Annotated in this window: 36 protein-coding genes and 2 pseudogenes; 19 read left to right on the forward strand and 19 right to left on the reverse strand. The window is 59.8% G+C overall.

Translation table 11 applies throughout. The annotated features are described in order from the left end of the window. Positions 1-41: 41 nt before the first annotated feature. Complete coding sequence (locus tag ACQ4OB_RS26340) at positions 42-1,061, reverse strand: quinone-dependent dihydroorotate dehydrogenase (RefSeq protein WP_076030344.1); 1,020 nt, start codon at positions 1,059-1,061, stop codon at positions 42-44. A gap of 229 nt (positions 1,062-1,290) precedes the next feature. On the opposite strand from ACQ4OB_RS26340, the gene ACQ4OB_RS26345 reads away from it, so the two are divergent. From ACQ4OB_RS26345 to cobA, 8 genes are all read left to right on the forward strand, one after another. Then, on the forward strand, positions 1,291-2,502 hold the full coding sequence (locus tag ACQ4OB_RS26345) for a CmpA/NrtA family ABC transporter substrate-binding protein (protein ID WP_102616251.1): 1,212 nt from the start codon (positions 1,291-1,293) through the stop codon (positions 2,500-2,502). Positions 2,503-2,517: 15 nt separating this feature from the next. Next, on the forward strand, positions 2,518-3,093 hold the full coding sequence (locus tag ACQ4OB_RS26350) for an ANTAR domain-containing response regulator (protein WP_074875038.1): 576 nt from the start codon (positions 2,518-2,520) through the stop codon (positions 3,091-3,093). A 268-nt stretch (positions 3,094-3,361) separates the two neighbouring features. Continuing rightward, positions 3,362-4,573 (forward strand): nitrate/nitrite transporter, encoded by a 1,212-nt coding sequence (locus ACQ4OB_RS26355; RefSeq protein ID WP_102616250.1) that lies wholly within the window; start codon positions 3,362-3,364, stop codon positions 4,571-4,573. A 7-nt stretch (positions 4,574-4,580) separates the two neighbouring features. After that, entirely contained in the window at positions 4,581-6,251 is a 1,671-nt protein-coding gene (locus tag ACQ4OB_RS26360) for a protein kinase domain-containing protein (RefSeq protein ID WP_430956751.1), read from the forward strand. A 336-nt stretch (positions 6,252-6,587) separates the two neighbouring features. Beyond that, the gene (nirB, locus tag ACQ4OB_RS26365) at positions 6,588-9,041 is read left to right on the forward strand and encodes a nitrite reductase large subunit NirB (RefSeq protein ID WP_074875032.1); all 2,454 of its coding nucleotides are present in this window, start codon (positions 6,588-6,590) and stop codon (positions 9,039-9,041) included. Beyond that, entirely contained in the window at positions 9,038-9,355 is a 318-nt protein-coding gene (gene nirD, locus ACQ4OB_RS26370) for a nitrite reductase small subunit NirD (protein ID WP_074875030.1), read from the forward strand. The genes nirB and nirD overlap by 4 nt, the downstream gene beginning before the upstream one ends. Then, positions 9,355-12,069 (forward strand): molybdopterin-dependent oxidoreductase, encoded by a 2,715-nt coding sequence (locus tag ACQ4OB_RS26375; RefSeq protein WP_430956752.1) that lies wholly within the window; start codon positions 9,355-9,357, stop codon positions 12,067-12,069. Before nirD ends, ACQ4OB_RS26375 begins: the two co-directional genes overlap by 1 nt. A 10-nt stretch (positions 12,070-12,079) precedes the next feature. After that, positions 12,080-12,844 (forward strand): uroporphyrinogen-III C-methyltransferase, encoded by a 765-nt coding sequence (gene cobA / locus ACQ4OB_RS26380; protein WP_430956753.1) that lies wholly within the window; start codon positions 12,080-12,082, stop codon positions 12,842-12,844. Positions 12,845-12,930: 86 nt separating this feature from the next. Here cobA and ACQ4OB_RS26385 read toward each other — a convergent pair whose 3' ends face one another. The 8 genes and pseudogenes from ACQ4OB_RS26385 to ppsA all read right to left on the reverse strand — a co-directional run bounded on the left by ACQ4OB_RS26385 (position 12,931) and on the right by ppsA (position 21,035). Continuing rightward, positions 12,931-13,965: an OmpA family protein gene (locus ACQ4OB_RS26385; protein ID WP_074875025.1), complete on the reverse strand. Its 1,035-nt coding sequence runs from the start codon at positions 13,963-13,965 to the stop codon at positions 12,931-12,933. A gap of 107 nt (positions 13,966-14,072) precedes the next feature. Beyond that, a complete protein-coding gene (sigX, locus tag ACQ4OB_RS26390) occupies positions 14,073-14,663 on the reverse strand; it encodes an RNA polymerase sigma factor SigX (protein WP_008146300.1) in 591 nt (196 codons plus the stop codon). Between the two features lie 89 nt (positions 14,664-14,752). Beyond that, the gene (locus tag ACQ4OB_RS26395) at positions 14,753-15,577 is read right to left on the reverse strand and encodes a mechanosensitive ion channel family protein (RefSeq protein WP_074875022.1); all 825 of its coding nucleotides are present in this window, start codon (positions 15,575-15,577) and stop codon (positions 14,753-14,755) included. A 2-nt stretch (positions 15,578-15,579) separates the two neighbouring features. Next, a complete protein-coding gene (locus ACQ4OB_RS26400; protein ID WP_008146303.1) occupies positions 15,580-15,828 on the reverse strand; it encodes a hypothetical protein in 249 nt (82 codons plus the stop codon). A gap of 63 nt (positions 15,829-15,891) precedes the next feature. Then, positions 15,892-16,887, reverse strand: a complete 996-nt coding sequence (locus ACQ4OB_RS26405) for a zinc transporter ZntB (RefSeq protein WP_074875020.1) — start codon at positions 16,885-16,887, stop codon at positions 15,892-15,894. A 26-nt stretch (positions 16,888-16,913) separates the two neighbouring features. Continuing rightward, entirely contained in the window at positions 16,914-17,405 is a 492-nt protein-coding gene (rraA, locus tag ACQ4OB_RS26410; protein WP_074875018.1) for a ribonuclease E activity regulator RraA, read from the reverse strand. 121 nt (positions 17,406-17,526) lie between these two features. Continuing rightward, positions 17,527-18,516, reverse strand: coding sequence for an alpha/beta fold hydrolase (locus ACQ4OB_RS26415; RefSeq protein WP_430956754.1), 990 nt, complete (start codon positions 18,514-18,516; stop codon positions 17,527-17,529). A 162-nt stretch (positions 18,517-18,678) separates the two neighbouring features. Then, positions 18,679-21,035 (reverse strand): annotated as a pseudogene (gene ppsA, locus ACQ4OB_RS26420) (phosphoenolpyruvate synthase). Positions 21,036-21,209: 174 nt separating this feature from the next. Between ppsA and ppsR the strand changes: the two are divergent. Continuing rightward, positions 21,210-22,028: a posphoenolpyruvate synthetase regulatory kinase/phosphorylase PpsR gene (ppsR, locus tag ACQ4OB_RS26425; protein ID WP_074875012.1), complete on the forward strand. Its 819-nt coding sequence runs from the start codon at positions 21,210-21,212 to the stop codon at positions 22,026-22,028. A gap of 137 nt (positions 22,029-22,165) precedes the next feature. On the opposite strand, the gene ACQ4OB_RS26430 is transcribed toward ppsR, so the two are convergent. Then, the gene (locus tag ACQ4OB_RS26430) at positions 22,166-23,575 is read right to left on the reverse strand and encodes a PLP-dependent aminotransferase family protein (protein ID WP_430956755.1); all 1,410 of its coding nucleotides are present in this window, start codon (positions 23,573-23,575) and stop codon (positions 22,166-22,168) included. A 137-nt stretch (positions 23,576-23,712) separates the two neighbouring features. Here ACQ4OB_RS26430 and ACQ4OB_RS26435 point away from each other — a divergent pair, with 137 nt between their 5' ends. Next, entirely contained in the window at positions 23,713-24,600 is an 888-nt protein-coding gene (locus tag ACQ4OB_RS26435) for a DMT family transporter (RefSeq protein ID WP_430956764.1), read from the forward strand. A 41-nt stretch (positions 24,601-24,641) separates the two neighbouring features. Here the strand turns inward: ACQ4OB_RS26435 and prpD are convergent, their stop codons facing one another. The 6 genes from prpD to ACQ4OB_RS26465 all read right to left on the reverse strand — a co-directional run bounded on the left by prpD (position 24,642) and on the right by ACQ4OB_RS26465 (position 33,321). Then, complete coding sequence (gene prpD, locus ACQ4OB_RS26440) at positions 24,642-26,126, reverse strand: 2-methylcitrate dehydratase (RefSeq protein WP_430956756.1); 1,485 nt, start codon at positions 26,124-26,126, stop codon at positions 24,642-24,644. A gap of 213 nt (positions 26,127-26,339) precedes the next feature. Then, entirely contained in the window at positions 26,340-27,530 is a 1,191-nt protein-coding gene (gene prpF / locus ACQ4OB_RS26445; RefSeq protein WP_430956757.1) for a 2-methylaconitate cis-trans isomerase PrpF, read from the reverse strand. Between the two features lie 54 nt (positions 27,531-27,584). Further along, the gene (gene acnD, locus ACQ4OB_RS26450; protein WP_430956758.1) at positions 27,585-30,179 is read right to left on the reverse strand and encodes a Fe/S-dependent 2-methylisocitrate dehydratase AcnD; all 2,595 of its coding nucleotides are present in this window, start codon (positions 30,177-30,179) and stop codon (positions 27,585-27,587) included. A gap of 205 nt (positions 30,180-30,384) precedes the next feature. After that, the gene (gene prpC, locus ACQ4OB_RS26455) at positions 30,385-31,512 is read right to left on the reverse strand and encodes a bifunctional 2-methylcitrate synthase/citrate synthase (RefSeq protein WP_074875000.1); all 1,128 of its coding nucleotides are present in this window, start codon (positions 31,510-31,512) and stop codon (positions 30,385-30,387) included. A 202-nt stretch (positions 31,513-31,714) separates the two neighbouring features. Then, positions 31,715-32,605 (reverse strand): methylisocitrate lyase, encoded by an 891-nt coding sequence (gene prpB / locus ACQ4OB_RS26460; RefSeq protein ID WP_008146328.1) that lies wholly within the window; start codon positions 32,603-32,605, stop codon positions 31,715-31,717. Continuing rightward, the gene (locus ACQ4OB_RS26465; RefSeq protein WP_173860498.1) at positions 32,602-33,321 is read right to left on the reverse strand and encodes a GntR family transcriptional regulator; all 720 of its coding nucleotides are present in this window, start codon (positions 33,319-33,321) and stop codon (positions 32,602-32,604) included. Before ACQ4OB_RS26465 ends, prpB begins: the two co-directional genes overlap by 4 nt. 302 nt (positions 33,322-33,623) lie before the next feature. Here ACQ4OB_RS26465 and ACQ4OB_RS26470 point away from each other — a divergent pair, with 302 nt between their 5' ends. The 4 genes from ACQ4OB_RS26470 to pabB all read left to right on the forward strand — a co-directional run bounded on the left by ACQ4OB_RS26470 (position 33,624) and on the right by pabB (position 38,242). Further along, on the forward strand, positions 33,624-34,160 hold the full coding sequence (locus ACQ4OB_RS26470) for an ATP-dependent zinc protease family protein (protein ID WP_074874996.1): 537 nt from the start codon (positions 33,624-33,626) through the stop codon (positions 34,158-34,160). 5 nt (positions 34,161-34,165) lie between these two features. After that, positions 34,166-35,701 carry an inactive transglutaminase family protein gene (locus ACQ4OB_RS26475; protein ID WP_074874994.1) on the forward strand — a complete coding sequence of 512 codons (1,536 nt, stop codon included), beginning with the start codon at positions 34,166-34,168 and terminating at the stop codon, positions 35,699-35,701. Beyond that, complete coding sequence (locus ACQ4OB_RS26480; RefSeq protein ID WP_430956759.1) at positions 35,701-36,687, forward strand: alpha-L-glutamate ligase-like protein; 987 nt, start codon at positions 35,701-35,703, stop codon at positions 36,685-36,687. Before ACQ4OB_RS26475 ends, ACQ4OB_RS26480 begins: the two co-directional genes overlap by 1 nt. Positions 36,688-36,904: 217 nt before the next feature. Continuing rightward, positions 36,905-38,242: an aminodeoxychorismate synthase component I gene (gene pabB, locus ACQ4OB_RS26485; RefSeq protein WP_430956760.1), complete on the forward strand. Its 1,338-nt coding sequence runs from the start codon at positions 36,905-36,907 to the stop codon at positions 38,240-38,242. A gap of 58 nt (positions 38,243-38,300) precedes the next feature. On the opposite strand, the gene thrH is transcribed toward pabB, so the two are convergent. Then, positions 38,301-38,918 (reverse strand): bifunctional phosphoserine phosphatase/homoserine phosphotransferase ThrH, encoded by a 618-nt coding sequence (thrH, locus tag ACQ4OB_RS26490; RefSeq protein ID WP_074874987.1) that lies wholly within the window; start codon positions 38,916-38,918, stop codon positions 38,301-38,303. A gap of 173 nt (positions 38,919-39,091) precedes the next feature. Between thrH and ACQ4OB_RS26495 the strand changes: the two genes are divergently transcribed. From ACQ4OB_RS26495 to ACQ4OB_RS26505, 3 genes are all read left to right on the forward strand, one after another. Then, positions 39,092-39,832 carry a phosphoadenylyl-sulfate reductase gene (locus ACQ4OB_RS26495; RefSeq protein WP_074874985.1) on the forward strand — a complete coding sequence of 247 codons (741 nt, stop codon included), beginning with the start codon at positions 39,092-39,094 and terminating at the stop codon, positions 39,830-39,832. 571 nt (positions 39,833-40,403) lie between these two features. Continuing rightward, complete coding sequence (locus tag ACQ4OB_RS26500; protein ID WP_430956761.1) at positions 40,404-41,942, forward strand: NCS1 family nucleobase:cation symporter-1; 1,539 nt, start codon at positions 40,404-40,406, stop codon at positions 41,940-41,942. 56 nt (positions 41,943-41,998) lie between these two features. Beyond that, the gene (locus ACQ4OB_RS26505) at positions 41,999-42,727 is read left to right on the forward strand and encodes an aspartate/glutamate racemase family protein (RefSeq protein ID WP_430956762.1); all 729 of its coding nucleotides are present in this window, start codon (positions 41,999-42,001) and stop codon (positions 42,725-42,727) included. Positions 42,728-42,859: 132 nt separating this feature from the next. Here the strand turns inward: ACQ4OB_RS26505 and ACQ4OB_RS26510 are convergent, their stop codons facing one another. Continuing rightward, positions 42,860-43,783 (reverse strand): LysR family transcriptional regulator, encoded by a 924-nt coding sequence (locus ACQ4OB_RS26510; RefSeq protein WP_430956763.1) that lies wholly within the window; start codon positions 43,781-43,783, stop codon positions 42,860-42,862. A gap of 125 nt (positions 43,784-43,908) precedes the next feature. On the opposite strand from ACQ4OB_RS26510, the gene ACQ4OB_RS26515 reads away from it, so the two are divergent. Further along, positions 43,909-44,655: a 3-oxoacyl-ACP reductase family protein gene (locus tag ACQ4OB_RS26515; RefSeq protein ID WP_074874979.1), complete on the forward strand. Its 747-nt coding sequence runs from the start codon at positions 43,909-43,911 to the stop codon at positions 44,653-44,655. Between the two features lie 70 nt (positions 44,656-44,725). Here ACQ4OB_RS26515 and ACQ4OB_RS26520 read toward each other — a convergent pair whose 3' ends face one another. After that, the gene (locus tag ACQ4OB_RS26520) at positions 44,726-45,421 is read right to left on the reverse strand and encodes an HAD-IA family hydrolase (RefSeq protein WP_102616241.1); all 696 of its coding nucleotides are present in this window, start codon (positions 45,419-45,421) and stop codon (positions 44,726-44,728) included. Positions 45,422-45,684: 263 nt separating this feature from the next. On the opposite strand from ACQ4OB_RS26520, the pseudogene ACQ4OB_RS26525 reads away from it, so the two are divergent. After that, a pseudogene (locus ACQ4OB_RS26525) lies at positions 45,685-47,019 on the forward strand (type IV secretion protein Rhs); the annotation flags it as partial.

A 47,019-nucleotide genomic window follows, 5' to 3' on the forward strand; every position in this document is an offset into this window, starting at 1 on the left:
CAGCCGAACGCAGCCTCGCGGTGCTCGGCAGCTGCTACAGGTCAGCGCAGGGCTGCTATCGCGTCGACGGATTCCCGGATCAGCGCCGGGCCTTTATAGATGAAGCCGGAATAGAGCTGCACCAGGCTGGCCCCTGCAGCGATTTTCTCAGCCGCGTGCTTGCCTTCGGTGATGCCGCCCACGGCGATGATCGGCAAGCGACCAGCCAACTCGGCCGCCAGCACCTTCACGGTGTGGGTGCTCTTGTCGCGAACCGGTGCGCCGGACAGACCGCCCGCCTCGTCACCATGTTCCATGCCTTCTACACCAACGCGGCTCAAGGTGGTGTTGGTGGCGATCACCGCGTCCATACCGGTTTCGATCAGCGCTTGCGCGACCTGAACGGTTTCTTCGTCGGTCATGTCCGGCGCAATCTTGATCGCCAGCGGTACATGTTTGCCGTGGCGCAGCGCCAGTTCTGCACGGCGCGTCGCCAGGTCGGCCAACAATTGCTTCAGCGAATCACCGAATTGCAGGCTGCGCAGGCCCGGGGTGTTCGGCGAGCTGACGTTGACTGTCACGTAGCTGGCGTGGGCGTAGACCTTGTCCAGGCAGATCAGGTAGTCGTCGACCGCTCGCTCAACCGGGGTATCGAAGTTTTTGCCGATATTGATGCCCAGCACACCCTTGAACTTTGCCGCCGCCACTCGAGCCAGCAGGTGATCGACGCCGAGGTTGTTGAACCCCATGCGGTTAATGATCGCCTCGGCATCCGGCAGACGGAAAATCCGTGGCTTGGGGTTGCCCGGCTGCGGACGCGGGGTGATGGTGCCGATTTCGACAAACCCGAAACCCAGTTGCGCAAAACCGTCGATGGCCGCGCCGTTCTTGTCCAGACCGGCCGCCAGACCCACCGGGTTCGGGAAGTCCAGGCCCATGACGGTCACCGGCAATTTAGCCGGCGCCTTGCACAGCAAGCCGTTGAGGCCCAAACGCCCGCCCGCGCCGATCAGGTCCAGGGACAGATCGTGGGAGGTTTCCGGGGAAAGTTTGAACAACAGCTGACGGGCCAGGGTGTACATGGGCAGGTTTGACTCTGGGCTACGAAAAGTGGCGGCGATTATAGCCGGGCATCGGGGTTGCAGGCGAGGCGCGCGAGAAAATCAGCGGGCGATGGCATATGCCTTGCACCGCCACTCACATCAGCACTCATGCCAACGGCGGGATGAGTCGAAAGACAAAGGCGTCGTCACTTGGCCTTGCCCCGGCAAGCAGCCCGGTCCGGCGCTTTTTTATGAAAGGTGTTTACAGATGATTGAAGTTCCAGCCAACCCTCTGGCCTGGGTCAACGGCAGCGATGCCCCGGAAAAGACCGAAATCAACCTCGGCTTCATGGCCCTGAGCGACTGCGCCTCGGTAGTGGTCGCGGCCACGCAGGGCTTTGCCCAACCGTATGGCCTGACCCTGAACCTCAAGCGCCAGTCGTCCTGGGCCAACCTGCGGGACAAACTGGTCAGCGGCGAACTCGACGCCGCCCACAGTTTGTACGGTCTGATCTACGCCGTGCATTTGGGCATCGGCGGTGTCGCGTCGACCGACATGGCGGTGCTCATGGGCCTGAATCAGAATGGCCAGAGCATCAACCTCTCCCATGGCTTGCAGGCGCTGGACGTGACCAGTCCTGAAGCACTGGAGCGGCACGTGCACCAAAGTCGCCCAAAACTCACCTTCGCCCAGACATTTCCTACGGGCAGCCACGCCATGTGGCTGTATTACTGGCTCGCGAGCCAGGGCATCCATCCGTTGCAGGACGTCGACAGCGTGGTGGTACCGCCGCCGCAGATGGTCGCGCACCTGCAAGCCGGGCGCATCGACGGCTTCTGCGTCGGTGAACCATGGTCCGCCAGCGCGGTGCAGCAAAACCTGGGGTTCACGATGGCCACCACCCAGACCATCTGGCCCGATCACCCGGAAAAAGTCCTCGGCTGCACCCGCGCCTTTGTCGAGCAATACCCCAACACCGCACGGGCGCTGGTGATGGCGATTCTGGAGGCCAGCCGCTTCATCGAAGAAAGCACCGAGAATCGCCGCAGCACCGCAAAGCTGTTGAGCGCTCCGCAATACCTTGACGCGCCACTCGATTGCATCGAACCGCGATTGCTCGGTGACTACGCCGATGGCCTGGGTAATCGCTGGCAAGACCCGCACGCACTGCGCTTCCACGATGATGGCGAGGTCAATCTGCCGTATCTGTCCGATGGCATGTGGTTCATGACTCAGTTCCGCCGTTGGGGCTTGTTGCGCGACGACCCGGACTACCTGGGCGTGGCCCGTCAGGTCCAGCAACTAGACTTGTATCGAGAGGCCGCCACCGCTGTCGGTGTGGCCGCGAGTGATCAGCCAATGCGCAGCAGCCAGTTGATCGACGGCAAAGTCTGGGATGGCCGGGACCCTGCCGGTTATGCCCGCAGTTTCAAACTGCACGCCATGAGCGACAGCTCGCCCCTTCTCGCCAGCCGCTGACAGGAGACTGCGAATATGTTGCGTATCCTGCTGATCAACGACACCGCAAAGAAAGTCGGACGCCTGAAGGCGGCCCTGACCGAAGCCGGGTTCGAGGTGATCGACGAGTCAGGCTTGACCATCGACCTGCCTGCGCGCGTCGAAACGGTGCGTCCGGACGTGATTTTGATCGATACCGAGTCACCGAGCCGCGATGTCATGGAACAAGTGGTGCTGGTGAGCCGCGACCAACCACGGCCGATCGTGATGTTTACCGATGAACATGACCCCAATGTGATGCGTCAGGCGATCAAGTCCGGGGTCAGTGCCTACATCGTCGAAGGCATCCACGCACAGCGCTTGCAGCCGATTCTCGACGTCGCCATGGCGCGTTTTGAAAGCGACCAGGCCCTGCGCGCCCAACTCAATGCCCGCGACCAGCAACTGGCCGAGCGCAAGCGCATCGAGCTGGCCAAAGGGCTGTTGATGAAAATGAAGGACTGCAACGAGGAAGAGGCCTACACCCTGATGCGCCGCCAGGCCATGAGCCGCCAGCAGAAGCTGATTCAGGTGGCGGAGCAGATCATTGCCATGAGTGAGTTGCTCGGCTGACTCCCCCAAACGATCGTTCCCACGCAGAGCGTGGGAACGATCAGCGTGAATGTGGCACAGATCTCGCAAAGTAATCACTACAGGTAACCAACGGCGGTTGCCCCACCTACGACAAAGACGTCGCTCACCTCATTTGCCCTTTGGCGAATCCGGTGGCGGCGTTTTTTTGTTTTGGCCCCACAGACCGGGGCCGGTGGTGCGGCCGATGCGGCGCCCCACCTGCAAGCTCATGACTCCTTCTCGAGACTCCTAACAGCTGAGGTGCGCGATGAATTCAAGCTTCTGGAAATCTGGCCATACCCCGACATTGTTCGCGGCCTTCCTCTATTTCGACCTGAGTTTCATGGTCTGGTACCTGCTCGGCCCACTGGCGGTGCAGATCGCCGCCGACTTGCACCTGACCACCCAACAGCGCGGGCTGGTGGTGGCCACGCCGATTCTGGCCGGGGCGGTATTGCGCTTTGTAATGGGCTTGCTGGCTGATCGCCTGTCGCCGAAAACTGCCGGGCTGATTGGCCAGGTGATCGTCATCTGCGCCCTGTTCGTTGCCTGGAAACACGGCATCCACAGCTACGAACAAGCGCTGTTGCTGGGCCTGTTCCTCGGCATGGCCGGCGCGTCCTTTGCCGTCGCCTTGCCGCTGGCCTCGCAATGGTATCCCCCTCAGCACCAAGGCAAAGCCATGGGCATCGCCGGTGCCGGTAACTCGGGCACTGTGCTCGCCGCACTGATCGCCCCGGTGCTGGCCGCAGCATTTGGCTGGAGCAACGTGTTCGGCTTCGCCCTGATCCCGCTGATCCTGACCATCATCGTCTTCGCCTGGCTGGCGAAAAACGCGCCTGAGCGGCCAAAAGCCAAGTCCGTGTCCGACTATTTCAAGGCCTTGGGCGACCGCGACAGCTGGTGGTTCATGTTTTTCTATAGCGTGACCTTCGGCGGCTTCATCGGCCTGGCCAGCGCCCTGCCCGGTTATTTCAACGACCAATATGGCCTCAGCCCGGTGACCGCCGGCTACTACACTGCCGCATGCGTGTTCGGTGGCAGCTTGATGCGTCCGTTGGGTGGCGCTCTGGCGGATCGTTTCGGTGGCATTCGCACCCTTCTGGGGATGTACACGGTGGCGGCGCTCTGCATCGCCGCGGTGGGTTTCAATCTGCCGAGTTCCTACGCGGCGCTGGCACTTTTCGTCTGCACCATGCTCGGTTTGGGTGCCGGTAACGGCGCCGTTTTCCAATTGGTGCCGCAGCGTTTTCGTCGCGAGATCGGTGTGATGACCGGTTTGATCGGCATGGCCGGCGGTATCGGTGGATTTGCGCTGGCAGCAGGCATGGGCGCGATCAAGCAAAGCACCGGCAGTTATCAACTGGCCTTGTGGTTGTTCGCCAGCCTTGGCGTTCTGGCCTGGTTCGGTCTGCACGGTGTGAAACGTCGCTGGAGAACCACGTGGGGTTCGGCGGCCGTGACCGCTGCACGGGTCTGAGGCTTCAATGAGCCTGCAACTGAGTTTTGCCGAAGCGAGCGCCATCGGCCCTCGCGAGGAGAATCAGGACGCCCTGCGCCTGGTGACTCCGGCCCCGGCGCTGGCGGCGAGTAAGGGCTACCTGTTCGCCATCGCCGATGGCGTCAGCCAGTGTGCCGATGGTGGCCTCGCCGCCCGCTCGACGTTGCAGGCCCTGGCGCTGGATTACTACGCCACGCCGGAAACCTGGGGCGTCGCGCAGGCCTTGGATCGCCTGCTACTGGCACAAAATCGCTGGTTGCAGGCCAATGGCGGTGGGCAACCGTTGCTCACCACCGTCAGTGCCTTGGTCATGCGCGGCAGGCGATTTACCTTGGCCCATGTCGGCGATTGCCGGGTTTATCGCTGGCACGCCGACACCTTGCAACGGGTCAGCGAGGATCACGTCTGGGACCAGCCGGGCATGCAGCATGTACTCAAACGGGCACTTGGGCTCGATCAGCATTTGGTGCTGGATTTTCTCGATGGCGAACTGCGCTTGAACGAAAGTTTCGTACTGCTCAGCGACGGCATTTGGGCCGTGCTGGGCGACACTGCGATCGCGGCAATTCTGCGCGATCAACCGGATTTGAACAGCGCGGCGCAGACCTTGGTCAGTGCGGCGCATCTGGCCGGCAGCCAGGACAACGCCAGCGCCTTGTTGGTGCGGGTCGATGCCCTCGGTGAAACCAGCATCGGCGATGCGTTGATTCATTTGCAGCAGTGGCCGCTGCCACCGGCCTTGAAACCGGGCCAGCCTTTCGAAGGCTGGCAGGTCGAAGGGATACTCGGCCAGAGCCAGCAGTCGCTGCTTTATCGGGTGCGCGATGGGCAACAACAGCCCTGGCTACTGAAAACCTTGCCGGGCGCGCTGCGTGACGATCACCTCGCAGGGCAGGCGTTGCTGTCGGAAGAATGGTTTCTCAAGCGCGTGGCCGGGCGGCACTTCCCTGAAGTCCATGCCGCCAGTCAGCGTCAGCATTTGTACTACGTGATGCGGGAATATTCCGGATCGACCTTGGCGCAATTGCACGCCGATGTAGGACCGCTGCCGCTGCCCCAATGGCAGGATCTGGCCGAACGCCTGCTGCGCGCCGTTGGCATGCTGCATCGACGGCAGATTCTTCATCGCGATATCAAACCGGAGAACTTGCTGCTGGGGGACGACGGCGAATTGCGCCTGCTGGATTTCGGTCTCGCCTACTGCCCGGGCCTGTCCGAAGACCAGCCTTCTGCCCTGCCCGGAACCCCCAGCTATATCGCGCCGGAAGCCTTTCGCGGGGACGCACCGACACCGCAACAGGACCTGTATGCCGTCGGCGTGACCTTGTATTTCCTGCTCACCGGGCATTATCCCTACGGTGAAATCGAAGCTTTCCAGCGCCCACGGTTCGGGGTTCCTGTCAGCGCCAGTCGCTATCGACCCGACCTGCCGGAATGGATTGCGAAAAGTCTGGAGCACGCAGTAGCGGCGGATCCGGATCAACGCTTTGAAACGGCGGAAGAATGGTTACTGCTGCTGGAACAGGGCGAGCGGCGCAGTTTGAGCGTGCGCCCCAGGCCGCTGCTGGAGCGCGAACCATTGAAGGTCTGGCGGACCTTGGCGCTGGTGTCGTTGCTGGTGAACCTGGTGCTGCTGTTTCTGCTGTTCCACGACTGACACCGCCCCCTTGTAATACCGATCCCTTGAGACCGCGCCAATTACGGGCAACATGCATTGTTTCGGTGCACAAACATCCCAATCCAAATGCCTAGAGCGCGATTCCCTCCAGTAAATCCGGGCACCTGAAGAACTTGGCACAACCACTGCATTACCTCTCTCACCATACATAAAGCCCAACCTTCAACGATGAAGGGTGCGCTGCCCGAGAGAACGGGACCAGGACAAAGGCGTCCTCGCTAGGCAACTAGCGGGACGCCTTTTTTTGTTTGCGCACATTTGTCGAGCAAGACCTGAAAGCCCTGTTGAGGCGAGTCTGAGCTCCCGGAGATCCTGATGAAAAAACTAAAACTGGTGATGATCGGCAACGGCATGGCCGGGGTTCGCACCCTGGAAGAACTGCTCAAGTTGAGCAATGAGCTGTACGACATCACGGTCTTCGGCGCCGAACCTCATACCAACTACAACCGCATCCTGCTCTCGCCCGTGCTGGCCGGCGAACAGACCTTCGAAGAGATCGTGCTCAACGATCTGGACTGGTACCTGGACAACAACATCAAGTTGCTGCTCAACCGCAAAGTGGTGGAGATCGACCGGGTCAAACGCCGCGTGATCGCTGAAGACGGCAGCGAGGCCGAATACGATCGCCTGCTGATCGCCACCGGTTCGACCCCGTTCATCCTGCCGATTCCCGGCAACACTCTGGACGGCGTAATCGGCTACCGCGACATCGCCGACACCCAGGCCATGATCGACACGGCGAAAACCCACAAGCACGCCGTTGTAATCGGTGGCGGCCTGCTCGGCCTGGAAGCGGCCAACGGCCTGATGCTGCGCGGCATGCACGTCACCGTGGTGCACATCGGCGAATGGCTGCTGGAACGGCAACTGGACAAAACCAGCGGCCAACTCCTGCAAACCGCCCTGGAAGCCCGTGGCCTGCACTTTCGCCTGTGCGAGCAGACCCAGGCCCTGCACGATGCCGGCAATGGCCGGGTCGGCTCGGTCGAGTTCAAGAATGGCGACATCATCCCCGCCGACCTGGTGGTGATGGCCGCCGGTATTCGCCCCAACACCGAACTCGCGGAAAAATCCGGCATCCCTTGCAACCGCGGGATTCTGGTCAATGACACGATGCAAACCTACGACCCTCGGGTCTACGCCATCGGCGAATGCGCCAGCCACCGCGGCATAGCCTACGGCCTGGTGGCGCCGCTGTTCGAACAGGCCAAGGTCTGCGCCAACCACCTCGCCCAACTGGGCTTCGCCACCTACAAGGGTTCGGTGACGTCGACCAAATTGAAAGTCACCGGCATCGACCTGTTCTCCGCTGGCGACTTCATGGGCGGCGAAGGCACTGAAACCATCACCCTTTCCGACCCTATCGGCGGGGTCTACAAAAAACTGGTGATCAAGGATGACGTGCTGGTCGGGGCCTGTCTGTACGGCGATACGGCAGACGGTGGCTGGTATTTCCGGCAGATCCGTGAGAACCACGCCATCGACGAGATCCGCGATCACCTCATGTTCGGCGAAAACGCCTTGGGCGACGTAGGACATCAGGGTCAGGACAAAGCCATGAGCATGGCCGACACCGCCGAAGTCTGCGGCTGCAACGGCGTGTGCAAAGGCACCATCGTCAAGGCGATTCAGGAACACGGGCTGTTCAGCGTCGACGACGTCAAGAAACACACCAAGGCTGCCAGCTCCTGCGGCTCCTGCGCAGGGTTGGTGGAACAGATCCTGATCAACACCGTGGGCGGCGCAGCAGACGTCAAACCGAAAAGCGAAAAAGCCATTTGCGGTTGCAGCGACCTGAACCACGGGCAAATCCGCCAGGCCATCCGCGACCAGCACCTGCTGACCATCGCTGGCACCATGAGCTACCTGAACTGGCGCACGCCGAACGGCTGCGCCACATGCCGCCCGGCGCTCAACTACTACCTGATTTCCACCTGGCCGGGCGAAGCCAAGGACGACCCGCAATCGCGCCTGATCAACGAACGGGCCCACGCCAACATTCAGAAAGACGGCACTTACTCTGTAGTCCCGCGGATGTGGGGCGGTGTGACCAATCCTTCGGAACTGCGGCGCATTGCCGACGTGGCCGACAAATACAACGTGCCGATGGTCAAGGTGACCGGCGGCCAGCGTATCGATTTGCTGGGGATCAAGAAGCAGGACCTGCCCGGCGTCTGGAAAGATCTCGACATGCCGTCCGGCCACGCCTACGGCAAATCCATCCGCACCGTGAAGACTTGCGTCGGCAGCGAGTTCTGCCGTTTTGGTACGCAGAACTCCACGCAACTGGGCATCGAGCTTGAGCACGACCTGTTCAACATGTGGTCGCCGCATAAAGTGAAACTCGCCGTCTCCGGTTGCCCACGCAACTGTTCGGAAGCGGGCATCAAGGACGTCGGAATTATCGGCGTGGATTCGGGCTGGGAAATGTACATCGGCGGCAACGGCGGGATCAAAACCGAGGTCGCGGAATTCTTCGTCAAACTGAAAACCGCCGAAGAAGTGCGTGAATACAACGGCGCGTTCCTGCAGCTTTATCGCGAAGAGGCTTTCTACCTCGAACGCACCGTGCACTACCTGCAACGGGTCGGCATGGAACACATCAAGAAAGCCGTGCTGGAAGACCCGGAGCGGCGCAAGGCGCTCAACGAGCGCTTGCAATTCTCCTTGTCGTTCGAACAGGACCCGTGGAAGGAACGCCTGGAACAACCGCTGCTGAAGAAAGAATTCGACGTCATCACAGTGAAGAATCTGGAGGTGCCGGCATGAACTGGCTGGATATCTGCGCACTGGAAGAAATCAATGCCCTGGGCTCGCGGATCATCGCTGGCCCGAAAGGCGACATCGCGATTTTTCGTACCAGCGACGATGAGGTTTTCGCACTCGATGACCGCTGCCCACACAAGGGCGGGCCACTGTCCCAAGGTCTGATCTACGGCAAACGAGTCGCCTGCCCGCTGCACAACTGGCAGATCGACCTTGAGACTGGGGAAGCCCAGGCCCCGGACATCGGTTGCGCTCACCACCACTCAGCACGGGTCGAGAACGGCCGGGTGTTGCTGGCTCTGCGGGAAGCAAACTGATGAACCAGATCACCGCTTCCACCTGTTGCTACTGCGGGGTCGGCTGCGGCGTGCTGATCGAGCATGACGGCGAGCGCATTCTCGGCGTCAGCGGCGATCCGGCCCACCCGGCCAACTTCGGCAAATTGTGCAGCAAAGGCTCTACCTTGCACCTGACCGGCGACCTCGCAGCCCGGGCCTTGTATCCCGAACTGCGCCTGGGCAAAGGCCTGGCCCGCAGCCGCACCGACTGGGACACCGCCCTCGATCACGCCGCCAGCGTTTTTGCCGAGACCATTGCCGAACACGGCCCGGACAGCGTGGCGTTCTACATTTCCGGGCAATTGCTGACCGAGGATTACTACGCCTTCAACAAACTGGCGCGCGCGCTGGTGGGCACCAACAACATCGACAGCAATTCGCGCCTGTGCATGTCTTCGGCAGTAGTTGGTTACAAGCGCAGCCTGGGCGCCGACGCACCGCCGTGCAGCTACGAAGACCTGGAACTGAGCGACTGCGTGATGATCGTCGGCAGCAACATGGCCTACGCCCACCCGGTACTTTTCCGTCGACTGGAAGAAGCGAAATCCCGCCGGCCGCAGATGAAAGTCATCGTTATCGACCCGCGTCGTACCGACACCTGCGATCTGGCTGACCTGCACCTGGCGATTCTGCCAGGCACCGATGTCGCCTTGTTCCATGGGATTTTGCACCTGCTGCTGTGGGAAGACTGGGTCGACCGCGACTTCATCAAGGCCCACACCGAAGGCCTGGCCGAACTGAAGAACCTGGTGCGCGATTACACGCCGCAGATGGTTTCGCAGCTCTGTGGGATCAGCACTGAACAACTGCATCAATGCGCAGAATGGGTTGGCACTTCCCCGAGTTTTCTGTCGCTGTGGTGCATGGGACTGAACCAGTCCACCGCTGGCAGCGCAAAAAACAGCGCACTGATAAACCTGCACCTGGCCACCGGGCAAATCGGCCGCCCCGGCGCAGGACCTTTCTCCCTGACCGGTCAGCCAAACGCCATGGGCGGCCGCGAAACCGGTAGCCTGTCGAACCTGCTGCCCGGCCATCGCGAAGCCGCCAATGCTGAACATCGCGCGGAAGTGGCAGGGTATTGGGGTGTGGATCAATTGCCTGCAAGCACCGGGCTTACTGCCATTGAATTGTTTGAGCAGGTGCGCAGCGGAAAAATCAAGGCTCTGTGGATCGCTTGCACCAATCCAGCACAATCAATGCCGGATCAAACCGCTGTGCGCGAGGCGCTGCAAGCCTGTCCGTTCGTGGTGTTGCAGGAGGCCTTCCGCACCACCGAAACCGCAGCCTTCGCTGACTTGCTGCTGCCTGCTGCCAGTTGGGGTGAAAAGGACGGCACGGTAACCAACTCCGAACGGCGCATTTCCCACGTTCGTCGAGCCATCGTCGCACCTGGCGAAGCCCGCTCTGACTGGGCGATCACCGTGGATTTCGCACAGCGCCTGGAGAAATATCTGCGTCCCGGACAAACCAGTCTGTTTGCCTTTGAAAACCCGGCGCAGATCTTCGACGAGTACAAGCAATTGACCCGCGGGCGTGATCTGGACTTGTCCGGCATCAGCCATGCGTTGATCGACCGCCTAGGCCCGCAGCAATGGCCTTTCCCCATGGGTGCCAGCGAAGGCACGGCCCGGTTGTATCTGGACGGGATTTTCCCGACGGCCAGTGGGCGCGCGCAATTCGTGGCCGACCCGTACCGCGCCGCCAAGGAACAACGCGACGCGCGCTTCCCGCTAACCCTGATCACCGGCCGCCTGCGCGATCAATGGCACGGCATGAGCCGCACCGGCACCGCCGCCCAGCTATTCGGCCACGTCAGCGAAGCCGTGTTGAGTTTGCACCCGGATGAACTGCGTCGGCATCGGTTGCAATCGGGCGACCTGGTCAGCCTGAAAAGTCGCCGTGGTGCGGTGATTGTCGCCGTTGGAGGCGACGACAGCGTGCGCCCCGGCCAGGCCTTTCTGCCTATGCATTGGGGTGATCGCTTCCTCAAGGGCGGCGTAAATACCCTCACTCTTCCCGCCTTCGACCCGCTATCGAAACAGCCCGAACTCAAACACAGTGGCGTGCGTCTCGAAGCTGTAAATCTGCCATGGCAGCTATTCGCCCTCATCGAAGGCGATGTTCAACAGAATTTTGAGACGCTACGACCGCTTTGTGAGGCGTTTTCCTACGTCAGCCTCAGCCTCGCTGGCCGTGAACGCCCCGCGCTGCTGATACGCGCTGCCAGCGCCGTCGCGCCCGATCCGCAACTGCTGCGCGACATCGATCAATGCCTGGGACTCAACGATGGCCCGGTTCTGGCCTATGACGACCCCCGGCGCTCCATCGGAAAACGCGTGCGGATCGAGAACGGCCGGATCACCGCGATTCGCCTGGCGGGTGAAACCCTTGCCCAACACTGGCTGCAAAGCCTGTGGCTGGAAGGTCGCGCTGACGAACAGCTGCGGCGCTGGCTGCTGGCACCGCTGAGCGCGCCACCAGGCAACGCCAATGCACCGGCCGCGGGGAACAAAACCCTGTGCAACTGCAAAAACGTCAGCCAAAGCGCAGTCTGCGCCGGCATTAGCCGCGGCCTGGACCTGCAAGGCCTGAAACAAGAATTGGGCTGCGGCACGCAATGCGGCTCCTGCGTCCCGGAAATCAAGCGTTTGCTGGCCGCCACTTCGCAGCCGGTCGCCGTCACCTCGTGAGGAAAACACTATGAGCGCAAAAGTCTGGCTGGTGGGCGCGGGTCCTGGCGATCCGGAATTGTTGACCCTCAAGGCCGTGCGGGCGTTGAGCGAAGCGGATGTGGTGCTGATCGATGACCTGGTCAACGATGCGGTGCTGGAACATTGCCCGCAGGCGCGGATCATTCCCGTGGGCAAGCGCGGCGGCTGTCGCTCCACACCTCAGGCATTCATTCATCGCCTGATGCTGCGTTATGCCCGCCACGGAAAATGCGTGGTGCGCCTCAAGGGCGGTGATCCGTGCATTTTCGGCCGGGGCGGCGAAGAGGCGCAGTGGCTGCGTGAACGTGGAGTCGAAGTGGAACTGGTCAACGGCATTACTGCAGGGCTTGCCGGCGCAACGCAATGCGATATTCCGTTGACCCTGCGGGGTGTTGCGCGTGGCGTGACGCTGGTCACCGCCCACACTCAGGATGGCAGCAGCCTGAACTGGCAAGCCCTGGCCCAAGGTGGCACGACGTTGGTGGTGTATATGGGTGTCGCAAAACTGAGCGAGATCCGTGAGCAGTTGCTCGCCGGAGGAATGGCGGCGGATACCCCGGTGGCGATGATTGAAAACGCTTCCCTGCCACACCAACGGGAATGTCGGAGCGACCTGACTGCGATGGAAGAAGATGCCTACGCCTTTAAGCTGAAAAGCCCGGCGATCCTGGTGATCGGAGCGGTCGCGGCCAGTGCAGAAGTATCCCTGTCGGTATCTGATTTCTCTTCGATTGCAGTCAATCAGTCAACCTGACTTCCCCCCGCTTCATCCCTCCCCTCATCAAATCGCAGACAAAGAAAAGCCCGGCCTAAGCCGGGCTTTTCAGAGCTGCGAGCTAATTACTTAGCTTGAGCTTCAACCTGCGCTTCTACGCGACGGTTTACAGCTTGGCCAGCTTTAGTAGCGTTGTCAGCAACTGGGCGGGATTCGCCGTAGCCAACAGACTGAACGCGGGACGATTCAACACCGTACTGGTTGGTCAGAACGTTCTTAACGGCGTTTGCACGACGCTCGGACAGTTTCTGGTTGTAAGCGTCAGGACCGACGGAGTCAGTGTGACCTTCAACAGTAGTGCTGGTCGATGGGTACTGCTTCATGAAGTCAGCGAGGTTTTTGATGTCGCCGTAGCTGTTAGGCTTGACTACCGACTTGTCGAAGTCGAACTTCACGTCCAGCTCAACACGAACAACTTCAGCAACTGCTGGGCAACCATCAGCGTCAACAGTTACGTTGGCTGGGGTGTCCGGGCACTTGTCAACGTTGTCGCAAACGCCATCGTTGTCGCTGTCGGCGCAGACTTCAGCTGGTGCTGGAACTGGAGCAGCAGCAGGCTTGGAGCCGCCACCGAAGTTCACACCGATACCGACGCTTGGAGCCCACTCGGTGTCGCCCTGGTCGATGTTGTATTGAGCTTCAACGCCAGCACGAGCGTAGAAGTTCTCGGTGAAGTACAGCTTGGCACCGCCGCCAACGTTGGCGAAGGTGGAACGGTCACGACCGCCGGAGCCATTCTGACCGATGCTTTGATCGGAGAAGCCAGCCGATACGTACGGACGCAGCATGTCGCCCGGGTTGTTGAAGTGGTACAGAGCGTCCAGAGCGGTGTTAGCGCCCTTGATGTTACGACCGTCGTCGGAACGCACGTTGTGCACTTCGTCGTAGGCCAGACGCAGTTCAACGTCGTCGGTCAGGAAGTAACCAACCGAACCACCGAAGAGGTTGCCGTTGTTCTTGAAGTTACGAGCGCTGTCGAATTGTTCTTTCTTGGCGAAGCCTTCGATTTCAACTGCGCCTTGGCCTTGTGCCAGAGCGCCGAACGAAGTGGCGGCAATCAAAGAACCAATGGCCAAGCCCAAGGTGTTTTTCAGTTTCATCCGTTAAATCCCCATCTGGTGATTGTGAAGCAGTCCCGCAAACCGGGGGACAACTCGGCGGCAAGTCTATCAGAACTTGCCTACACGTAAGAGATATTTGCGCCGAACTAAGTTTCAGCAATGCCTGCAAATTTCTCACGCAATTTATCTAGAGCACGTTTGTAACGCATTTTTGTTGCACTCAAACCCATGTGCATGATATCCGCGATCTCTTGAAATTCCAGCTCTGCGACAAATCGTAGCACCAGAATTTCACGGTCAATCGGGTTCACATACACTAACCAGCGATCGAGTCCACCCTTATCCTCGGGTTTCGGCGCCTTTTCTTCAGACGCTTCCTCAAGGGGGTCCAGACTCAAAGCATCCATCAAGCGACGCTTTCGCCGTTCTTTCCGATACTGCGTGATGCACTCGTTATACGTGATGCTGTACAGCCACGTCTTGAACTTCGATTTACCCTCGAAGTTCTTCAGGCCATACAACACCTTCAACATCACTTCCTGACAGACATCGTCTGCGTCGCGATCGTTCCCAAGATACCGTGCGCAGACGTTAAATAATGTTCGCTGGTAACGCCGCATCAGTTCTTCATAGGCGCGCGTTACGTGAAACAGCTCGGTATGCGAGCGCGCGACCAACTCCTCATCAGAGAGCTCGCGGGGGTCGTAGCGCGTAGACAGCGATTGAGCTTTATTCAAAACAAGTCGGGCCGACAGTCAGGTCAATGTCCGCCGCAACCCTTTTCAGGGCATTTTTGCGGCGGCATACATTAGCAGGGTTTGCCGGGTTAGCGGCTACTCACATGCTGTTCCAGGAGGATCCGATTGGAGAGAGAGACTAGCTCACCCTCATCGGTCAGCAATGTGGTTTTAACCGTGCCGATCTCTTCGATCTGACCTTCGACCTCGCCAACACGCACTTGTTGCCCAACCTGATACAACTCACGCACATAGATTCCCGCAAGAATCTGACCGGCAATTTCCCGGCTTCCCAACCCCATGGCCAGCGCAACCGCCAGACCAACGGTAATCAATACAATCACAATCACGTGGTTGAGCAGGTCAGTCTTGACCTCCAACTGGCTGATTGCGACCGAAATACTGATGATAATCACCAGGCCCTGGGCAATTCTCCCCAAGCCCGCAGCGTAGTCCAGCCCTACGCCCTCTGCCGCACCACGCACCAGCCCATTGGCCAATTGCGCGAGCAAAACACCCACCAGCAACACCAGCGCGGCGCCAAATACTTTCGGCAAATACAGCGCAAGCATGTCAAGCGTAGCCGAAACTCGCTCAAGTCCAAGGGATTCTGCGGCAGAAACCAGAAAAATCAGCAGAACGAACCAATAGACAATCTTGCCGATCAAGGTCGAGATCGGTACTTGAAGGCCGGCCCGGGACAGTAATTTGGTCAGGCCAGTGCCGCCCATCAGGCGATCGAGCCCCAGTTTGGCGAGCAACTTCGACAGCAAAGTGTCCAAAAGTTTCGCAACGACGAAACCCAACAGCAGCACAACCAGTGCGCCGAACAGGTTCGGGATGAAATTTGCAATCTTGGTCCATAACGCAGTCATTGCAGTGACGAGGCTCTGAGTCCAGAGATCAAGTTCCATATTCAATCAGCCTTATCAGCAGTGCGAACGGTAGGTTTACGGTGACGGGAAACCGGAGCGACATGGGCCGATCCGTTATTCAAGGCAATCATCAGCGCGGGCAGCCAGCGGCCCAGCAAGCTGAACAGATCACCGGCGCCGACCTGGCGGTTGGCGGTTTTCAGTACACGCCCCAGGCACGCATCGTCGTCCCGGGTGGACGGTGATGCCTTGAGCATGTCACGCAAAGACTGTTCAAACGGATCGTGCATACGCACCTCTCGTGATGTCTGTGAAAGACGCGATCAAATTTGCCCGGGTCACATGGCTCACCGTCAGAACCAGCGCAAACGGCGGAATAACCACCACTGCCCCAGCGCCACCGAGACCATCATCAGACACGCAATCAGGAAGCCATAAGGGCTTGCAGAGAACGGAATTCCGCCGACATTGATGCCCAGAAGACCCGCCAGAAAACTCATCGGCAAAAAGATCCCGGTGATGATCCCGAAGCGGTACATCGTGCGGTTCATTCGCACGCTCAAACGTCTATCTTCGGCCTCGAGGACCAACCCCACCCGCTCCCGGGTCAATTCCAGCTCCTCGAGATAGCGGGTCAGGCTGTTGTTCAATTCGTTCCAGTAATCACCGTCGTCTTCGACGAACCAAGGCAGTTTTATCCGTGTCAGCTGTCCGAATATTTCCCGCTGCGGCGCAAGAAAACGCTTCAGCGCAGCGGCCCTGCGTCGGATCTGCAAAACGGCTCCGTGCTCGGGGGTATACCGTTCGTCGGTATCCAGCTTTTCTTCTTCCTCATCGACCACTTCCGAGAGGCAACTGACCAGATCCTGCACCTTGTTGGTGAGGTACTGCGCCATATAAAGGATGAGTTCCGACGCGGTTTTCGGTCCTTTGCCTTCGGCGAGCTGCACCAGCAACTCATCGGTGGCACGCAACGGACGCAAACGCAGGGAAATAACCCGCTGGGCCGAGCCAAAAATCCGCACCGAGACCATGTCTTCCGGCTCGGCGCCCGGATTCAGGTTGACCCCGCGCAAAAATAGCAGCAGTTCGCTGTCCGGAAGCTGTAAAAGACGCGGACGGGTGTTCTCTTCAAGTAAAAGATCACAGCTGAACTCGCTCAGACCGCTGGATTTTCGCAACCAGGTCCGGGTTTGCGGGTGACTGCGATCCCAGTGCAGCCACAGGCTTTCATGGGCTTGCAGCCGCAAGTCATCGAGTTCAGTCCGGGCTATCGAACGCGCACTGCCTTTACCGTCCAGCACCAGGGCATGTACCAGCCCCCACTGCGCGTTTTCTTCCTCGAACATCCTCACCCCTTTGGTTGACTCAACGCTTATTCAGGCATTTTCAGCGGGCTTGGCGAAATGATCACGCCGTTGTTGTCCGCATAAATGTAGTGGCCCGGATGGAACGTCACACCGGCAAAAGTGACCGCAACGTTGAGATCGCCGAGCCCGCGCCGGTCGGATTTGCGCGGGTGACTGGCCAGTGCCTGAACGCCCAGATCGGTCTGCGCGATGATATCCACGTCACGGATGCAACCGTAGATCACCAGCCCTTCCCAACCGTTTTTCGCGGCTTTCTCGGCCAGCATGTCACCCAGCAGCGCATGACGCAGGGAACCGCCACCGTCGACCACCAGCACCTTGCCATTCCCCTGGAGCTCGACCTGCTCCTTGACCCGCGAATTGTCTTCGAAACATTTGATGGTCACGATTTCGCCGCCGAAAGAATCACGGCCGCCGAAATTGCTGAACATCGGTTCCAGCACCTGCACCAGTTCTGGATAAGCGTCGCAAAGGTCAGGCGTGATGTAATGGTTCATCGAGAAACTCCTGTAGAGAGGAAGACAATCGAGGATGTCGCAAAGTGACCAGAAAAGCTCAATGCGTCATATCTTAGCCGCAAGCCGAACGGAGCGAAATGCCCTTGTTAGAGCATCTGACTCAGCTTGCCGTAGCAAAATCCGGCTTTTCACCCAGCAAGGGAGTCTGTTGATCCGCCAACCAGCGCGCCACCAGCGGCCAGACTTCAGTCTGCGCGGCTTTGCTGACAAGCATCTCTACGTGACCGAAATTATCGCCAAAGCCCTGCTCGCGACCCAGGCTGATGAATTGCTTATGCTCGGAACCCACCTGATCGAACAGCTTGCGACAAGCCCAAGTCGGGTCCTGATGGTCACCGGCGGCGCTCACGGCCAATACCGGTAACTGAACGTCGGCCAATCCGGCCCACCAATCCTTGTCGGCATCGCCGAAGCGCCCGAACAAGCCATGCCAGCGCATGCTTTCCAGGGCCAGGCCAATGGGCTCGTCCTCCGGGCCGCGCTTGAGCCGTGAGCCGGACAACTGGGCGAAACGCTTGAGAATGAAGCGCCCGCTCCACTCCACCGGCGGAATTTTCAACGGCCAGTAGGTGCGGCTGATTTGAGTACCGAAAAACGCGGCGGAAGCCACCACCGGCTCGCCGATGTACTCACCACCCAATGCCGCCGCCAGGGTAATCCCGCCCAGCGAGTGACCGATCCAGTGCGGGACCTGGCCGCTCTGCTCGCGCACGAACGCGCCAATGGCCGGCAAATCGTAACGGGCATAGTCGGCAACACGGTTCTTGCGGTAGTTCTGGTTACGCTGGGACAGGCCATGTCCACGCATTTCGGGAATCCATACATCGAATCCCAAACGCGTCAGATAGGCGCCCAGCCCAAGCCCCTTCGGGGAAAACCAGAACCGGCGATTGGAAAAGCTGCCATGAAGCAAAATAACCGGAACGCCGCGCACGTCGGAGCCATCCGCCATGCCCAGGCGAGTCACAGCCAGTTCGACGGTGCCGTCAGGGCTGTTGCCGGGTTTCAGACGATAGACGTCTTCGCTCAGATCGCCGCGCCGTTCGGCGCTGATCAGGGCGACAGGAAATAGGTTGCTGCTGCTTTGCATAATGCTCTTGCACAAAAAAGGGCGGCTTCCAGAGGAGCCCGCCCTACTTCAATCTCAGAAAACGACTACTCCCTGTAGGAGCACAGCTTGCTGGCGATGGCGATTTTGAAGACACCATCGCGGGCAAGCCTTGCTCCTACAGGGAGCGGTCCGTGCACACCATCAAGCCGAAGCTTGACCTTCAGCCAGGAAGAACCAGGTTTCCAGTACGGAATCGGGGTTCAACGAAACGCTTTCGATGCCCTGTTCCATCAGCCATTTGGCCAGATCAGGGTGGTCCGAAGGACCCTGGCCGCAAATGCCGATGTACTTGCCAGCCTTGTTGCAGGCCTGAATCGCGTTGGCCAGCAGTTTCTTGACCGCCGGATTACGCTCGTCGAACAGGTGCGCGATGATCCCGGAGTCACGATCCAGGCCCAGGGTCAGCTGGGTCAGGTCGTTGGAACCGATGGAGAAGCCGTCAAAGAACTCGAGGAACTCTTCGGCGAGGATCGCGTTGGACGGCAGTTCGCACATCATGATGATGCGCAGGCCGTTTTCGCCGCGCTTCAGACCGTTTTCCGCCAACAGGTCGATGACCTGGCTGGCTTCGCCCAGTGTACGGACGAACGGCACCATGATTTCAACGTTAGTCAGGCCCATCTCGTTGCGCACGCGCTTGAGGGCACGGCATTCGAGTTCGAAGCAGTCACGGAACGATTCGCTGATGTAACGCGAAGCACCGCGGAAGCCCAACATCGGGTTTTCTTCTTCCGGCTCGTAGAGCTTGCCGCCGATCAGGTTGGCGTATTCGTTGGACTTGAAGTCCGACAGACGCACGATGACCTTTTTCGGAGTGAACGCAGCGGCCAGGGTGCTGATGCCTTCAACCAGCTTCTCGACATAGAAGCCAACCGGATCGTCGTAGCCGGCGATGCGCTTGTCGACACTGTCCTTGATGTCCTGCGGCAGACCGTCGTAGTTCAGCAGCGCTTTCGGGTGAACACCGATCATGCGGTTGATGATGAATTCCAGACGGGCCAGGCCCACACCGGCGTTCGGCAACTGAGCGAAATCGAAGGCGCGGTCCGGGTTGCCGACGTTCATCATGATCTTGAACGGCAGATCAGGCATGGCGTCCACGGAGTTTTTCTTGATGTCGAAGCCCAGTTCGCCTTCGAAGATGTAGCCGGTGTCGCCTTCAGCGCAGGAAACGGTCACGCCCTGGCCGTCTTGCAGCAGCTGGGTGGCGTTGCCGCAACCGACCACTGCAGGGATGCCCAGCTCGCGGGCGATGATTGCCGCGTGGCAGGTACGACCGCCACGGTTGGTGACGATGGCGCTGGCGCGCTTCATCACCGGTTCCCAGTCCGGGTCGGTCATGTCGGAGACCAGTACGTCGCCGGGCTGGACTTTGTCCATCTCGGACACGTCCTTGATGATGCGGACCTTGCCGGCGCCGATACGCTGGCCGATGGCGCGACCTTCAACCAGCACGGTGCCGGTTTCTTTCAACAGGTAGCGTTCCATGACATTGGCCGAAGTGCGGCTCTTCACGGTTTCAGGACGGGCCTGAACGATGTAGAGCTTGCCGTCGTCGCCGTCTTTGGCCCATTCGATGTCCATCGGGCACTTGTAGTGCTTCTCGATGATCATCGCTTGCTTGGCCAGTTCGCTGACTTCGGCGTCAGTCAGGCAGAAACGTGCGCGATCGGCCTTGTCGACGTCGATGGTCTTGACCGATTTACCGGCCGTGGCGACTTCGCCGTAGATCATCTTGATGGCTTTGCTGCCCAGGTTGCGACGCAGGATGGCCGGACGACCGGCTTCCAGCGTGCCTTTGTGGACGTAGAACTCTGTACGACGGTTTCACCCAGGCCGTAGGCGCCGGTGATGAACACCACGTCACGGAAGCCCGATTCGGTATCGAGGGTGAACATCACGCCGGCGGTGCCGGTTTCGGAGCGGACCATGCGCTGCACGCCAGCCGACAGGGCAACCAGCTTGTGGTCGAAGCCCTGGTGGACACGGTAGGAAATCGCGCGGTCGTTGAACAGCGAAGCGAACACCTCTTTGGCGGCGCGAATGACGTTTTCGACACCACGGATGTTCAGGAAGGTTTCCTGCTGACCGGCGAAGGAAGCGTCCGGCAGGTCTTCGGCGGTAGCGGAAGAGCGCACGGCTACGGCCATGTCAGGGTTGCCGGCCGACAGCGTGGCGAACGCGGTGCGGATCTCGGCGTTGAGTTTCTCGGGGAATTCGGCTTCCATGATCCATTGACGGATCTGGGCGCCGGTCTTGGCCAGGGCATTGACATCGTCGACGTCCAGGGCGTCGAGGGCTGCATGGATCTGATCGTTCAGGCCGCTCAGCTCGAGAAAATCACGATAAGCCTGAGCTGTCGTGGCGAAGCCACCGGGCACCGATACACCGGCACCTGCAAGGTTACTGATCATCTCGCCCAGGGATGCGTTCTTGCCCCCTACGTGCTCTACATCATGGACGCCGAGCTTATCGAGGGAAACTACGTACTCTACCAAGGTGATCTCTCCACTAACTGTGTTGGAAAAGCTCAGAAGCCGGCTGCTCTAAGGAGCGTTTGCCAGCTGTATGGCCTGGACCTGGAAAATAAGTGAGAATGCGGGCCACTGGCGGCCGGCAAATCGCGCCTATCATATCCAAGATTCGTCACTAGCTTAAGGCCCAAGGTGCAAATGAAACGATCTGCTTTCTTTATTTCCGACGGCACCGGCATCACAGCCGAAACCCTCGGCCAAAGCCTCCTGGCGCAGTTCGAAAACATTACCTTCAGCAAATTCACGCGGCCATACATCGACAACGCGGATAAAGCGCGGGCCATGGTACAACAAATCAACAAAGCCGCCGAAACCGACGGCTTTCGGCCGATCATCTTCGACACCATTGTCAACCAGGACATCCGTGAGATCCTCGCAACGTCCAATGGTTTCATGATCGACATTTTCTCGACCTTCCTGGCGCCTCTTGAACAGGAATTGACCGAGCATTCTTCCTACACCGTCGGCAAGTCCCATTCGATTGGCAGCAACTCCAATTACATGGAGCGGATCGAAGCGGTCAACTTCGCCCTCGACAACGACGACGGTGCGCGCACGCATTATTACGACAAGGCGGACCTGATTCTAGTGGGCGTGTCGCGTTGTGGTAAGACGCCGACGTGCCTGTACATGGCCATGCAATTCGGCATTCGCGCGGCCAACTATCCGCTGACCGAAGACGACATGGAACGCCTGCAATTGCCAGCAACCCTGCGTGCCCACCAGCACAAACTGTTCGGCCTGACCATCGACCCGGACCGCCTCACCGCGATCCGTAACGAGCGCAAGCCCAACAGTCGCTATTCGAGCTACGCCCAGTGCGAATTCGAAGTGCGCGAGGTGGAGAATCTGTTCCGTCGCGAGAACATTCCGCACATCAATTCCACGCATTTTTCGGTGGAAGAGATTTCGGCGAAGATTCTGGTGGAGAAAGGTGTGGAGCGGCGGTTCAAGTAGTGCTGTAGCGCCCGTTATACCGCTATCGCGAGCAGGCTCACTCCCACAGTTGATCTCTGTCGTACATAAACTTTGTGTCCACTGGAGATCAACTGTGGGAGTGAGCTTGCTCCGGGCGGCGTTCCGACGATGAACGATCACTCAGTCTCAGCCAAAGCTCCCGCCAACGCTTCAAACCCTTGCAGCAACAACCGATCATCCCCCGCCGAATTACACACACTCGCCCTGATAAACTGCGGCACCGCCCCCTGCCCGACCGCAAACGATTCAGCCGTCGCCACCAGATAATTATTCGCCTTGAGCTCCTCGGCAATCTGCGAAGCCCGCCAAGGCTCGGGTACTTCGATCCAGAAGTGCGGGCTATGCGGATGGGTTTTGTACACCAAACCCTCCAGCACACTACTGACCAACGCCTTGCGCCGACCGATCTCGGCAATCTGCTGGCCCAGCAACTGCTCGGCCATGCCGTTTTCTATCCACAGACTCGCCACCTCCAATGACAACGGGCTGGCCATCCAGCACGTCCCGCGTAAGGCTGCGCTCAAGCGTCCGATCAACGGTTGCGGCGCATGCAGGTAACCGACCCGCAAACCCGCCGAAACCGCCTTGCTCAGACTGCCGATCAGCACCGAACGCTCCGGGGCGAAATGGCTCAAGGGTAACGGTCGCTGTTGAGCCAATACCGCGTGTGCTTCGTCTTCAAAGATCAACAGATTGTGCTGCCGACAGACCTCTGCAATCGCCTCGCGCCGTGCGACGGACATCACCGCAGCCGTAGGATTCTGGATTGTCGGTGTGCAATACAGCGCCGACACACGATGATTGCGGCAAACCTCATCCAGGGCATCGGGCACCAGGCCTTCATCATCGATCCCGACGCCGATGAGTTTTATCCCGAGCTGGCGCGCGACTCTGATCAACCCCGGGTAGGTCAGGAGCTCCGTCACCAACGTATCGCCCGCCTTGAGCAACCCCATCAAGGCACACAACAGGCCGTGCTGGCCGCCGTTCACGCAAACGATCTGCTCGGCATTCGGGACAAATTCTTTATGCCTGAGCCAATGCGCGCCCGCCGCACGATAGCGTGGCAAACCGACGTCGACGGTGTAGCCGCTGATGTGTTGCAACGCCTCAGCATCAAGGGACAACGCTTGCAGGCTCCGACTCAGAAAAAGCGCTTCCTGCCCCGGAATCGGTTGATTGCGGCTCATGTCAAAAAACGCACGAGGCTCATTGCTGACATTGCGAAAGCCACCGTCCCGCGGTCGCTCCATTCCGCGCTGACGCACATAGGTGCCGTCTCCTACGCGCGCGATCACCAATCCCACACGTTCGAGTTCACCGTAAGCGCGGCTGATGGTACCGATGGTCACGCCGAGGCTATCCGCCAGCAGTCGATGCGGCGGCAATTTGCAGCCGGGCTCGATCAGCCCTTCAGCGATGCCTTTCTCAACGGCGTCGGCGAGGCGTTTGTATTTCACACCCAGACCGTTCGCCAGGCCGTCGCGCAGGATTGACACCGTGGCAATACTTGTTTTGACAGTCATTCCAGCCCCGAATAGCGTGCTTGAAACAGGTTCAATCAGGGATAGACCTTTTGCAGAAGGAGGTCAATTCCGACGATAAAAGGAGTCCGATCATGTCCATTGCCATCAACGCACCTTCACCTACTGCCAAACCCTGGCTGGCCGCCCTGGTCACCAGCGTGCTGTTCCTGATCGTATGCCTGAGCTGGGGCACCACGTGGCTCGGGATCAAGATTGCCGTTGAAAGCGTGCCGCCGCTGACCGCCGCCGGCCTGCGGTTCCTCATCGCCTTCCCGCTCTTTCTCGGCTTCGCCCTGATACGTCGTGAGCCGCTGCTGTTTCCCAAGGAAAGTCGCTGGTTTTTTATCTTTGTCACGCTGTCGTATTTCAGCCTGCCGTACTACTTGCTCAACTACGGCGAGATGCACGTTTCGTCCGGCCTGACGGCGCTGTTGTTCAGCTGTATGCCGGTGTTCATCCTGCTGTTTTCCGCGCTATTTCTGCGGGAGAAAATCTACCCCTCGCAAGTGCTGGGCATCGCCATCGGCTTCGGCAGCCTGTTCATGATCATCCGCAGCCAGGGGCTGCATCTGGACCATGCCGAAATGTTCGGGGTGCTGGCGATCCTCTGCGCGGCGGTGATGCATGCGCTGTGTTACGTGGTGACGAAAAAACACGGTACGGCGATCAGCGTCATCACCTACAACACGCTGCCAATCGGCATCGCCGGGCTGATGCTGTTTGCCGCCGGGTTGAGTGTCGAAGCACCGGTGTTCAATGCCATCACCGCGCGTTCGTGGAGCGCCCTGCTCTATCTGGGGCTGGTGGCGTCGGTGGGCGGGTTTATCGTTTACTTCCTGCTGCTCAAGCGGCTGAGCCCGATCATTCTGTCGTTTGTGTTCATCATTTTTCCGGTGTTCGCGGTGATCATCGGTGCCTGGTACGAGGGGCAAACCGTGTCCCGGGAATTGATGATGTACTCGGCGATTCTGCTGACGGGGTTTGCGATCACCAAGTTGCCGATCGAAAAATGGTTTAACACCTGAAGCCCCACCTCTGTAGGAGCATGCTCCTACAGAGATTTGCATCAGATTACGAAGAGGTCCATGAAGCGATTCACCGGTGTCGCTTCAAGCTTCGCCTGGTCCTTGCACAACGCAAAAATCTCGGCGCTGCGCTGGGCGGTGAAGCGCGTTGCCAGGTTCGCCCTGAACTTGTCCTCCAGCAGCGGGATGCCGTCGGTGCGGCGACGGCGATGGCCGATCGGGTACTCCACCAACACGTTTTCGGTGCTGGTGCCGTCCTTGAAAAACACCTGTATCGCATTGGCGATGGAGCGCTTATCGGCCTCCAGGTATTCGCGGGTGTAGCGCGGGTCTTCGACGATGACCATTTTGTCGCGCAGCACGTCGATGATCGGGTGCGCCGCGTGAAAGACGTCCTCGTACTGCTCGGCCACCAGATTGCCGAACGCCAGCGGCACGGCTGTCATGTACTGGATGCAATGGTCACGGTCCGCCGCATTGGCCAGCGGGCCGACCTTGGAGATGATGCGGATCGCCGATTCGTGAGTGGTGATAACGATTTTGTCGATTTCGTGCAGGCGATTTCTGACTTGCGGATGCAACGTCACGGCCGCTTCGCAGGCCGTTTGCGCGTGGAACTCGGCCGGGAAGCTGATCTTGAACAGCACGTTTTCCATCACGTAGCTGCCGTACTTGCGGGAGAAGCTGAACGCACGTTTGTCTTCAGGCTTGAGCGCCAGGTCGCTGTTGGTGTGGCTGAACAGCACGTCGTAGAAGCCCCATTGTTTCGCGCTGAGTACACCGGGGATGCCCATTTCGCCACGCATCGCGATGTCTGCCAGACGCACGCCACGGCTGGATGCATCGCCGGCCGCCCAGGATTTACGCGATCCGGCATTCGGCGCATGACGGTAAGTGCGCAGCGCCTGACCGTCGGCGAACGCATGGGACAGCGCCGACAACAACTGCTCACGGTTAGCCCCCATCAGCTTGGCGGTCACAGCGGCCGAGGCGACTTTCACCAGAATGACGTGATCCAGGCCTACACGATTGAAGGAGTTTTCCAGCGCGATCACGCCCTGGATTTCGTGAGCCATGATCATGGCGTCGAGCACCGCGCGAACGGTCAGCGGCGCGTCGCCATTGGCCAGGCGTTTTTGCGACAAGTGGTCCGCCACCGCGAGAATGCCGCCGAGGTTATCGGACGGATGGCCCCATTCGGCCGCGAGCCAGGTGTCGTTGTAGTCGAGCCAGCGGACGATGCAGCCGATGTCCCAGGCGGCCTTGACCGGGTCGAGGCGATAACGGGTGCCGGGGACGCGCGCGCCAAACGGGACAACGGTGTCTTCCACCATGGGGCCGAGGTGTTTGGTGCACTCGGGGAAGCGCAAGGCCAGCAGGCCGCAACCCAAGGTGTCCATCAGGCAGTTGCGGGCGGTGTCGAGGGCTTCGGCGGACTGGATCTTGAAGTTGAGGACGTAGTCGGCAATGTCCTGCAGGACCGTGTCGTAGTCGGGGCGGTTGTTCTGGTCGACGTTGGTGCTCATGTTCGATTCACTCTTGAAGTGGTTCGTTGATGGGACCTCGGTTCAGGGGCAATCTTGGTTGGTTACAACATTCTTATTGTTGAAATGCAGTCCCCTGTGGGAGCGGGCTTGCCCGCGATGGCGGCGTATCAGCCAGCATAGATGCCGAATGTGAAGGCCTCATCGCGGGCAAGCCCGCTCCCACAGGGTTTTGTGTTCATCTCTGGATTGGGATCAGAAAGAATCGCCCGGCACGCGGACGTAACCTTCCATCAACACCCGCGCACTGCGGCTCATGATGGCTTTGTTCACAGTCCACTCGCCGTTCACCAGGCTGGCTTCAGCGCCCACACGCAAGGTGCCGGACGGATGCCCAAAGCGCACGGCATTACGTTCGATACCACCCGCGGCAAGGTTCACCAGCGTGCCGGAAATCGCCGCCGCCGTACCAATCGCCACCGCCGCCGTGCCCATCATCGCGTGGTGCAATTTGCCCATGGACAACGCGCGCACCAGCAGATCGACATCAGCCGCCGCAATCGCTTTGCCACTCGAAGCAACGTAGTCCGCAGGCTTGGCCACAAAGGCAACCTTGGGCGTGTGCTGACGCTTGGCCGCTTCGTCCAGATCCTTGATCAGGCCCATGCGCAACGCGCCGTAAGCCCGAATGGTTTCAAACATCAGCAACGCTTTCGGATCGCTGTTGATCGCACCTTGCAGCTCGGTGCCGGTGTAACCGATGTCTTCGGCATTGACGAAAATCGTCGGAATACCGGCATTGATCAGGGTCGCCTTGAAGGTTCCGACACCAGGCACTTCGAGGTCATCGACCAGGTTGCCGGTAGGAAACATTGAACCGCCGCCGCCCTCTTCTTCCGCTGCCGGGTCCATGAATTCGACCTGCACTTCAGCGGCCGGAAAGGTCACGCCGTCGAGTTCGAAATCACCGGTTTCCTGCACTTCACCATGGGTGATCGGCACGTGGGCGATGATGGTCTTGCCGATGTTGGCCTGCCACACGCGAACCACGGCAATGCCGTTGTGCGGGATGCGGCTGGCGTCCACCAGACCATTGCTGATGGCAAACGAACCGACCGCCGCCGACAGGTTGCCGCAATTGCCGCTCCAATCGACGAAAGGCTTGTCGATGGACACCTGACCGAACAGGTAATCGACGTCGTGATCGGCCTTGGTGCTTTTCGACAGAATCACGGTTTTGCTGGTACTGGAGGTCGCGCCACCCATGCCGTCGATTTGCTTGTCGTACGGGTCGGGGCTGCCGATCACGCGCAGCAACAAGGCATCGCGCGCCGGGCCTGGAACCTGTGCCGCTTCAGGCAGATCTTTCAGGCTGAAGAACACGCCTTTGCTGGTGCCGCCGCGCATGTAGGTGGCAGGGATTCTGATTTGAGGTGCGTGAGCCATGATGTTCCTTTTAGGATCAGGCGAGGCCGCATGGCCCCGCCCGAACTCATCGTGTTAAACGGCAACCGCCGATTCTTCGAGGAAGTCCTGAGCGAAGCGTTGCAGCACGCCGCCGGCCTCATAGATCGACACTTCTTCGGCGGTGTCGAGGCGGCAGGTCACCGGCACTTCGACGCGTTCGCCGTTCTTGCGGTTGATCACCAGCGTCAGCTCGGCACGCGGGGTGCGCTCACCGATCACGTCGTAGGTTTCGCTGCCATCGATGCCCAAGGTCTTGCGGTCGGTGCCCGGTTTGAACTCCAGCGGCAACACGCCCATGCCCACCAGGTTGGTGCGGTGAATGCGCTCGAAGCCTTCGGCGGCAATCGCTTCCACACCCGCCAGACGCACGCCTTTGGCCGCCCAGTCGCGGGACGAACCCTGACCGTAGTCGGCGCCGGCGATGATGATCAGCGGCTGCTTGCGTTCCATGTAGGTTTCGATGGCTTCCCACATGCGCATCACTTTGCCTTCAGGCTCGACGCGAGCCAGCGAGCCCTGTTTGACCTTGCCGTTTTCCAGAACCATTTCATTGAACAGTTTCGGGTTGGCGAAGGTGGCGCGCTGCGCGGTCAGGTGGTCGCCACGGTGAGTCGCGTAAGAGTTGAAATCCTCTTCTGGCAAGCCCATTTTCGCCAGGTATTCGCCGGCGGCACTGTCCAACATGATCGCATTTGAAGGCGACAGGTGATCGGTGGTGATGTTGTCCGGCAGCACCGCCAGCGGGCGCATGCCCTTGAGCGGACGAGCCCCGGCCAGCGCGCCTTCCCAGTACGGCGGACGGCGGATGTAGGTGCTCATCTCGCGCCAGTCGTACAGCGGCGTCACTTTCGGGCCGGTGTCTTCGTGGATGGCGAACATCGGAATGTAGACCTGACGGAACTGCTCCGGCTTGACCGACGCCTTGACCACCGCGTCGATTTCTTCGTCGCTCGGCCAGATGTCTTTCAGGCGGATTTCCTTGCCGTCGACCACACCCAGCACATCCTTTTCGATGTCGAAACGGATGGTCCCGGCGATGGCGTAAGCCACCACCAATGGCGGCGAAGCGAGGAAGGCGTTCTTGGCGTATGGGTGGATCCGGCCATCGAAGTTGCGGTTGCCGGACAGCACAGCGGTGGCGTACAGGTCGCGGTCGATGATCTCTTGCTGGATCACCGGGTCCAGCGCGCCGGACATGCCGTTGCAGGTGGTGCAAGCGAAGGCCACGACGCCGAAGCCGAGCTGTTCCAGTTCGGTGGTCAGGCCGGCTTCGTCCAGGTACAACGCCACGGTTTTCGAACCCGGCGCCAGGGACGATTTGACCCACGGCTTGCGGGTCAGGCCGAGCTTGTTGGCATTACGCGCCAGCAGGCCGGCGGCGATGACGTTGCGCGGGTTGCTGGTGTTGGTGCAACTGGTGATGGCGGCGATGATCACTGCGCCATCCGGCATCTGGCCAGGAACGTCGTCCCACTGGCCGGAGATGCCTTGGGCAGCGAGGTCCGAGGTGGCGACGCGGGCGTGCGGGTTGCTCGGGCCGGCCATGTTGCGCACTACCGAGGACAGGTTGAAGGTCAACCCGCGCTCGTATTGCGCACCTTTCAGGCTGTCAGCCCACAGGCCTGTGGTCTTGGCGTAGTTCTCGACCAACTGCACCTGCTCGTCTTCACGGCCGGTGAGTTTCAGGTAGTCGATGGTCTGCTGGTCGATGTAGAACATCGCTGCGGTGGCGCCGTATTCCGGGGCCATGTTGGAGATGGTCGCACGGTCGCCGAGGGTCAGCGCGGAGGCGCCTTCGCCGAAAAATTCCAGCCATGCGCCAACGACTTTTTGCTGACGCAGGAACTCGGTCAGCGCCAGCACCATGTCGGTGGCGGTGATGCCCGGTTGCAGCTTGCCCGTCAATTCGACGCCGACGCTTTCCGGCAGACGCATCCACGACGCGCGACCGAGCATTACGCTTTCCGCTTCCAGGCCGCCGACACCGATGGCGATCACGCCCAGTGCATCGACGTGTGGAGTGTGGCTGTCGGTGCCGACGCAGGTATCGGGGAACGCCACGCCGTCGCGCACCTGGATTACCGGAGACATTTTCTCCAGGTTGATCTGGTGCATGATGCCGTTGCCCGGCGGGATCACATCAACGTTCTTGAAGGCCTTTTTGGTCCAGTTGATGAAGTGGAAACGGTCTTCGTTGCGACGGTCTTCGATGGCGCGGTTCTTCTCGAACGCCTCCGGATCGAAACCACCGCGTTCGACGGCCAGGGAGTGATCGACGATCAATTGCGTCGGCACCACCGGGTTCACTTGCGCCGGGTCGCCACCTTGCAGGGCAATGGCGTCACGCAGGCCGGCGAGATCGACCAGTGCGGTCTGGCCGAGAATGTCGTGGCACACCACGCGGGCCGGGAACCATGGGAAGTCGAGGTCGCGTTTGCGCTCGATAAATTGCTTCAAGGATTCGGTGAGCGTGGCCGGGTCGCAGCGACGCACCAGGTTTTCCGCCAGCACGCGGGAGGTGTACGGCAGAGTGTCGTAGGCGCCGGGCTGGATGGCCTCGACAGCTGCACGGACGTCGAAGTAATCCAGATGGCTGCCGGGCAGCGGTTTGCGGAATTCAGTATTCATCGTCAAGACTCGGTCACGGTGGTTACGAAGGGTGGGCGCCTGGCGCAGCTATTGAAGCAAACACGATCCACTGTGGGAGCGGGCTTGCCCGCGATGACTGAGTCATATCCGACAAAGATGTCGACTGACCCACCGCTATCGCGGGCAAGCCCGCTCCCACAGGGTTATTCGTTTTGCCCAGTAACCATTACCGGCGCCCTCCCATTCAGCGTTGTTCGATTGGCACGAACTTGCGCTGTTCGACGCCGACGTATTCGGCGCTCGGGCGGATGATGCGGTTGTTGGCACGTTGTTCGAACACGTGCGCCGCCCAGCCGGTCAGGCGCGAGCAAACGAAAATCGGGGTGAACAACTTGGTCGGGATGCCCATGAAGTGGTACGTCGACGCATGGTAGAAGTCGGCGTTCGGGAACAGCTTCTTCTGCTCCCACATGGTTGCGTCGATGGCTTCGGACACCGGGAACAACACGGTGTCGCCCACTTCCTCGGCGAGTTTTTTCGACCAGCCCTTGATCACCTCGTTGCGCGGATCGTTGTCCTTATAGATCGCGTGACCGAAGCCCATGATCTTGTCCTTGCGCGCAAGCATGCCGAGGGTGCCTTCGACGGCCTCTTGCGGCGAGCTGAAGCGCTCGATCATTTCCATCGCCGCTTCGTTGGCGCCGCCATGCAGCGGACCGCGCAGCGAGCCGATGGCCGCCGTGATGCACGAATACATGTCCGACAGGGTCGAGGCGCAAACCCGCGCGGTGAACGTCGAGGCGTTGAACTCGTGCTCCGCGTAGAGGATCAGCGAAACGTTCATCACTTTGACGTGCAACTCGCTCGGCTTCTTGTCGTGCAACAAGTGCAGGAAGTGGCCGCCGATGGATTGTTCGTCGCTCACGCAGCTGATGCGTTTGCCGTCATGGCTGAAGCGATACCAGTAGCACATGATCGCCGGGAACGCGGCGAGCAAACGGTCAGTCACATCGTGTTGTTCAGAGAAGTCTTTCTCCGGTTCGATGTTGCCCAGGAACGAGCAACCGGTGCGCATCACGTCCATCGGGTGGGCGTCGGCGGGGATGCGCTCCAGCACTTCTTTCAGCGCTTGCGGCAGATCGCGCAGCTTGCCCAGTTTGCTGATGTAAGCGGCGAGTTGGGTTTGGGTCGGCAGTTCGCCGTACAGCAGCAGGTAGGCCACTTCTTCGAACTGTGCGTCAGCCGCCAGTTCGCGAACGTCGTAGCCACGATAGGTCAGGCCTGCGCCCGACTGGCCCACGGTGGACAGTGCGGTTTGCCCGGCAACCTGACCACGGAGCCCGGCGCCACTGAGTACTTTTGCTTCGGCCATTGCTGTCTCCAGTTTTTCTTGAATTTGTCAGGGAATCTGCAATTTCTAAACGGTTATCTCACTTCGTAGCAGGTGTCGAGCAGCGCGAGGCTGCGTTCGGCTGCGCAGCAGTCGTAAAACCTGCTGACGCGATCGCCTGGCTTGGCGAGTCCTTCGGCCTCGAACGCAGCCTCGCGTTGCTCGGCAGCTGCTACATAAACAATTACTTCTTCGCGGCAAACAACGCATCGAGCTTCTGCTCGAAGGTGTGGTAGTCGATGCGATCGTAAAGCTCCATGCGGGTCTGCATGGTGTCGATCACGTTCTGTTGCGTGCCGTCGCGGCGGATCGCGGTGTAGACGTTTTCCGCAGCCTTGTTCATCGCGCGGAACGCCGACAGCGGGTACAGCACCAGCGACACATCGGCAGCGGCGAGTTGCTCGGTGGTGTACAGCGGCGTCGCGCCGAACTCGGTGATGTTGGCCAGGATCGGCGCTTTCACGCGGCTGGCGAACAGCTTGTACATGTCCAGTTCGGTGATGGCTTCCGGGAAAATCATGTCGGCGCCGGCCTCGATGCATGCGGCGGCGCGATCCAAAGCGGATTCCAGACCTTCCACTGCGAGGGCGTCGGTACGAGCCATGATCACGAAGCTGTCGTCGGTGCGCGCATCAACGGCGGCCTTGATCCGATCGACCATTTCCTGCAAGGACACGATCTCTTTATTAGGACGGTGACCGCAGCGCTTGGCGCCGACCTGGTCTTCGATGTGAATGGCTGCCGCGCCGAACTTGATCATCGACTTCACGGTACGGGCCACGTTGAACGCCGAGGAACCGAAACCGGTGTCCACGTCCACCAGCAGCGGCAGGTCGCAGACGTCCGTGATGCGACGCACGTCGGTCAGCACGTCATCCAGGCCGGTGATGCCCAGGTCCGGCACGCCGAGGGAGCCGGCAGCCACCCCGCCACCCGACAGATAAATAGCCTTGAAACCGGCGCGCTTGGCCAGCAGCGCGTGGTTGGCGTTGATCGCGCCGACCACTTGCAGCGGATGTTCGCTGGCGACCGCATCGCGGAATCGCTGGCCTGGAGTGCTCTTGTTGGAACTCATGACTCACCTCGTTGAGTGGCTGTCTGGTTGGCGCCGTCCTGATAGTGACGAGCGATATTGCGTTTGGAGGCGCCGATATGGCGGCGCATCAACAACTCGGCAAGCTCACCGTCACGGTCGGCGATGGCGTCGAGAATTCGGTGGTGCTCGGCAAAGGCCTGACGCGGACGATTGGGCGTGGTGGAAAACTGGATGCGGTACATGCGCACCAGTTGATAGAGCTCGCCGCAGAGCATCTGCGTCAGGGTGCGGTTGCCGCTGCCCTGGATGATTCGGTAATGGAAGTCGAAATCGCCTTCCTGCTGGTAGTAGCCGACACCGGCCTGAAACGCCGCATCGCGCTCATGGGTTTCGAGGACCCGGCGCAGTTCGTCGATTTCTTCGAGCGTCATGCGTTCGGCCGCCAGACGGCAGGCCATGCCTTCAAGGGATTCGCGGATTTCGTAGAGTTCCAGCAGCTCGGCATGGCTCAACGAAACCACCCGCGCCCCGACGTGCGGTACGCGAACCAGCAGGCGCTGGCCTTCCAGACGGTGGATCGCCTCACGCAGCGGCCCGCGGCTGATGCCATAAGTGCGCGCCAGTTCCGGCTCGGAGATCTTGCTGCCCGGGGCGATCTCGCCCTTGACGATGGCCGCCTGAATGCGCCGGAAGACGTTCTCGGAAAGCGTCTCTGAATCGTCTTGGGCAATGACCGGGGGATCGAGTTGATCCAGCATATTGTCGACACCTTGAAAGCGGATGCCGCAAAAACTAGCGAATACAGGCCGATTAGTCAAAGAGAAAATCGGTATTGTCGACAATCGTCTAATAACCGGCCGCACCATAACAAAGCAGCACTGTGGTTTATAGCCACCCGCCAGCGCTGGCGCCATAAAACCACCGTGCTAGAATGCCGGCCGCATTTGTTTGTGACATCTGCACTGCTTGTCATAAACAGTTGATAGGCATACGAGGGAGCTTGCGCAGCGATGCCAGGGCCTTGAATCGAAATACGGACCGCTGCGCACCAGGATTTATGAGACTCAAGCCCTTCCCCACCTTCCTTTATCTTCTTTGCCTGCCCGGTTTTGCCGCGGCAGGGGAAAAGACTGTCTACGGCCTCAACGAGTACGCCTCCCTGGACGGCATCAACCTGGAAGTTGCCGCCAAACTCGACACCGGGGCGAAAACCGCGTCCCTGAGCGCCCGAGACATCAAACGCTTCAAACGCAATGGCGAGTCCTGGGTGCGCTTCTATCTGGCCATTGACGCTGCGCACTCACACCCGATCGAACGGCCACTGGCCCGCGTCAGCAAGATCAAGCGCCGGGCCGGCGACTACGACCCGGAGGAAGGCAAGAAGTACACCGCCCGTCCGGTGATCGAGCTGAATATCTGCATGGGTTCGGCTTTACGCAGTATCGAAGTGAACTTGACCGACCGCAGCGCCTTCCAATACCCGCTCCTGATCGGCTCCGAAGCGCTAAAACGCTTCGATGCGCTGGTCGACCCCAGTCTTAAATACGCTGCTGGCAAACCCGCCTGCGCCACCGACGCTCATACCGCAGAGTAATTCCAATGCGCTCTCTTACCCTTCATCTGAAATTCCTGATCGCCATCCTGGTGGTGCTGGGTATTTCAGTCACGGCCTATCAGATCTTCGTGCTCGGCATCCCCGTGACCGAAGACGCTACCGACGACTTGTGGAACATCGACGCCAAAGTCGAGTTCGTCGCCAGTACCAAGGACCCGGTCAAGATCCAGATGTTCGTGCCGCCGCTAAGCCGCGATTACGTCAGCCTCAACGAGAGTTTCATTTCCAATAACTACGGCGTGGCCGTGAACCGTGTCGACGGCAACCGCAAAGTCACCTGGTCGGCACGTCGGGCCAAGGGCAATCAAACGCTTTATTACCGACTGGTATTGACCAAGCGCTACACCGGTGAAAAATCCAAGGTCAAAGGGCCGACCTTCCGTGACAGCATCGCCGTCGAAGGCGCGGAAAAAGTCGCCGCCGAAGCCCTGCTCGCACCGATCCGCCAGCACTCGGCCGACGTCGAAACCTTCATCGGCGAAGCCATCAAGCGTGTCAACAATCTCAACGACGACAATGTGAAGCTGTTGCTGGCCGGCGATCCGTCCCCCGGGCACAAGGCGAAAATCGTCGAATTGGTGCTGTCCATCGCGCACGTGCCGGTGGAAAAGGTCCACACCATTCGTCTGGTGGCCGACCAGCCGCAAATGCCGGAACTCTGGTTGCGCAGTTTCAACGGCACCGACTGGCTGTACTTCAACCCGGAAACCGGTGAACAGGGCCTGCCGACCGATCGCCTGCTGTGGTGGACCGGTGACGAAAACCTGATCACCGTCGATGGCGGCAAGAAGGCCAACGTGACCTTCAGCCTGAACAACAGCGAAATGAACGCGATTCGCCTGGCCAAGCTGACCGACGAAAACACCGACGCCAACTTTCTCGAATATTCGCTGTACGGCCTGCCGCTGCAAACCCAGCAGACCTTCATGATCATGGTGATGATCCCGATCGGCGTGCTGGTGATCCTGATCCTGCGCAACCTGATCGGCATTCAGACCCTCGGCACCTTTACGCCGGTGCTGATCGCCCTGGCATTCCGGGAAACCCAGCTCGGCTTCGGCATCATGCTGTTTACGGTCATCACGGCGCTGGGCCTGTCGCTACGCTCCTACCTTGAACACTTGAAGCTGCAAATGCTGCCGAGGCTGTCGGTGGTGCTGACATTCGTGGTGGTGCTGATCGCGGCGATCAGCCTGTTCAGCCACAAACTCGGCCTGGAGCGCGGTTTGTCGGTGGCACTGTTCCCGATGGTGATTCTGACCATGACCATCGAACGCCTGTCGATTACCTGGGAAGAACGCGGTTCCGGCCACGCCATGAAAGTGGCGATCGGTACGCTGTTCGCCGCGTCGCTGGCGCACCTGATCATGAGCGTTCCGGAACTGGTTTACTTCGTGTTCACCTTCCCGGCGATCCTGTTGATCCTGGTGGGCTTCATGCTGGCCATGGGGCGTTATCGCGGCTACCGCCTGACCGAACTGGTGCGTTTCAAGGCCTTCCTGAAGAAGGCTGACGCCTGATGTTCGGCTTCTGGAAGACCTGGAAGTCCCTGGAAGCCCGGGGCATCATGGGGATCAATCGGCGTAACGCAGACTACGTGCTCAAGTACAACAAGCGCAGTCTGTACCCGATTGTCGACGACAAGATCATCACCAAGGAACGCGCCATCGCCGCCGGCATTCATGTGCCGGAGCTGTATGGCGTGATTTCCACCGAGAAAGAAATCGACAACCTCGACGCCATCATCGGCGGGCGCAACGACTTCGTGATCAAACCGGCCCAGGGCGCGGGCGGTGACGGCATCATTGTGATTGCCGACCGTTTCGAGGGCCGCTATCGCACGGTGTCCGGCAAGATCATCAGCCATGAGGAAATCGAGCACCATATCTCCAGCATCCTGACCGGCCTCTACTCCCTGGGCGGTCATCGGGATCGGGCGCTGATCGAGTACCGCGTGACCCCGGACCAGATCTTCAAGAGCATCAGCTATGAAGGCGTGCCGGACATTCGGATTATCGTGCTGATGGGTTACCCGGTGATGGCCATGCTGCGGCTGCCCACCCGCCAGTCCGGCGGCAAGGCCAACCTGCACCAGGGCGCCATCGGCGTCGGTGTAGACCTCGCCACCGGCCTGACCCTGCGCGGCACCTGGCTAAACAACATCATCACCAAACACCCTGACACCACCAACGCAGTGGACGGCGTGCAACTGCCCTACTGGGACGGTTTCATGAAACTTGCCGCGGGCTGCTATGAGCTGTGCGGGCTGGGTTATATCGGTGTCGACATGGTGCTGGACCAGGAAAAGGGGCCGCTGATTCTCGAACTCAACGCCCGGCCGGGGTTGAACATTCAGATTGCCAATGATTGCGGGCTGACATTGCGCACCCATGCGGTTGAAGCGCGGCTGGAAGAGTTGAAGGCTCGCGGGGTTGTTGAGACGGTGGAGGAACGGGTTGAGTTCGTTCAGGAAATGTTTGGGCATATTCCGGCGGTTGAGGGCTGATCCCTTACATTGATCGTTCCCACGCTCCGCGTGGGAATGCCGCCACGGACGCTCTGCGTCCGCCTGTGACGCGGAGCGTCACGGGATGCATTCCCCCGCAGAGCGTGGGAACGATCAAACAGCCTTCTATCTAGCAATCCCCGACATCCCCTCTAGGAGCAATTCCCCGAGGAGACTACAATCGCCACCCCGCCTCGATGGCTGATCTGCCCCGCCCATGTTGACCTGTTCCGTACACCCGCTGCCCTATTGCGCCAACCCCGCCGAGTACTTCGCGGCGATTCGTCACGCCCCCGGTGCCGTGCTGCTCGACAGTGGCCGGCCGAGTGCCGAGCGTGGACGTTATGACTTGCTCAGTGCCTGGCCGCTGGAGCAAATAGCGGTATTGCCTGACGAAAGTGGCAGCGATTTCCTGCAACGCCTTCGCGACAATCTGACACGACTCGGTGAAGCGGCTGTTCCTTACGATTTGCCCTTCGCTGGCGGCCTGATCGGTTACCTGAGCTACGACTTCGGCCGGCATCTGGAAAACCTGCCGAGTCAGGCGCAGGACGATCTGCAGCTACCCGACGCACGCTTCGGGCTGTATGACTGGGCACTGATCAGCGATCACCAACTGAATACAAGTCAGTTGGTTTTCCACCCGTCGCTGGTCGACAGCGAACGTCAGCGTCTGATCACCCTATTCAGTGAGCCTCCCGCTGAAGCAGTCGAGTCTTTCAAGTTGAAAGCCCCGATGAAGGCCGACCTGAGCGCTGACGAATATCGCCAGGCGCTAGAACGCATTCAGCAGTACATCCAGGCCGGCGATTGTTACCAGGTCAACTTCGCCCAGCGTTTCCGCGCGCAGTGCCAGGGCGATCCATGGGCCGCGTATTGCGCGCTGCGGGCAGCGTGCCCGACGCCGTTTTCCGGTTTTCAGCGTTTACCCGACGGCAGTGCGGTACTGAGTCTGTCGCCAGAACGCTTCGTCAAAGTCAGCGAACGCCATGTGGAAACCCGGCCGATCAAAGGTACCCGCCCTCGCGGACTGACCGCTGCCGAAGATGCGGCGAACGCCGCCGAACTGCTGGCCAGCCCCAAGGACCGCGCGGAAAACCTGATGATCGTCGACCTGCTGCGCAATGACCTCGGCCGTACTTGCCGTATCGGGTCGGTGCGGGTGCCGGAGTTGTTCAGCCTGGAAAGCTACCCGAACGTGCATCACCTGGTGAGCAGCGTGACCGGTGAACTGGCGGATGACCGGGACGCCCTGGACCTGATCGCTGGCAGCTTCCCGGGCGGCTCGATTACCGGCGCACCAAAAATTCGCGCGATGCAAATCATCGACGAACTGGAGCCCACGCGTCGTGGGTTGTACTGCGGGTCATTGCTCTATCTGGACGTGCGCGGCGAGATGGACAGTTCGATCGCGATTCGCAGCTTGTTGGTGAAAGATGGGCAGGTGTGTTGCTGGGGCGGTGGCGGGATCGTCGCGGACTCGGAGTGGCAGGCCGAATATCAGGAATCGATTACCAAGGTGAAAGTCCTGCTCGATACCCTGCAAAACCTCTGACACCACACTTAATCGTTCCCACGCTCTGCGTGGGAATGATCACCGTCAACTACGGTAGTTACAAACTCAAAGCCCGGTTGGAAGCCTTGATGAATTCCTGCTTCAGCTCCTCAAAACTGTGCACCGCCGGGAACTGCGGAAACTCGCGAATCACATTGTCCGGCGCATGGAACAGAATCCCCGCATCCGCCTCGCCCAGCATCGTGGTGTCGTTGTAGGAATCCCCCGCCGCGATCACCCGGTAGTAAAGGCTCTTGAAGGCCAAAACCGACTGGCGCTTGGGATCTTTCTGACGCAATTGATAGCTCGTCACCCGACCGGAATCGTCCGTAATCAGACGATGGCAGAGCAAGGTCGGGAAGCCCAGTTGACGCATCAGCGGCTGGGAGAACTCGTAGAACGTGTCCGACAGAATCACCACCTGAAAGCGCTCACGCAGCCAGTTGACGAACTCGATGGCACCATCCAGCGGCTGGAGCGTGGCGATTACTTCCTGAATGTCGGAGAGTTTCAAGCCGTGCTCGTCGAGAATCCGCAGACGCTGCTTCATCAGCACGTCGTAGTCGGGGATGTCCCGGGTGGTGGCCCTGAGGGACTCGATCCCGGTTTTTTCGGCGAAGGCGATCCAGATTTCCGGGACCAGTACACCTTCAAGATCCAGACAGGCAATTTCCACAAGACACTCCCATTTGTATTGATTATTGAGTCGAGCGAGCAAAAGGACTGCCGAACTCTAGCGATTCAGGCAAGCCTGCGCAACGCAGAGGGCGCGCCAGCGGCCGCAGGATTTTGTTACCATCAGCCCCATATAGAGCGCCCAGCGCCACCGACCTGTAGGAAGCCGCCCTGATGAGCCCAACGTTCGACGTCGTGGAACTCGCCACGACCTATGCCAACAAATCCGCCCAGGACATCCTGAAACTCGCGTTCGCCGAGTTTGGCGATGACCTGTGGATATCTTTCAGCGGCGCCGAAGACGTGGTGCTGGTAGACATGGCCTGGAAGCTGAACAAGAACGTCAAAGTGTTCAGCCTCGACACTGGCCGCCTGCACCCCGAGACCTATCGCTTCATCGATCAGGTGCGCGAGCACTACAAGATCGACATCGAACTGGTGTCGCCGGACTACACCAAGCTCGAACCCTTCGTGAAGGAAAAAGGCCTGTTCAGTTTCTACAAGGACGGCCATGGCGAATGCTGCGGCATCCGCAAGATCGAGCCGCTACGTCGTAAGCTCTCGGGAGTGGCGGCCTGGGCCACCGGGCAGCGTCGGGATCAAAGCCCTGGCACTCGCAGCGCCGTCGCGGTACTGGAAATCGACACCGCGTTCTCCACCCCGGAACGCACCCTCTACAAATTCAACCCGCTGGCACAAATGACCAGCGAAGAGATCTGGGGCTACATCCGCATGCTCGAGCTGCCGTACAACAGCCTGCATGAACGAGGGTTCATCAGCATCGGCTGCGAGCCCTGCACCCGCCCGGTATTGCCGAACCAGCACGAGCGCGAAGGTCGTTGGTGGTGGGAAGAAGCGACGCAGAAAGAATGCGGGCTGCATGCGGGCAATATCATCAGCAAATCCAAGGAATAACCCCCCAGCCTTGTGAGATCCAATGTGGGAGTGAGCCTGCTCGCGATGGCGGGCTGACATCCAACATTGATGGTGACTGCTACACCGCTATCGCGAGCAGGCTCACTCCCACAGGGGCTGTGCAGCCCCTGTAAATGTGTACACAGGAATGTCACCATAGGTGCCATTTGTGTGTGCACTTTTAATTTCAGCGCCCCAAAAAGTTACACGCCCCTGCCCTGACTTCCTCAGTCGACATTTCCTGCAAATCCCGCTGAAAAATAAATACCTGTTCAAACAGTCAATTTATATTGCCTTTATTTCAGTCACTTATCGCCTACTGATAACAAAACGAAATTAGCGATGAAATTCATAGATCGCTGACTGGCATGGATCTGGCTTAATTGCATACATGTATTGTATACAATCATTTCAAAACATACACACACTTTAGATCCGCAAGCCTGAAGCGCCCTATCCCGTACAGGCTGCAGATGCCCCGTAACCAATGATGCTGATTGCCCGCGACGAAGATTTGTCGAGCCAACGCTCATGCACAGTCATCGCGACGCCAAGCTCGGAGCCTGCCGGAATGCGTACTAGTCTTTCCAACAACAACATCGCGCTGGATCTGCCCTCCTCCCCACCTTCAACCTCTCACGACCAAACGTTTGACGAACCCGTCGTACTCAGCCCTCGCCTGCACAACCAGGACCTGGCGCCGACCAAGGCCGAAGGTCGACGCTGGGGCCGCTACAGCATCTTCGCCCTGTGGACCAACGACGTTCACAACATCGCCAATTACTCATTCGCCATCGGGCTGTACGCCCTCGGACTGGGCGGCTGGCAAATCCTGCTGTCCCTGGGGATCGGCGCGGCGCTGGTGTATTGCTTCATGAACCTCTCCGGCTACATGGGACAGAAGACCGGTGTGCCGTTTCCTGTCATCAGCCGGATCAGTTTCGGCATTCACGGGGCACAGATTCCTGCATTGATCCGTGCCGTTATCGCCATCGCCTGGTTCGGGATTCAGACGTACCTGGCCTCGGTGGTCTTTCGAGTACTGCTGACCGCCATTCATCCAGGCTTCGCCGACTACGACCACAACTCGATCCTCGGCCTATCGAGCCTGGGCTGGGTATGTTTCGTGGCGATCTGGTTCGTGCAACTGGTGATTCTTGCCTATGGCATGGAAATGGTGCGGCGCTACGAAGCATTCGCCGGGCCAGTGATTCTGCTGACCGTCGCCGCCCTCGCCGCGTGGATGTACTTTCAGGCCAATGCGACCATCGCCTGGTCGATCCGCGAACCACTGACCGGCGGCGAGATGTGGCGCAACATCTTTGCTGGCGGCGCGTTGTGGCTGTCGATCTACGGCACGCTGATCCTCAACTTCTGCGACTTCGCCCGTTCTTCGCCGTGCCGCAAGACCATCAAGGTCGGTAATTTCTGGGGCCTGCCGGTGAATATTCTGGTGTTCGCCAGCATCACCGTCCTGCTCTGCGGTGCGCAATTCCAGATCAATGGCCGGATCATCGAAAGCCCGACCGAGATCATCGCTTCGATTCCCGACACCTTCTTTCTGGTGCTCGGTTGCCTGGCGTTCCTGATCGTCACCGTGGCGGTGAACATCATGGCCAACTTCGTCGCCCCGGCCTTCGTACTGAGCAACCTGGCGCCCAAATACCTGACGTTCCGCCGCGCCGGGCTGATCAGCGCGACCATCGCGGTGCTGATCCTGCCGTGGAATCTCTACAACAGTCCGCTGGTGATCGTGTATTTCCTGTCCGGCCTTGGCGCCCTGCTCGGCCCGTTGTACGGGGTGATCATGGTTGACTACTGGCTCGTACGAAAAGGTCAGGTCAACGTGCCGCAGTTGTACAGCGAAGACCCCAACGGTCCTTATTACTACAGCCGGGGAGTCAATTTACGCGCCGTCGCGGCGTTCATTCCTGCCGCGCTGATAGCCATTGTCCTGGCGCTGGTACCCGGCTTCGACAGCGTATCGCCTTTCTCCTGGCTGATCGGTGCCGGGATTGCCGGAATGCTCTACCTGATCATCGCCAAACGGCAGCCCCATTACGCCGACGTCAGCGGCGAAGCCATCGCCGTCGATAACGTCAGCCATTAATCCCTTGGCGGCCCGGCACCGTCGGGCCGCAGAACCACCCGCTATAAGGACTTCCCATGCGAATTCTCGTGGTCAACGTCAACACCACCGAATCCATCACCCAGGCCATCGCGCGTTCGGCTCAGTCCGTGGCCGCGCCGGGCACGGAAATCATCGGCCTGACGCCCTACTTCGGTGCTGACTCCATCGAAGGCAATTTCGAAAGTTATCTGGCCGCCATCGCGGTGATGGACCGGGTAATGTCCTACGACCAACCCTTCGACGCCGTAATCCAGGCCGGTTACGGCGAGCACGGCCGCGAGGGTTTGCAGGAGTTGCTCAACGTGCCGGTGGTGGACATCACCGATGCGGCGGCCAGCACTGCCATGTTCCTCGGCCATGCCTACTCGGTGGTCACTACGCTGGACCGCACCGTGCCGCTGATCGAGGACCGCCTCAAACTGTCCGGACTCTGGGACCGTTGCGCGTCGGTGCGGGCCAGCGGTTTGGCGGTGCTGGAAGTGGAATCCGATCCCGAGCGTGCGCTGGAAGCCATTATTCGTCAGGCGGAACTGGCCGTGCTTGAAGATAAGGCCGAGGTGATTTGCCTGGGCTGCGGCGGCATGGCCGGGCTGGATGAACAGATTCGCCGACGCACTGGCGTACCGGTGGTGGATGGTGTGACGGCGGCGGTGACGATTGCCGAGTCGCTGGTGCGGTTGGGATTGTCGACGTCCAAGGTGCGGACCTATGCGACGCCGCGGCCGAAGAAGATTATTGGCTGGCCCGGGCGTTTCGGGCAGTAGACCGCGTTATCGTTCTTCGCGGGCAAGCCACGCTCCCACAGGTTCTGTGTCGTATCTCAATAATGTAAACGACGCAGATCTTGTGGGAGCGTGGCTTGCCCGCGATGGCCGCGCCTCGGTTTTGAGCCTGACTCAGAGCGCACTAAACCGCTGCCCCAGCCCCTGCTCCGCAAACTGCTCAATGATGAAATCCACAAACGCCCGGGTCTTGCCCGGCAGCAGTTTGTGTTCAGCGTAATAAATGGAAATGTTGCCATCATCGACAAACCATTCCGGCAGCACCCGCTGCAACGTCCCGGCCTCCAGATAGCCCACGGCAAACGGCATGCTCACCAGCGCAATGCCCAACCCTTGGGCGGCGGTAGCGCAGGCCGCCTCCGAATCGCTCATGGTCATCCGCGCCTTGAGCGTCAGCGGGCTGTGTTGCTGGGTGCGACTGGTCAATTGCCAGGAACGCACACGACCCGTCTGTGGCGATCGAATCAGGATGCCATCGTGATGTTTGAGATCATCGGGCTCGGCAATCACCTCACGCCCTGCAAGATAGTCGGCTGACGCCACCAACACCCGATGGGCCGGTGTCAGCTTGCGCGCCACTACCCCCTGCGGCAGCTCGAATCCCCCACCAATCGCCGCATCGAAACCCTGAGCGATCAGATCGACCTGACGGTTATCGAAATGCCAGTCCGGGTTGATCGCCGGAAAGCGCCGCAGAAACTCCCCGAGCAACGGCACGATGTACAAACGCCCAAACACCGTGCCCATGCTGACCTTCAACGTCCCCGCGGGTAGCCCCTCGGCGCTGGCCAGATTGGCCACGGCATTCTGGATCGTGTGAAGACTGGAACTCACTTCGCCGAGAAACCGATGACCCGCTTCAGTGAGCGTCAGGCTGCGAGTGCTGCGCTGAAACAGCCGCACACCCAGCCGCGCTTCAAGCTTGGCGACGCTCTTGCCCACCGCCGCCGGGGTCAGGCTCAGGCGACGTGCGGCCTCGGCGAAGCTGCCGACCTCGGCACTGCGCACGAAGCATTCGATACTGCTGAAGGTTTCCATAAGCGCCACTATAAACTTTTGGTTTACACAGACTATCGCAATTACCGTCTACACAGCTGGTAACACTGAATCGATACTAGGCTCCATCAACCGAGACATCTCGCCTCGGGACTTTGGAGATCGATATGACTACTCAGAACCTCAGCGGCAAAGTGGCTTTGATTCAAGGCGGATCCCGCGGTATCGGTGCCGCCATTGTCAAACGCCTGGCCGCTGAAGGCGCGACAGTGGCCTTCACCTACGTCAGCTCCACGGCCAAGGCCGAAGAATTGCAAAACAGCATCACCGGTAACGGCGGCAAAGCCCTCGCCATCAAGGCTGACAGCGCCGACGCCGAGGCCATTCGCGACGCCGTGACCGCCACCGTAAACGCCTTTGGCCGCCTGGACATTCTGGTCAACAACGCAGGCGTACTGGCCGTTGCCCCCTTGGAAGATTTCAAACTCGAAGACTTCGACCAGACTCTTGCGATCAACGTGCGCAGTGTATTCATCGCCACCCAGGCCGCCGCCAAACACATGACCGAAGGCGGTCGCATCATCAACATCGGCAGCACCAACGCCGACCGCATGCCCTTCGCCGGTGGAGGCCCGTACGCCATGAGCAAGTCGGCGCTGGTCGGCCTGACCAAAGGCCTGGCGCGCGACCTCGGCCCGCGCGGCATCACCATCAACAACGTGCAACCGGGCCCGGTCGACACTGACATGAACCCGGCCACTGGTGACTTCGCCGAAAGCCTGATCCCGTTGATGGCGGTGGGTCGTTACGGCAAAGCGGAAGAAATCGCCAGCTTCGTCGCCTACCTCGTCGGTCCCGAAGCCGGCTACATCACCGGTGCCAGCCTGACCATCGATGGTGGTTTCGGCGCCTGATGTTCTGAATCACGCATAAAAAAACGCCGGTAACCCTGGTCAGGTTGCCGGCGTTTTGATGTGCGCAGCTTTAAGCCCATTCGAGCGCCGGCAAACCGCAAGCGCTCGGCTTGAACGCTTTCAGCGTACGAAGAATGCCATCGGCGTGTGCGTATTTTTCGTCAGCCATCGCCGCATCCGGGATCGCAATCGCGGTCATTCCCGCCGCTTTCGCCGCCGTGACACCGAACGGCGAATCCTCGAACACCAGGCAATCCTCAGGCGCGACACCCAGGCGCCGCGCCGCCGTGAGGAAAATGTCCGGCGCCGGTTTGGCCGCGCCGACCTCCGGATCATCGGCCGTCACGATGAAATCGAACAGCGCGAACCAGTCGCGGTGCAAGGTGGTTTTCTGGCCGAACGACTGACGCGAAGAGCTGGTGCCTACCGCAATCGGAATGTTATTGGCCTTCAGATGCCGAACCAGCTCCTGTGCGCCAGGCATCGCCAGTGCCGTAGGAAAACGCTCGCGCATCAGCGGTTCGCGGATCACCAGAAACTCTTCGGCGGAAATCGGCAGGTCCAGCGCCTCGACCACATAACGCGCCAGATCGCCCGCGCCACGGCCGATGATGTTCTGCTTGATGCTCCAGTCGAAGACCCGCCCGTAACGCGCGGCAATTATCGACGTGACTTCGGTGTAAATGCCCTCGGTGTCCAGCAACAAGCCATCCATATCGAAAATCACGGCCTTGATCGGGCCGAATTCATTTAGCGGTGCATTCATCGCATCTGATCCGTTTTCTAATGACATCCCAGAGGCGGCTCAGGTACGGCCGGGTCCGCGATCGATTAAAGGATTCAGCAGCATAGCGAGCGCGGCGGGCATAGAGCAACGGGCAATACCTGATCGGTATTGAAACCTGCGCCGGAGTGCTGTTGGTCATTTAACGATTTCCCCTACACCAAACACTTACTTTCCTGACTTCTTTCCTCGCCGATCCCACGCAAAGTCTCGCGCTCTGAATTGATCCGCGCGAGGGACAGCGAATGTTCATACCTGACAACCTCCTGGCCTTGAACAACACCATCGGGCTGCTGGTGGTCGCCGCCATGGACCCTGAGCAGCCGAATGTCGAAGCGGTATTGGGTGATTTTCGACTGTGCCTGAACGACTACGACGCCTGGGCTGAAAGTTTCTGGACCGGCAAGGCCCTGGATGTCGAGCAGGTATTCAAGGTCGGCAACGAAGTCCGTCTTAGCGCGCCGAAGAATTCCACTACGCCTGTCAGCGCGACAGTCGCCGCGTGCCCGGCCAGCGGTCCGTTGACCCTGGTGCATATGTTTGAGGCTGTGCGCTTCGTGCCGATCGGCAATACGCCGGTGATGCTTGAACCTTTGCTTTCCGACGTGGCGGGTAAGCAGACATTCGGCAAGCCGATCTACGACGAGATAGGCCCCAGCGGCATCCTGGAAATCACCGATTGCCAGCGCGGCCAGCGTTATCGCATCACTTTCTTTCCCGATGTCTCCGCTGATCACGTCAAAGCACTTTACGCCTCCTATCAGGGCGTCATCGACGATCTGGAAGGTTGGTTGCGCAACGAGTGGACGAGCGAGTTCGAACCGGCGTGGGCCGGGTTCTCCCAGGCCGCTTTCATCGAGCGCTACGGCATGCTGCAACAGGCCGATTGGCGCGGCTTCGAGAACTCGCTGAACGGTTTGTGGGATGACGTAAAACAGGTTTACGCCCTGATCGCCGACCTGCAGGCCAACAGCGAAAAACTCCTTGAATACCTGACCCGATCCGAGCTTGAAACGCTGCTGAACGCGTCGGCGGAATCCATCGCCAAGGTGTTGCTGATGCTGAGCGACGAGCCGTTGATGTTCATTCATCTCGCGGCGTTCACCAGTTGGCTGAGGATGTTGCCGCCGCAGTACATCGCCGAGGTCGTGGCGGAAATTCGTACGGAGATTTTGATCAGTTTCCTACTCATGTGCCTTACCGGTCCTGCGGGACTGAATTTGCACCTGAGTGAAAAGGTGCTGTCCAGAATCAAGTCCCCGCAAACCCGGAAATGGCTGGCGGGCGCCAGTTTGCGACTGGCTGAGCTCACCGCCAGGTCTGACCTGACAGCCCACGCTGGCGCGCTAAAACCGCTGATGGTCCACACCCGGCATGCACCGATCAAACCTGCGCCCGCCGTGCCGTTGCAAATCACCCCAGGTATTGCGCCAGTTCTGTTGGTGAGGAATCCAGTGGCCATCGCGCGCGACAAGTCTGAAGCCATGACCAGGATTGGTCGGCAGGAACATCGCAACGATGCGCCCGATCAAGCGAAAAACCCCAACGGCGACAGCGCCGATTCCGTTGATAAAACCGCG

Source organism: Pseudomonas sp. ES4 (assembly GCF_050586665.1).
Taxonomy (GTDB): domain Bacteria; phylum Pseudomonadota; class Gammaproteobacteria; order Pseudomonadales; family Pseudomonadaceae; genus Aquipseudomonas; species Aquipseudomonas frederiksbergensis.

Bases quoted from the DNA above. Each gene is read 5' to 3' on its own strand.
- ACQ4OB_RS26355 (WP_102616250.1), top strand. From the start codon at position 3,362: ATGAATTCAAGCTTCTGGAAATCTGGCCATACCCCGACATTGTTCGCG.
- ACQ4OB_RS26495 (WP_074874985.1), top strand. From the start codon at position 39,092: ATGAGCCCAACGTTCGACGTCGTGGAACTCGCCACGACCTATGCCAAC.
- ACQ4OB_RS26520 (WP_102616241.1), bottom strand. From the start codon at position 45,421: ATGAATGCACCGCTAAATGAATTCGGCCCGATCAAGGCCGTGATTTTC.
- ppsR (WP_074875012.1), top strand. From the start codon at position 21,210: ATGAAACGATCTGCTTTCTTTATTTCCGACGGCACCGGCATCACAGCC.
- prpF (WP_430956757.1), bottom strand. From the start codon at position 27,530: ATGGCTCACGCACCTCAAATCAGAATCCCTGCCACCTACATGCGCGGC.
- ACQ4OB_RS26510 (WP_430956763.1), bottom strand. From the start codon at position 43,783: ATGGAAACCTTCAGCAGTATCGAATGCTTCGTGCGCAGTGCCGAGGTC.
- ACQ4OB_RS26345 (WP_102616251.1), top strand. From the start codon at position 1,291: ATGATTGAAGTTCCAGCCAACCCTCTGGCCTGGGTCAACGGCAGCGAT.
- ACQ4OB_RS26470 (WP_074874996.1), top strand. From the start codon at position 33,624: ATGAGACTCAAGCCCTTCCCCACCTTCCTTTATCTTCTTTGCCTGCCC.
- ACQ4OB_RS26385 (WP_074875025.1), bottom strand. From the start codon at position 13,965: ATGAAACTGAAAAACACCTTGGGCTTGGCCATTGGTTCTTTGATTGCC.
- ACQ4OB_RS26350 (WP_074875038.1), top strand. From the start codon at position 2,518: ATGTTGCGTATCCTGCTGATCAACGACACCGCAAAGAAAGTCGGACGC.
- cobA (WP_430956753.1), top strand. From the start codon at position 12,080: ATGAGCGCAAAAGTCTGGCTGGTGGGCGCGGGTCCTGGCGATCCGGAA.
- ACQ4OB_RS26475 (WP_074874994.1), top strand. From the start codon at position 34,166: ATGCGCTCTCTTACCCTTCATCTGAAATTCCTGATCGCCATCCTGGTG.
- acnD (WP_430956758.1), bottom strand. From the start codon at position 30,179: ATGAATACTGAATTCCGCAAACCGCTGCCCGGCAGCCATCTGGATTAC.
- ACQ4OB_RS26415 (WP_430956754.1), bottom strand. From the start codon at position 18,516: ATGCAAAGCAGCAGCAACCTATTTCCTGTCGCCCTGATCAGCGCCGAA.
- ACQ4OB_RS26405 (WP_074875020.1), bottom strand. From the start codon at position 16,887: ATGTTCGAGGAAGAAAACGCGCAGTGGGGGCTGGTACATGCCCTGGTG.
- ACQ4OB_RS26430 (WP_430956755.1), bottom strand. From the start codon at position 23,575: ATGACTGTCAAAACAAGTATTGCCACGGTGTCAATCCTGCGCGACGGC.
- nirD (WP_074875030.1), top strand. From the start codon at position 9,038: ATGAACTGGCTGGATATCTGCGCACTGGAAGAAATCAATGCCCTGGGC.
- ACQ4OB_RS26505 (WP_430956762.1), top strand. From the start codon at position 41,999: ATGCGAATTCTCGTGGTCAACGTCAACACCACCGAATCCATCACCCAG.
- prpB (WP_008146328.1), bottom strand. From the start codon at position 32,605: ATGAGTTCCAACAAGAGCACTCCAGGCCAGCGATTCCGCGATGCGGTC.
- ACQ4OB_RS26375 (WP_430956752.1), top strand. From the start codon at position 9,355: ATGAACCAGATCACCGCTTCCACCTGTTGCTACTGCGGGGTCGGCTGC.
- ACQ4OB_RS26340 (WP_076030344.1), bottom strand. From the start codon at position 1,061: ATGTACACCCTGGCCCGTCAGCTGTTGTTCAAACTTTCCCCGGAAACC.
- ACQ4OB_RS26480 (WP_430956759.1), top strand. From the start codon at position 35,701: ATGTTCGGCTTCTGGAAGACCTGGAAGTCCCTGGAAGCCCGGGGCATC.
- ACQ4OB_RS26515 (WP_074874979.1), top strand. From the start codon at position 43,909: ATGACTACTCAGAACCTCAGCGGCAAAGTGGCTTTGATTCAAGGCGGA.
- prpC (WP_074875000.1), bottom strand. From the start codon at position 31,512: ATGGCCGAAGCAAAAGTACTCAGTGGCGCCGGGCTCCGTGGTCAGGTT.
- ACQ4OB_RS26500 (WP_430956761.1), top strand. From the start codon at position 40,404: ATGCGTACTAGTCTTTCCAACAACAACATCGCGCTGGATCTGCCCTCC.
- ACQ4OB_RS26395 (WP_074875022.1), bottom strand. From the start codon at position 15,577: ATGGAACTTGATCTCTGGACTCAGAGCCTCGTCACTGCAATGACTGCG.
- prpD (WP_430956756.1), bottom strand. From the start codon at position 26,126: ATGAGCACCAACGTCGACCAGAACAACCGCCCCGACTACGACACGGTC.
- nirB (WP_074875032.1), top strand. From the start codon at position 6,588: ATGAAAAAACTAAAACTGGTGATGATCGGCAACGGCATGGCCGGGGTT.
- pabB (WP_430956760.1), top strand. From the start codon at position 36,905: ATGTTGACCTGTTCCGTACACCCGCTGCCCTATTGCGCCAACCCCGCC.
- ACQ4OB_RS26360 (WP_430956751.1), top strand. From the start codon at position 4,581: ATGAGCCTGCAACTGAGTTTTGCCGAAGCGAGCGCCATCGGCCCTCGC.
- ACQ4OB_RS26400 (WP_008146303.1), bottom strand. From the start codon at position 15,828: ATGCACGATCCGTTTGAACAGTCTTTGCGTGACATGCTCAAGGCATCA.
- rraA (WP_074875018.1), bottom strand. From the start codon at position 17,405: ATGAACCATTACATCACGCCTGACCTTTGCGACGCTTATCCAGAACTG.